The sequence below is a fragment of the Ignicoccus sp. genome (assembly GCF_056435145.1).
Map to the genome: position 1 here is coordinate 53,991 of NZ_JBWNMZ010000001.1, position 55,371 is coordinate 109,361.

The window sequence follows — 55,371 nt, forward strand, 5'->3', positions numbered from 1 at the left end:
GTCATCGCGTCAGCCCCGGCGTCGAAAGCTATAGAGGCCTCCAGGGCCCCGGTGTCGCATGTCTTGGTGTCCGCGAGCGTGGGCTTGCCCAGCGCGGCTATTGCGGATATCGCCTTAGAGCCCTCAGACTTTATCAAAGGCGTTCCTGCCTCCAATATGTCTGCCTTCAAAGCCTTGATTGCGACGGAAATTGCGCTCGATATGGTAGTGAAGTCCAGAGCCACTTGCAAGAGTGGCTTCTCTCTCCTTTCCCAGACCAAGGCCTTTTCCCGGCGCCGTAGCCTCCCCCACCCTTAACGTCTCTGTCGGGCGAACTGACGGAGAGGGTCGAAGTGTTCGAGCTAGGGCCCAAAGAGGCCGAAAGCTACTTGTCGTTCTCGTACTTCCTTAAGTACGCGGCTGGAGTCGAGGTGCCAATACCGGTCCTCTACGGCCCGCCCAGGATAGGGAAGTCTGAAGTAGTGAAGAGGTCCTTCCTAACTTTCGTTAAGGCAGTAGCTAAAGATATAGTAGAGAAGGACTTCTTGGGGTTCTTCGAGGAGGGCTCGAAGGAACTCAAAGAGAGGCACGTCTCTCTGAGCAACGTGATATCGACGGGCAACAAGCAACTAATAGCCGAGGCCCTCGAGGAGGTCGATGAAGAGACTATGTTCATTGCCACATCCTTTTCATTGGCTGACAAATGCGACAACGATTCCTCGTGTTCTAACCTATACAAGATAATATCCACGACTAACAGTGGGAAGGTTAATGATTTCTACGAAAAGATTATAATGACTAGAGCTTTCGTGCCTACCAAGGAAGGATTAAAGACGTGGGAGGAAGGCGTGATGACGTATAAGGACCAACTGAACGTAGATGAATACAATAACAAATTCGTGTACGTAGAACTCCGGGGCCCGGAGTTAAGTAAGGAGGACTTGGAGGGTATGAACGTAGTTAAGGAGAATTTCTTTAGTAAGGTTCCTCCTAAGTGGGCCTCGGCTCTCTCGGTATCATTGGCCGGAGTGCTCCACGTCGAGAACGCGACCGTGCTTCCTTGGAACACCTTGTCGAAGGTATTGGACGTCTTAATAACTAAGAGGATAGGAATGTATGAGTTCGGAAAGCTGAGCGTGCTCAGCGGCCCTGACCCCTCCTACGCGGAGGTGACTTCAATACCCTCATACATCTCGAGCGGTAACTTGGAATACATAAAGGTGAGGGCTCCTACAATAAGGGAATGGAAGGAACAGCTGGACGACGAGGGGGTTGAGTGGGCAGAAGAAGTTTACTACTTCCTCCAAGTGACCTCTCCCAACCACGGAGAGGGCGTGAAGCACGAGGGCTTAAGGGAAGTTGTAGAAGAGGTGAGCAAGCACATAAGGAGTTACGACGCCTTCCTCCCTCCTCCGGAGGCGGCAAAGGAGTTCGAGAGCCGCTTCACGCCCTACCCCACACCCAAGGCTTGGAAGGCGTTGGCTAAGGCGTTGGCCGTGAGCAAGGTCGAGGTCGCCTCTCTGGCCTTCAGTTACTTGGGCGACGAAAGCGTGGCGGAGCTCTTCGTAGAGTTCTTCAGAAACTACGTAGAGGTCCTCAAGTCTCCGGAGAGGTTGAAGGAGGTCGTGAGGTCCGGCGAGCTGGGCGCGAGGGTGGCGCTGGCCGCCTTAACCTTTAGGGCCCTCGAGGGAGACGAGAAGGCCAAGGAACTCCTAGAGAAGGCCGGGCTGGGATGAGCTCGAGTCAACCTTTTAGTGGAGAGTTACCAGCGAGTAAAACGGATGCGCGCTTTGTCTAACGAAGCTTCCCTGCAAGACCTTAGAATGGAGTTCCTCGAGAGCGTGGTCTTCGGTCTCGTTTACGAAGAGGCTAAGAACTTGTTCGGAGAGGCCGCCGCGAGGCAGCTCGTTTATAAGATCATGAAGGAAGCCTCGAAGAGAATGATCGAACGTTTCAGATCTCAAGGCTTTTTAGAATTGAGTGAGATAGTTAGCGTCCTCTCACTGCCGTGCAAGGCCTTCGGAATCAAAGCCGAATGCAAACAGAATGGGGACACGCTACTCATCCGAGCTAAGGAGTGTCCGCTTTTGAAGTTCGACGAGGAAAAGGACGGTAAGGCATGCATTACTATGATATCCATGCTCACTGGAATGATAGAGTCCGTAACGGGGAAGAGGGCATGTGTGATAACACCCAAGGTTCGTTTTGGTTCTTCGGATGCGAAGATCGTACTGAAAATGCTGAAGTCCCAGCTCTTGGGGGACGAGGAGTGTTTATTCGAGGCTCAACTCAGGTGAGCCGGAGGACGCCTTGTACGTCCTCGGCATAGAGAGCACCGCCCATACGATAGGAGTTGGAATAGTGAACGAGAGAGCCGAGGTACTGGCGAACGAAATGCACACCTACGTTCCGAAGGAGGGAGGAATTCACCCTCGGGAGGCAGCTAGGCACCACGCGGAGTGGGGACCGAAGCTCTTGAAGAAAGCCTTGGAGGTGGCCGGCATCTCGCCAGAGGAGTTGGACGCCGTAGCCTACAGCGCTGGGCCCGGGTTGGGCCCTTGCTTGAGGACCGGGGCCGTGATGGCCAGAGCCCTCGCGGCCTTCTACGAAAAGGCTCTCGTGCCAGTCAACCACTCGCTGGCCCACATAGAGATAGCTAGGGCAGTGACCGGCTTCTCCAAGCCAGTGGCAATCTACGTGTCCGGGGGGAGTACTATGATCTCCGCGCCAGCTATAAAGAGATATAGAGTGTACGGGGAGACCTTGGACATCGGCCTCGGCAACTTGTTGGACACATTCGCCCGGGAGGTAGGATTAGGGCCCCCCTTCGTTAGGGGCGGAGTACACGTGGTGGAGCTCTGTTCCGAGGGCGCCGACGAGCCGGCGGACCTCCCTTACACGGTCCAAGGAGTGGACCTCTCGTTCTCCGGCCTGTTGACCGCTGCTCTGAGGGCGTGGAAAAGGGAGGATAAAAAGAAAGTGTGTTACGGACTTTGGGAGACGGCCTACGACATGGTAGTTGAGGTGGGAGAGAGGGCTCTAGCCCACTCCAAATTGAAGGAGGTAGTCCTAGTAGGAGGCGTGGCGGGCTCGAAGAAACTCCGACAGAAGGTTGCCGTTATGAGCGAGGATAGGGGGGTTTCCTTCAAACCCATCCCCTACGAGTTAGCAAGGGACAACGGAGCTATGATAGCGTGGACCGGGTTACTCTACTTCAAGCACGGCTTCAACGTTAAACCTGAAGAGGCCTTCGTGAAGCAGAGGTGGAGGTTGGACGAGGTAGAGGTTCCGTGGCTCTAATTAATGTACAAAATGTAAGGAATTCCGGTAAGGTCCCTTGAAACCGATTGACGAAATTGTAAAGAAATGGTTTGGTTACAACCCTCACTACGCCTCAGCAATGGGGCTTAGGGAGTACGACTTCAAGGTTCCCTCTCTCAGCAAGAATGCTATTGAAGAATTCGTCGACTGGATCTTGGAGGGAGTCGCAACGCTCGAGGAGTGGAACGCTGAAAACGAAGAACTGGAGGTAGACAAGAGAGAGGTAGCCAGGCAGCTGAAAGTGGAAGCGTTAGTGGAGGGCGAGTGGAGGCCTTGGAGGTACTACCCGGTAGCTCCCTCACTGGCCTCCGAACTCTTACTGTCCATACTACTCTCGCCAGCACCAGAAGACCACAAGAGGGCTGCACTCACGAAGAGATTAAATACATTGCCCAAATTGTTCGAAGAGAGTAAGGAGCTTTTGGAAGAGCCCAAGTCTCTGTGGGTTAACCTAGCAAAGGCAGAAATCCTAGGTCTCAAGCTACTTTTGTTGGAGCTGAATGCGCCAGAGGACGTCAAGAGGTCTGTAGAAGAGTACAACAAGTGGCTGGAGGAGCTGGAGGCAGATGAAGGATACCAACCAATGGGCGAGAACTTGTTTTCAACGCTCTTGAAGATAAGGGGGATCAATGCTAGCATGGACGAACTAGAGACCCTAGCTAGGAAAAAAGTAAAGGAATTGTCCGAAGAATTGGGAAATCCTCCAAACGGCAAGGAAATTAGTGACCTCAAGGACGCTTACGTTGAAGCCGTGAAGAGGGCGAGAGCTTTTGTCGTTGAGAAGAAGCTCTTGCCTCTGGCGCCGGACGAAGACTTGGAAGTAGTTGACACGCCCGCGCCCCTTAGGCCAATAATCCCCTACGCCGCGTATGACCCTCCCCAAGCTTTCTCTCCTTACAATGTGGGACGCTTGTTAGTCACTCCGGGCTCTGCGAAGAGGGACTACTTCGACGTGCTGAACACCGCGGTCCACGAGACGTATCCCGGTCATCACGTTCAACTGAGCTTCCACTTACCCTCCAAGTATAGATACTTGGCCTCGGCTGCCGACTACGTGGAGGGTTGGGCCCACTACACAGAGGAGTTGATGTTAGAGCAAGGCTTCGAGGCGCACCCGCGCTACGTTTGGCAAGTGAAGAAAGACGAGCTGTGGAGGTGGGTCAGAGTTTACGTGGATGTGGGCTTAAGCACGGGCAAAATGCATTTTGGTGAGGCAATTAAAGAATTAAAAAATGTAGCGCTGCTCGATGAGGCCTCCGCTTACTCGGAGGCGCTGAGGTATACCTTAACGCCCGGGTACCAACTGTCCTACTCGTACGGGAAGATGAGGTTGAAGGAGTTAAGGGACTTGTACCGGGAATACGCGGGCAGTTCTTTCAGCTTGTACGATTTTCACGCGCGGGTACTGAGCTGCGGGGCACTGCCGCTCGACGTGATGTCAGAGCTCCTTCTCTCGAGGATCTAAAAATTGTTTGATTTCAAACCCCAAAAGTCGGATATTTCTTTTTTCTCCTCCTCTTTCAACCTCCTCTTCTTCAGTGTGCACATGATGACCTTCACCGCGTCCTCTAGTTCGTCCATCAAGGTGTCATCGAAGGAGAGCAGTAGCTCGTTGGTGAGTCCGACGTCTTCCAACAGCTCTTCACTTATATCTTTGCACTCCAGTAAGTAAACGTCACCCTCGTCGATCATTATAGTCTTTCCCTTCTCCTCATCCTCAACCATAGTTATTACGGGCCTTATCCCCAAGACCTCGCTTATGCATTTAGTATGGGTCTTAATTAAGTCCTCCAAGGTAGCGTCGCTAGGCCTCTCCGCACAACGCTGGTAGACCTCGGTCAGAACCTCGTCCAAGTAAACGGAATAGCCGTCCTCATGAAGCAGAAATAAACTTTTGTCGAGGACCTCTTCCGCTATGGCGACTACACCGCCTCTAGTTTCACCCGCGCCTTTTTAAGCAGATCTTGCTAAGGGGACACTTGGTGCACTTAGTCCTCAAGGTCTTTACTTCCTTCAGACGAACTCCCCTCATGTAAGCTCACCAGCACACATGCTTCGCAGAGTTCATCCGCCCCTTTTGTGTAGATGCCATTTATCTGGAGTGCGTCTCTTACACTTGAGCTTATCAAGGGCCGAAACTTCGTTCCTTAGGGCCGACTTGCAGCTGGACTGGGTCCCCGAGGACGTGCTCCGCGAGGTCTTAGAGGAAATAGGGAAAGAGAAGAAGACAAAAAGAATAAACAAGAAAAGGCCGACCAGGAAAGACTTAATGAAGGTTATCGTGGAAGCCCTCTCCAAAGGACCCTCGCCCCAAGAATTCGTAGACGTAGTTTACGAGATCCTCGAGGAGAAAGGCTACGAAACTAAGTTCACTAACGTGAAGAGAATATGGAGGACGTACGAAGAGATGGTGAGGAAAGGGTTCATACAAGATTACTTGGACGTGGTAAAGCGTTAAGGTTTGTCGGCGCTCAAGTAGTGGAGGGCTATCGCCGTGCCTCCCACGGCCGCCGTCAAGGTCGCCAGGCCCAAGGCCCCTTCGGTCCCCAAATAGTTAACGTCGGCGACCACGGCCAAGACTATCAACGATGTTACGAAAATTATTGAAAAGATGAACTCGAGCTTCTCTAACAGACCCACGAGAGACCCCAGCTCCTGTGGGCAAGGGGTCTTATCTCCTCTCCGCGAGGTCCAGCAACACCACAGCCTTGGCCTTCAAGTCCTCTGGGAGTCTGTCCCAGTACTTCTTGATTAGCTCTGGCGCGTGTTTGGCGACCAGAGACAACATCTCGACGTCGCTCAGCGCCGTAAGGCGGCCGTGCTCGAACTGCTTCATGACGTCCTTATAGATCGCTTGTACCCTTGGGTCCTTCTTGCTCACTTGCTCCCCTTCGCTCAATCCGAACGTCTTGTTTATCCAATAGACGACGCCCGCCAAGCCCGCGTAAGGGGTTATGGCCACTCCGGGCTTCACTCCTAAGATGCCTTCCGTGTCGAAAGGTAAGTAGGTCTCCGGGTTCTTCAGGAGGCCGTCCGCGTGTATCCCGGCCCTCGTCACGGCAAAGTTCCTCCCGACTATAGGATAGTAGGGCGGGACCTCGTAGCCCAGCTCCTCGCGGTAGTATTTTGCCACCTCGGTTATTATCTTAGTGTTCATTCCGTCAAACCCGTGCTTTAGCTGAGCGTAAACAAAGACTAAGGCTTCTATGGGCACGTTCCCCGCCCTCTCGCCTATTCCCAAGAGGGTTCCGTTGTTCAGCCCGGCACCGTAGAGCCACGCGCTCATCGCGTTGGCCACCCCGAGGTGGAAGTCGTTGTGGCCGTGGAACTCCAGCCACTCGCTGGGCACGCCACAGACGTGGCGGAGGACCCAAGTCAGCTTGGGAATGCTCCGGGGCAACGTCGCCTCAACTATGGGGAGGCCGACGCCCAGCGTATCGGGGTACCTGACCTTCACGGGGAGGCCGTACCTCTCGCTCAACTTCATTAACTTACGGACGAATGGTACTACTACCTCGAATATGTTGGCCCTAGTTATGTCTTCCAAGTGCACTCTTGGTACGATGTCCATTTTAAGTGCTTCCTCCACGACGTTCAAGTACTTCTCTATGACTTTGCCCCTGGAAGCCTTGAACTTGAAGTAGATGTGGTAGTCGCTTATAGATGCCAGTATACCGGTCTCCTCTAGGCCGGCCTCCTTTACCAAACTGAGCTCTTCTTTCTTTGCTCTAATCCACCCGGTGGGTATGGGATACCTATAACCCAGCTCCTTTACCCTCCTGACTGCTTCCTTGTCCTTCTCGGTGTATAAGAAGAACTCGGTAGTTTTTATCTTCCCTAGGGGGCCCCCGAGGTCGTGCAAGTATTTGTACAAGCGAACGATCTGCTCAACTGTATAGGGCTCTCGAGCTTGCTGACCGTCCCTAAACGTCGTGTCGGTTATCCAGATCTCCGAAGGGAGCTCGGTAGGAAGTATTATGCCGTCGAAGAAGACGCGAGGCACTTCCTTGAAAGGGAAAATGAACTTGTAAAGCTCGGGTGACGGCGAGTCTATTACTTCGTAGTCGGGGAAGTCTATCGCCTCCTCCTTAACTTTCCTTAGAAATTCCAGCCTAGCTTCTCGTGTACGGTAGTACATGTCGTGGGACCCCTAGCAACTACCCCTTCCATTTATATAAACTTGGGCGCAGAGGGCGTTGCTCTCAAATTCCGCGAACGCGGGGTGAAGACGGAGGCACACGTTGAAGGTTAGGTTGAAGTTATACGCTATGTACAAGGACGTGCTAGGAGAGGTAGTGGAGTTGGAACTTCCAGAAGGCTCTAAGGTATCAGACCTCAAGAAGAGGGTACTTGAGCTGTTGCCAGAAGGGTACCCAGAGCCCGTGGTCTTGAGGGACGGAGGGTTTGTTGAGGACGAGGAAACCTTGAGCGAAGGAGAGTACGAACTAGTTCCCCCCGCGGCCGGGGGAGGGGGGAGGGTCGTGCTGACGGAGGAGGATGACTGGAGCTTGGACGCCCTAATGGAGGACTTGTCCGCCCCCGAGTCGGGGGCTACAGTGATATTCGTCGGGACCGTAAAATCTAAGGAATCAAAGGTACTGGAACTGATTTACGAAGCCCATTCGAACGTCAAGGAGTTTATGGAAAAGATAGTGGACGAGGAGCTGAAGAGGTGGGGAGCGTTAGACGCCAGGGTCGTACAGTTCTTGGGTCCTCGCAAGGTCGGTCAAAAGACTTTGATAATAGCGGTTAGTGGGGAGGATAGGGAAAGCGCGTTCAGAGCCGCCAGAGAAATCCTAGAGAGGCTGAAGCATGAACCCCCGATATGGAAGAGAGAGGTGCGGACCGACGGTGAGTACTGGATAACCGGAAAGGGCGAGCTGAGGCGCTCCCCTAGGTATTAACCCCTAAGCCCCTAGGCTCTGGGGTCCCGAGTGGAAGTCGTAGAGCTAGAGCGAGGGCTCTACGCCACCCCCCATGGCGCACTGCTGTACAAGGGTTACGCCATAATAGCTGACCTCCACTTGGGCTTCGAGGAGGAGATGGGTAGAAAGGGGATCTTCCTCCCCCCGGCCCAACTGAAGAGGGCGCTGGAGGTCTTGGACAGCGTCTCCAGAGTGGCCGGTAAGGTCGTCGTGGCGGGCGACTTGAAACACCAATTCGGCAGACTAGGCAAGATGGAGAGGAGGGACGTGGAGACCTTCTTGGCCGCGGCCCAGAGAAGAGGGGTGGAACTGATACTAGTTAGGGGGAACCACGACAACTTCATTAAGATGATAGTTGAGGACGCCGGGTTTGAGGTAGTAGACGAGCTCGACCTGGACGGAGGAGTGAAAGTGGTACACGGCCACAAGGTAGTAGAACTTGGCGAAGTGACTGTCATCGGTCACGAGCACCCGAGCGTCGCTCTTAGGGACCCGGTGGGCGCTACGGCGAAGTTCCCGTGTTACCTAAAGGTGCCCTCACAGAGGGGCACGGTCATAGTGTTGCCCGCAGTGGGCCTCTACCAGTCTGGGACCAGCGTGACCCCGAACAGAGAGGCCTACTTGTCCCCCATATTGAGGGAGCTGGACCTCGGAAAGGCCGTCCCCTACGCCGCCGACCCGGAGCTGGGGGTAGTCGAGCTACCCCCTCTGGAAGACATGGCGAGTCTACTAGTAGAAGAAGCTCCCTTGGGCCGATGAGGACCGCGTACTTGGCCGAAGGGTGAGGAGCGGGTCACGGGACGGAGGCCTATTACACCCCCACGGCCTTTCGGGGCTGGGAGGGCGTCGTGATAAGCGCGAGATCGGCCCAGAAGGCTGCCCTTAAGGGCATCGAAAACACCTTGGGGAGTTTCATAAGCGAGCCACAAGTTGAAGTACAAGAGGGCGAGGGCTCCCTCTCAATGAAAGTAGCTTTCGAAGTGACCGAGGAGGGTCAGATAAGCGCGGGCGGCGAGACCAGGAGACTCAAGCCCGGAAAGTACGAGATTAACATAGAAGTTACTTTTGGAAAGAGAGGCAACATGGTAGAGGCCCGCTTCTTCGGCAAGTGTGGTGAGAACGTCCTGAGCGACATGTACGTTGTAGAAGAGAACAAGTTGGATTATGTTAGGAACTGGCTCAGCGACAAAGTTGGGGCCCTCGCAGTCCAATGTGTCAGCGAGGCAGAAGAGGCCGCGGACATAGGCGGGGTCTTGGGTTGGTAAACTCTCAGAGCGACCACCTATTTTTGAAATATCGGGAACATCATAGAACATCGTAAAGGGGTGGTTGTTATATCCCCAAGTCTCTCTTCAGTTCTTCAACGGCCCTCTTTACCTCGTCCACGGAAGCTTCATCCTCTAAGGTGCTCAGATCTCCCAACGGCTGACCACTTATTACGGCCCTCAGTACCCTCCTCATTATCTTTCCACTCCTCGTCTTGGGTAGCTTAGTGACGAAGTGTATCTCGTCCGGCGTCGCTACGGGTCCTATGGTCTCCCTTATCCATTTCCTCAACTCTTCCCTCAACTCGTCGCTTGGCTGACGACCCTCTTTCAAGACCACAAAGGCTACTATGCCTTCACCCTTGACCGGGTGAGGTTTGCCCACCACCGCGGCCTCCGCCACCGCTGGGTGAGCGACGAACGCGCTCTCTATCTCTAGCGTACCGAGCCTGTGGCCGGCTACCTTGATCACGTCGTCCGCCCTACCCAATATCCAGAAGTAGCCGTCGTCGTCCTTCATGGCGTAGTCTCCCGTGAAGTACCAGCCGGGGAACTTGCTCCAGTAGGTCTTCACGTACCTCTCTGGGTCGCCCCAGATCCCGTGTAACATGCCGGGCCACGGTTTCCTTATGACCAAGTAACCCTTCGTTCCGGGAGGAGCGGGATTGCCGTTGTCGTCCACCACTTCTGCGTCCACCCCAGGCAAGGGGAAGGTGGCGCTCCCGGGCTTCAGCGGCACCAGCTCTATCCCGGGAGCGGGACTTATCATTATGTGGCCGGTCTCGGTCTGCCACCAAGTGTCCACTATGGGGCACTTGCCCTTGCCTACGTGCTTGAAGTACCACCACCAAGCCTCCGGGTTTATCGGCTCACCGACGCTGCCCAGTATTCTCAACGTACTCAAGTCGTGTTTCTCCACCCACTTCTCCCCATACCTCATGAACATTCTTATAGCCGTAGGAGCCGTGTAGAATGTGGTCACGCCGTACTTCTCAATTATGCTCCACCAGCGGTCCGGCTTCGGGTAGTCCGGCGCCCCCTCGTACATGAGGGTGGTCGCCCCGTGTAGCAGGGGGCCATAAACTACGTAGGAGTGGCCGGTGATCCAGCCTATGTCCGCTGTACACCAGTGTAAGTCCTCGTCCCTTACGTCGAACACCCACTTCATAGTAGCGTAGACCCCTACCATATAGCCCCCGGTGTCGTGGATTATCCCCTTTGGCTTGCCCGTGGTGCCGGAAGTGTAAAGGATGAACGAGGGGTGTTCGCTCTCTACCCACTCCGGCTCCGCGTAGTCGTACACCCCCTCGACGAGGTCATCCCACCAGTAGTCCCTGCCCTCGACCATGTTGATTTCCTCACCCAACCTCTTGTATACCACTACGCTCTCGATAGAAGGCGTTTCCTCGAGCGCTTTATCAACTATATCCTTGAGTATGAGCTTCTTCCCCCTCCTCCACATACCGTCGGCGGTTATCACGACCTTAGCTTGTGCGTCGTTTATCCTCTCCGCCAGCCCCTTAGCGGAGAAGCCGGAGAAGACCACGCTGTGGATAGCGCCAAGCCTCACCGTCGCCAGCATAGCCACTACTGCTTCGGGGACCATAGGCATGTAAATAGTCACTCTGTCACCCTTCCTAACGCCTAAGTCTCTCAAAACGTTGGCGAAACGGTTTACCTCCTTCCAGAGCTGATAGTAGGTCATAACTCTGGTCTCGCCCGGCTCGCCCTCCCAAATTATAGCTGCCTTGTTCCTTCTCCAAGTCTTTACGTGCCTATCCAAGGCGTTATAGGATATGTTGGTCTTCCCGCCTACGAACCACTTGAAGTAGGGAGGCTCTCCCTCAATTACCTTGTCCCAACCCTTCTTCCAATAGAGCTCCGAAGCTATCTCCGACCAAAAGCCCTCCGGGTCCTCGAGGGCCCTTCTCCTCATCTCGTGCAGCTTTCCGGTAGGAACCACACCCTTGCTAATAGGTAATACGGTCTTCTGTTCTTCCGGCAAGGACGAAACCTCGTAACGTTCTACCTTCTGACACCTAATCTGCCTTTGGTCTTCATCGTTTATGACAAACGCGAGTGCGTCGTTTAGCTTCCTTCAAGGCCCTTATCCTCGAGAAAATCGCGCAGTTCTAAGACACTGACGTCTGTGAGGTTTTGTACCTAAGCGCCCTCCTTGCCTAACTCTTGACGCCCAATTTCGCCACGACGTCGCTTTAACGCGGCGTTTGAGATGATTACTAGATGATACTAAAGAGGTTCTGAGAGCTTGTCCTCCCATCAGTCTATCAGGAAGGAAATCTCATGAGATGCGTTAAAGCTTGAACGAGGCGAGCTGACGAGGCTTCCGGAGCTTTGGTGGAGCTGAGGCTTTGGGACGGGCGGACGGCAAAGCTGAATGCCAAAAACTTGAAGGAGTTGTTGCTCTGCGCGCGAAAGATCTTCAACTTGGAGAGGTACATAAACGAGTCTGGCGAACCTAAGGCGATATTACTAGTGTTCGTAAACGGAGTGGAGAGGTCGGCATTACTCGACGAAAGCTTGGAGGAGGGAGACGTGGTGGAGCTCTACCCGGTGCTCCACAGAGGGTAAGGGAAGTTGTGTCTCCCAAAACCCTCGAAGCAGATCTCGGCGGGGAGGGTTGCTCCAACTTTTTAAACCTTCTGAGCCCTCGAGATGATGGGGCGCCGCCCGGAAGCTGGCCGCCGTAGCTCAGCTGGTTAGAGCGCGGGACTGTGGAGGCCCGGCTGAGGCCGCGGAGATCCCGAGGTCCCGGGTTCAAATCCCGGCGGCGGCCCCACCAAAGACCTTAACCACTGACCCAAACGCAGCACCCCCCCTCCCCCAACGAATTAACTCTCCCCAGAAGCCCCTTCGGGGCCCAAGGTGCGAGTCCTAGAGGTCAACGAGTCCAAAGGAGAGGTCAAGGTAAGAGTGGAAGACGAGGAGGACATATGGATCTTGCACAGCGCCTTGCGGCCAGGAGACTTACTCAGGGCGAGGACTGCTAGGAGCGTCGCGGGGAGCTCCGGCAAAGAAAAGATACCTATGACGCTCACAATAAAGGTCACGGGCTCGGAGTTCCAAGCGTTCAGCAACGTCTTGAGGGTTAAAGGAGTGGTCGTAGAGGGTCCAGACAAGTTCGGCCTAATAGGCTCCCACCACGCCATAAAGGTCTACCCGGGAAAGGAGATCACAATAATCAGGGAGAGGGGGCTAGCCCAGCTGTTGGATAGGCTGAAAAAGGGGGAGGAAAGGAAGCCGCAAGTTCCGGTCCTCGCCGTAGACTACGACGAGTATTCCTTGGCCGTAGTTAGGGGACAAGGGATAGAGTGGGTATTCGAGGGGTCCCTCCGGCTCCCGGGGAAAGACGACGAGGGGCGCGAGGCCGCAACCGAGAGGAGGATAAACGAGCTGGCTAAGAGAGTTTCGGAGGAACTGAAGTCTAGAAACCTCGACCACGTGGTGGTGGTGGGTCCAGGTTTCTTGAAGGACAAGCTAGCTCCACGCTTGTCCGAGTATGGCTTCAAAGTCAAGGTGGACAGTGCTTCCTCTGGAGGGAGGGCGGGCGTCTTGGAGGCCATAAGGAAGGGTTCCTTGAGGGGCGTCGCGAAGGAGTTGGAGAGCATTAGGGCTCTGGAGGCCCTCGAGGAGTTCATAAAGCACGTGGCTAAGGGCGACGGTTACGCGCTCTACGGGATCGACGACTGTGCTACGGCCGCCCAAGCTAACGCGGTAAAGGTCCTCGTAATATCGGACGACCTCTTGCACTCCCCCGACCTAGGGGAGAGTGCCGTAGCGCTGGTGGAGTTAGCCGAGAAGAAGGGAGCAGACGTGATAATAGTGCCGAGGGGCACCGAAGCTTGGGAGAGGCTGAGGCCCTTCGGCGACGTGGTTTGTTTGCTTCGCTTCCCTATTTCTCTATAGGCTCCCCCTCGTCTCAGATCTCGGGAGACGGCAGTGGGTAAGGTGCTATGCCTAACCCCGCCTAAGGGGTTGTGCGACGGTTTGGTGTCATCCTTAAACGCGGAGACACACTTCATAGAGAGGAAGAAGTTCCCTGACGGAGAGAGCTACGTGCGCATACCGATACCGGTCTCGGGAGAGGACGTGTTGGTCGTACATACGGGCTTTCCGAACCAGAACGACAGGATCATAGAGGCCCTACTGACCATAGACACCCTCAAGGACTTGGGCGCGGAGAGCGTTACCTTACTCATGCCATATATGCCCTACGCGAGGCAAGACAGGAGGTTTAGGGAGGGGGAGCCCGTCTCTATAAAGACTTTACTCAGGACGCTCTCCAACATGGACTTGGACTACTTGATCGTTGTTGACATACACAAGGAGTATTCCTTGAGCGAGTTCGGCGGGGGCGCTTTCAACGTGAGCGTCCTACCCTACCTAGCCGAAAAGGTAAAGGACCAAGTAGAGGACCCGCTGGTGCTGGCCCCGGACAGGGGAGCGACGGCGAGGGCCAAAAGCGTCGCCTCCGTCCTAAAGGCCCCTTGGGATTACTTGGAGAAGCAGAGGGACAGGGTGACGGGCGAAGTGACCATAAGACCTAAGGAAATAAGCGCAGAGGGCAAGACTGTGATAATAGTGGACGACATGGTTTCCACGGGTTCCACACTCGCGCTGGCAGCCAAAAACCTCAAGAAGGCCGGGGCCAAGAGGGTCCTCGCGCTCGTCGCGCACGCGCTAATGATAGGTGACGCGGAGAGCAAGCTCCGAGAGGCCGGCGTGGAGAGGGTCATAACAGCTAATACGCTAGCGAGCGACTATCCTACAATAACTAAAGTGATAGACGTGAGTGAGTACTTGTCTAACTTCCTCGTCGAGAAGGGGCTCGTGTGAGCCAGAGGCCCGCGGCGGAGGCGAGCTCGTGAGCTAAGATCACCTCTTCCGGCATCCCCCTCCTTACGCTCCTCTCCTCAACCAACCTCAAGGCATCTCGGTGGTCCATCCCGTAAGGTGCGACGCAGAGCCTGTAAGGACCTCTCTTGAAGCACTTGACCCTCTTCAAGTACTCTTTCACGACTTCCTCGAAACGGTCGTCGCCATAAAGCCTCTTGGCCACAGGCACGGCCTTGATCACGCGCGGCACGAACTTGCTCACCACTATAGCTCTCTCGAACTTCGAGGGGTCGACGTAACCCAGGCCACAGATAGTTATGCTATCTATTATAACAACGTCGCCCTCGGCCAAGGGCGATAGCGCTCCAGTCACGTCGCCCGGGTCCTTCTTGAAGGCGTGCACTTGAAGCCTCACGACCTCGGGGGGCCAGAGGGCGGTCTGGAGCGCGACGACCGGACAGACCGCGGAGGGACGACCGTCGTCGAAGCTAACCGGCGACCTCCGCCACCGTGGGGTCTACGAGCAGCCCCTTTCTTATAGCCTCGGGATCGCTCTCCAAGCTTATTACCCGGGTGAGGCCCCTCCTTCCCCTACTCACGATCTCGGTTGAGATGAGGCCCAACATGTCTAACTCGGAGATGAGGTCTCCGACCCTCCTCAGCGTCAAGGTCTCTATCCCGAGCTCGGCAGTTAGCTCCTTGTACTTGCGGTAGACTTCGCCAGTATAGGTGGTCCTCCCGTCCTTGGTCAAGAGGAGTATAGAATAAAGTATTAACTTACTGTGCAACGGCAAGCTCTTCACTATCTCCACCACTCGGTCCTTCTCCATCTGCTCCCAAGCCCTCTTGACGTGTTCCACGGTAACCTTCGAGGACCCGCTCCTCTCCGCTATTTCGCCGGAGATCCTCAATAGGTCGAGAGCCTTCCTCGCGTCCCCGTTCTCCCTCGCAGCCAACGCAGCACAAAGCTCGATCACGCCTTCTCCGAGCACACCTTCCACGAACGCCATCTCCGCCCTATCCTTCAATATGTCCCTCAACTGCTCGGCTGTGTAAGGGGGGAACACGAGCTCCTCCTCACCTAGGGAAGACTTCACCCTTGGATCGAGCCAACTAGTGAAGTTCACGTCATTAGTTATACCCACTAACGACATCTTGGACCTCTGGAGCTCCTCGTTTATTCTGGTTAACTTATAGAGCAAGTCGTCACCGTACTTCTTCACGTGGTAGTCTATCTCGTCCAACACTAGTATCATTAAAGTTCCCTTTTTGTCCAAGAACTTCTTAAACCTCGAGTAGAGTTCGGCCGTCGCCACTCCCGTGGGGGGTACCCTTATTCCTATATCCTCCAACATCCTCGCCAACACTCTGTAAGGTGTGTCGTCCCTCTTGGTGTTGATGAAAGTTATTTTCAACTTAACCCCCTTCTCGACGGCCTTTTCACTAAGTTTCTTAACGACGAGCTTTACGACAGCCGTCTTACCGGTGCCCGTAAGGCCGTATATGAACAAGTTATTGGGCTTGTAACCCTTAAGCGCTTGTGCGAGGACGCTGGCTACCTTCCTTATCTGCTCTTCCCTGTGGGGAAGCTTGTTAGGTAAGTAATCGGGCAGCAGCACGTCCCTGTTCTTGAATATCCTTGAGCTCGTCACACGTTCAAAGACGTCGTCGAGGATGTCGTCGAAGTCCGCAGTCAGCACTGGTCACCCGTCACAGTGTAGTCGCCCGCGCGGAATAAATAGCTGGAGAAGGAAAGGAGGATCGAAGGTCAGCGCGAGGATAGAGCTATCCTCTCAATTTCTTCCTTCTTCTGTATGGCGTAGCTCTTAGGATCGTCGTTAGCCGCAGCGACTATCTCCTCTGCTAAGGTCTCCTCTAACGGCTTCTGGCTCTTGAACGCCTTCATCCTGGCGCCTTCCGTCAAGAACCTCAGGGCCAAGTCTACCCTCCTCTGAGGGCTCACGTCCACGGCCACGTGGTAGACTATACCGCCGTACATTATCCTCGTAGTTTCCTCCCTTGGAGCTGAGTTCTCTATGGCTCTCACGAGCACTTGTAAGGGGTTCTGACCCGTCATCAAGTATATCAGGTCGAAGGCCCTCTCTACCACGCTGTAAAGCTTGGCCTTCTTACCCATGTTCTTCCCAGGCCTCATGAGCTTGTTTATCAATCTCTCCACTATAGGGACCTCGGCCTTTCCAAACCTCCTCTTCTCGTGTCTGCCCGCGGTGTACGGGGTCCACACGGGCTTCAAGCATATGTACTTCTTAAGGCTGGGGTCCCTTATTTCTACGCCATCGTAGTCCCACTTGCCGAACAGCTTAGGCTCCAAGGGACTTATAGTTTCCCTCTCCATGCCTTCGTGACCCGTCATCGCTTCGCGCTCCCACGTTTTAAGGCTTTGAGTCCAACACCGAGGCAGACGGAGGGTGAAAGCCGCTTGGAGGGCAGGCTAGTTAGGGTCGTCGACGTCGACGCTAGGATAGAAGAGGTGTACCAAAGCGCCCACTTAACGCCAATCACAGTTATAGTTTGTAGGCTAGAGGACTCGAGAACCTTCCGCTTGTACTACGTTCCAATAGAGGTAGTGTACGCTATCAAGAACTTGAAAGAGGGCTTCAACCACGTCCCCCGGAGCACGAGGAACTCGCTCTTCGATATATTACCGTACTTCGAAAACGTGATAGAGAACTTCAAGAATGTGATAGAGAAGGTAGTGATAGACGAGATAGACGAGGACAGCGGCCTTTATACGGCGAAACTGTTCTTGAACCTAGGCTCGGTAAAGTTATCAATACCTATGATACCTAGTCACGCTATATACTTGGCTTTAGTGACGGACAAGCCCATATACGTCGACGAAAAACTGTTGGAGGGAGAGTACGGGGAGGCTGGGGACTACGAAGACTGATAGTACTGAACCCCTTCACCTAACGGGCTTCTGTTTTTTGCCCCTGAGTATTGCATCTAAGGACACTCCGTTCACAAGCACGACTTTGTACCTGACTCCCGGGATGTCACCCATCGACCTCCCTCTGGGACCGCCTATGCCGACTATGACCACTTCGTCGTGCTCGGATATAACGTTGAGGCCGCCGTCCCCGGGGACGAAGGCCGTCACAACTTTCCCGTTCTTGACTAACTGCACCCTAACGCACTTCCTCACTGCTGAGTTGGGCTTACGCGCTTCCACGCCGACCTTTTCGAGGACTATTCCTCGCGCCATCGGGGCTCCTTCCAATGGGTCGTACTTCTCCTTGAGCTTCAACATCCTCCTCTTAAATTCCCTTTGACTCCATCTGAACTTAAGCCTCTTCCTCTCCAGCTTCCTGGCGGCGAACAGCCCGTTGGGGGCCTTCTTACCTGGCACCGCGCATCACCCCTCAGACCACCACGAGCGAGTCCACATCGAAGTGTCTTTTAAGGATTAAACGGGCCTTGGCGACGTTACGACCCTCCCTACCAATGGCTACTCCCTTATCCTTAGGGTTTACCCTGGCATATACGACCTTCCCTTTTGATGTCTTACTCACCCTAACGCCCACCACTCTGGCGGGGGCCAAGCTGTTCTTCACCATCTCCTCTATGTTGTCGCTGTAGGGGACTATCTCTATCTGCTTCTTTAAGATCTCTTTCAGTTTCCTAACCATAAAGCCTCTCTTGCCTATCGCCCTCCCCACGTCCTCTGGTTTCACCAAGAAGATTATTCTATCGAAGGTGGGATCCACTATACAGTCGACGGGCGTTACGCCAGTCAAGGTGGCGAATGTTTGCATGTACCTAAACTCCTCCGGGGTAAGGACTATCTCCGGCATCTCACTCAACCCTGCTCTCAGCTTTTATTGCATCCACTATTTTAGAATCGCCTTCATCCAAGACCGCGAGCGCACTCACTACAAAGGGTTTTGCGCATAGAGTGCCTAAATCCTTACTGCTCCCCGGATATATGTACACTGGTATGTTACTAAGCTTGGCGTAGTATAGTATGTCTCTCCTAACTATCGGCGGGGCTCCGGCAGAGACTATTGCTGCTTTCGCCTTCCCGGTCTTCAATAGCCTTATAGTTTGTTTAGCCCCCAAGACTACCTTCCCGGTTCTCAAGGCAGTCTTCAACTCGGCCTCTATCGCAGTCACGGTCATTCACCCCCTTGACGCTCTTCACTACTCTTTTTAACTCTCCTTACGAACTCTTGCGGATTCATCGCCAATAACACCATTCCGGTGCCCAACGGTATCGGCTGACCGATTATTATGTTCTCGGTAACCCCCTTCAGTTCGTCCACCTCCCCCTCCACGGCCGCGTCCACTAGCTGCTTCACAGTAACCTCGAAAGCCGCCCTAGCTAGGACGCTGGGCTTGGTGCCGGCTATGCCGTGCCTCCCCACTTGCCTGACCTCGCCGCTCCACGTCATCGCGTCGGCCAGCAGCATTACGTGTCTCCTGTCCACGTCCAGACCTTGATCCTCCAGCACGTCGAGTATCTCGTTGATTATAGCTTGTCTGGCTGCCTCTATACCCAACACCTCCTCTATCTCCTTAATGCTGTCACTTATCGTCCTCGTAGGGTCGACGCCGTCCACCTCTAACACTTGCGCTAAGTTAGAACCGTCGGCGATTAGGACGTACTCGTCTTCTCTCTGCTGGACGATCACCCTGTTTATCCCTTTAATGCCCTTGATCTTTGCCGACAAGACTTTGTCTCTCACCTTCTGCAACTCGCCTATGGAGGTATATGCCTCGGGGTCGAGCTTCACGATAACGGCATACTCGTCGTCGGGGTCGGGTTCGGCCTTTCCTTTTATCCTTAACCTGTTTATCGCTTTAATGACGTCGTCTCTCGTTATTCCTTTGTCTTCCATCATCTCTGGATCCAGACGAAGTATTATGGCGGTCTCGAACCAATCAATCTCAACGCTGGAAGCCACATTCTCTACCTTAGTCATTTCTATCTTTCTAGCTACCTCGAGTGCCTTCTCTTTATCGTGTCTGTAATCTTCGTCTAAGTAGATAGTCATGGTGGGGGTGCTGGGGGTGCGACGCGCGTCAACTATCTCTATTAGCCTGGGGAGGCCCAGAGTAACGTTTAACTCCTTTACGCCTGCATAGTGGAACGTCCTCAGCGTCATTTGTGTGGAGGGCTCGCCTATGGACTGGGCGGCCACCGTGCCTACGGCCTCTCCGGGCTCCACTTGGGCCCTCAAGAAGTATCTAAACGTCAGGTCCACTACTTTCTTCAGCTCTTCCTCGCTGACCTCTGGCTTTACATCTATTAACTTCTCAACGTTCCTCCTCAAATCGTCAATGAACTTCGGCTTAGACTTTATGTTGTATTCTTCGTACAGCCTCCTCTCCCACTCGTCTATAAGCTTGAACGCATATTCGAGCTTGGCCGCCGCTCCGCTCATAGTCTCACCTTCGTAACTTTTTCAATGACGTGTTTAACGTCGACGGACTCCCCATGCGCGCTCTTCGTCGGGTCTACGCCGTCGTCTCCGTAGACGCTTTGATATAGCGCACCCCAAGCGTCCTTCACTGTGCCGTCATAATCGACCTTCAAGTCCTGTAAGGCATTTATCAACCTCCTCTGCATGTAGCCGGACTGGCTCGTCCTAACGGCCGTGTCAACCAAGCCTTCCCTCCCTCCTGCCGCGTGGAAGAACACCTCTGTTGGGGTCAAGCCCTCGTAGAACGAATGCTTCACGAACCCTCTGGCGTCGGGACTTATGTCGCCCCACTCGAAGTGGGGTAAGGTCCTCTTGCGGTAGCCTCTCTTGATCCTCTCTCCTCTGACCGATTGCTGGCCGAGCAGCGCCGCCATCTGCGTTAAGTTCAGTATGTTCCCCCTCGCACCGGCCTTAGCCATTATTACGGCATTGTTTAGCGGGCTCAAGTACTTGGCTGCGATCTCGCCGGCCTTGTCCCTAGCCTTGGCCAACACGTCCATTATCATTAGCTCTAACGTCTCCTCCGGGGTCCTTCCCGGCAAGGGTTCCAACAACCCGTTCTTAAAGTCCTCTATTAGTTTCTCGACCTCCTCGTAGGCCTCCTTCAATACCTCCTCTATCTCCTTTTTGGCTTCAGGAGGTAGCCTCACGTCGTCATACCTTGTAGTAAAGCCCCTCTTCTCTATGAACCTCAAGAACATCTTAAACGCCCTGTCATATATCTCTCTACCCTTCTCTGGACCGTACTCGTAGACTATCCAGTGCATCAAGCTCTTGGGCTGTTCGTGGCCTATGGACTTCTTGTCCAACACCCCTTCAACTAGCTCGCCGTCCCTAACTACTACGAACGAGTCGTAGAAGCAGTACTCATCGTCGCACTTGAGCTCGCCGGTAGATATGTTAGCCTTCCCGGAGTAGTTAAAGTCCTTAGGCAAGAACACTGAGAACAGTTGTTTGCCGGTCCACACGGTCTTGGGACTCAAGACCGCGGGCTCCGGGAGCTCCCCTTCGTAGCCGGTCACTCCCAAGAGTTCTTGCACGTCGCTTCTGTCCAACAGCGTGGCGACCGTAGTTAACAAGTATGCTCCAGAGATGTAGTCTTGGAGACCCCCAATTATCGGGCCGCCGTATCTGGGGCTCAGTATGTGTTTCTCGACCAACATCAGTTCTAGCGCTTCCGCCCTCGCTTCTTCGCTCTGTGGCACGTGTAAGTTCATCTCGTCGCCGTCGAAGTCTGCGTTGTAAGGAGGGCAGACAAGAGGACAGAGGCGGAAGGTCTTACCGGGCAGTACTCTAACTAGGTGAGCCATTATGCTCATCCTGTGGAGGGACGGCTGCCTGTTGAACAGCACCACGTCCCCGTCTTGCAAGTGTCTCTCGACGGTGCACCCCGGCTGTAAGCTCTCCGCTATTATTTTGCGGTCCTTGGCGTACCTCAAGTCTATTCTGCGTCCGTCCTTTAATATCACGTAGTTAGCACCGGGCCACTTGTTAGGACCATTGATGACCAGCTTCCTCATCTCTTCTATATTCCACGGCGTTACCTTGACTGGGACAGTCAGAGTCTTGGCTACCTCTATCGGGACCCCGACCTCGTTTATGGATATGTTGGGGTCGGGGCTAATGACGGTTCTCGCAGAGAAGTCGACCCTCTTGCCCGAGAGGTTGGAACGGAACCTGCCCTCCTTGCCCTTTAGCCTCTGAGCCAAGGTCCTCAAGGGCTTGCCGGATCTGTGCTTAGCGGGCGGGATGCCGGGGATCTCGTTGTCGAAGAACGTGGCTACGTGATACTGTAACAGTCCCCATAAGTTCTCTATCATTGCCTCGGACGCGCCGCTCTCTATGTTTTCTCTCAATTTGTTATTCGTCCTAACTATGTCTGCCAGCTTGTGAGTCAGGTCGTCTTCGGACCTCATTCCAGTTTCGAGCACGATCGAGGGCCTGACGGTGACGGGCGGCACGGGCAGCACTGTTAGGACTGTCCACTCCGGCCTGGCCTCCTTAGGGTCGAAGCCGAGAACCTTGGCGTCGTTATCTGGTATGTTCTCAAGCCTGTTCCTCACCTCCTCGGGATTCAAGTAGTGGAGCCTGGGTATCCTCTCCTCAATGAAGCTGTAAGGTTTCTCGAGCTTGATCTTGTACTGCTTAGCACCGCAGTGGGGACACTCCATGACCTTGGCCGCCTTCTTCCTGACGAATGCCGTTACCCTCTTAGCCAACAGAGGCCACTTGTTTTCCAGCTTTTCATACAATCGCAAGAACTTATCTATTTCCTCGTCGGGAAGCTTTACCCTGCCACAAACCCTACATGTGGCACGAAGGGCATCGTAAATGTGGGGTACGAACTCGTAATGTATGACAGGCTTTACCAACTCTATATATCCGAAGTGGCCGGGACAGTCGTGAAGCGTGTTGCCGCACGTGGGGCACCTCTGACCGGGGCTGGTAACTCCCATACGCGGATCCATTATACCTCCTTCGACTGGCATGCCGGCCTCATCATACGCTTGGTCGGTTACAACGGCGACTACAGCCATCTTCCTTATTTCGTCCGGCGAGAGTATTCCGAACTTTATCTCTTTAATTATCTTGTCCGCTCGAGGGGCAAGGCGAAACCTTTGCGGCATGCTACCCGGGATCGAAGCGAGAACTGAGGAGGATAATAAACTGCCTAGTGTAGCTTTATGAGTGAGCTGTAAGAGACACGAGCGTGACCAAAGAGGTATATCGGGAACACCAGAACCCCTCAGGGTCGCGCGATTGAAGAAGCTAGCACTCCTCGACTTAGAGGGGACATTAATAGACTTCGAGTTCTGGGAGGAAATGGCCGAGATCAAGGGTAACAAAAAACTCAAGCTGCTCTTAGAGAAAGGGCTGAGGGGGCCGGGGTGGTACGAGAGTTTTCTCGACAGAGTGAGGCTTATATTAGGGACTCCTAAAGAGGTGGTCGAAGAGGTTGCGAAGAAAGCCATAGGGAAGATAAGGCCGGAGGCGGTAACTCTGGTTTCTGAACTAAAGAGGAGACGGTACGTGACGATGATTGTTTCTGGGGGTTTCGAAGAGTTCGTGGCCCCCGTGGCCCACGCCTTAGGCGTGGACGACTACGTGTCTCAGAAGCTCATCTACCACAACGATACGATAGTTGGCGTGTTGCCAGTCTTCAAGGAAAAAGAAGAAGTAATAGAGAAGCTTCGCCCTTGGTTCGACTTCATACTAGCTGTTGGAGACGGTTACAACGATATTAATATGTTAAAGAAAGCGGACGAGGCTGTAGTAGTTGGAAAGAGGGCCAAGGAAATATCGAATAGTGTGAGTGCTAAGGCATACGGCGATTTGAGGGAGTTCGTCGAAGACCTCCTAAAGGGCGGGAACAGCGTTAGAATTTAAGTCCCTTCGGGATGCTGGTCCAGAGAACCTTGAAGAAGGTATTCGTTGTCGCGCACGCCCCCACGAGCGTCCAACGCTTGGAGGACTTGGCTAAACTCGCCTTCGGGTTCGGCGAACCCGTGGGCGGCCTCGTGGTCACAAAGCCTTCGGGCGCCGCGGCGCAAATAGGCGTGCCGGAAGTGAGCAAGCTAGCGTACAAACTCGACAAGGCGTTTTTCGTCTTCCCAGATATAGACGACGCATTGGAGCTGCTGAAGCCGCAGAGAGTTTACACTGTCTCGAGGGATTACGGGGAGGAAGTTGAGCGGGTGGAGGCAGAGGGCATAACGCTGGTCGTGGTGGGTGCCAGCGAGCCCGGACTCACCAAGCTGGAAGCATCTAAAGGGAAGGCGGTCTACCCCAAAGGCCTCGAGGGCGAGATAGGCCCTATAGGCGCCGCTGCTTTAATTTTGGTGGGCTTGAGATGATAGAGAGGATGGAAGCGACGGTTATAATACACGCGACGGAGGACCCAGAGAAAGTTATGGAGTCCGTTTTTAATTTGTTAGGACTAAGTGCCGATGAGATAAAAGACATAGAGATGTTAAAGTCCAAGGGCCATCATGGAAATCCTATCACATATGTAAAGATAGTGATTAAGGGGAAAAAGGCCCAAATGGCTTTTAAAAATATAATCCGCAAGATGGACGATGTCGAGTACCAGATATTAAAACGGGAAATGAACTTGAGGACTGAAGGAAGCAAACTGTACTTAAGGTTCGACAAGCAAAGGGCCTATTTGAACGAGGTGTCTTTGAGCACGGGGTCGGACGTGGTCAGGGTAGTGGTGGTGTTTAAGGGCAAAGTGGACGAGGATAGACTAGAGAGGTTTAGGGGGGCTGGCAGCGCCGAGAAATAGAGGTCCTCAGTGCCTCCCTCTCCTCCTTACTCAACAGCACCTCCACGTCCCACTTCGTCAAGGGGTTGAGTGACACAGAGGCATGAGAGACATAGAGGCTCCCTCTCTTGAACGCCTCCTTGAGTTCGCTACATGAGGCCGTCTCTAAGAACTCTCTAAACTTTTCGTTGAACTCTACTGCCTCCTTTAGTTCCTCGTCGTTTAGCACCTTTCCGCAGACCATGCAACTCCCGTCCGGGGCCACCGCCCTAAACCCGCAGTTAGGACAATATCCTACGGGCCCGGGGTCGCCCCGCAGCCTCCAACCCTCCTCCCAAGCCCCTTGGAGGGGGCTGACGTCCAACCCCAGCCTCTCAGCCTCTTTGTACAAGCGCTGAGCGACCGGTATCACCAAGGGGCCTATGTTCGCCGCCACGAACTCGTATTGCTCGGGCGTTAGCTTATTTTCCGGGATTATTTCCAGCAGCTTGAAAGCTATTATTGACATAATTTTGCTTTCGTTTCTCCTTATGTTTTTTATTACGTTCTCTGGCTTCGGCTTGGTCACCCTGTCCCCTACCAAGCCTATTATTATGTCGCGCAAGAGCTCTACATACTCATCCTCGGACAAGCCTAAAGAATCCAAACCCAAGGCGGAGGCTATCAGAGGCGCCACGTCTTCCGCGAACTTGGCTGGGTCCCACTGCCTCCTTTTGACCTTACTGCTCCTCTTACGCCTACCCTTACTGCTCAGTTTCGACCACCTCTCCGGCTTCTCGGAAGAACGTTCAAATGTAAGGGATCACACCTAAGTTCCTTTACCGTAAACCCCAGACAGGGAACCACTTGTTAGCGCTCGCGTTTTCAGACGTTCACTCCCCGAAGTACCTTCATCTATTGAAAGCGGACGGCAACTACCAGCTGACTTTGATGGCAGGAGACTTAGTGGAGAAATCGAGAGTAGAAAACTTGCGACCGGTCATAGAGTTCGCAAAGTCAAAATCTGAAATCCTCTTGTCAGTGTTCGGAAACGAGGAACACCGGGAGAAAGAGGAAGAATTTAGGAGAACTTATCCGGAAGTGCGCTGGCTAGATGATGAGTATATAGTGGTAGACCTAGACGGTTCTTGCGTAAGCGTCGTAGGCTCCCGGGGGTCTCTACTGAGACCCACTTCTTGGCAGAGGAAACACTTACCCAACATAGAGGAAGAGTATTCTAGGAAGCCGGAGGTCCTCAAGATGTTAATAATGGAGGCCAAGAAGGAATGTCCGACAATAATCTACTTAAGCCATTATGCCCCTACTTGGAAGACCTTAGTGGGGGAGAAGAGGAGCATCTGGCCCTACTTGGGGGACCCAAGGCTCGAGAAGGTCCTCCTAGAAGAGGGCGTCAAGCTCGCAATCCACGGACACGCGCACTACGGAAGGGTGAGCTATGTCAACCTAGGTCGTTTGATTATTTATAACGTAGCGCTCCCCGCGAGGGGCAAGCCAACGAGGATATCCGTCGGCGTGCAGCAGAAGCTCATTTAGTTCTCTCGGAATCCCCGGCAGGGCAAAGAGTTTTGGCGCATTGGAGCGAAATGCTGCTGCTAGACTACGCGTTCATGTACTCGCTTTCAACAGTGTTCTGGAGATTACTAAAGACCAAGGTGAAGAGAGAAAGACCGTTCGTACTCGCGTACGCCACCGGAGCACATCTGGTCTTCTCAACTGCTCTGTTGAAACTGAACCTAATGGAGTGGATACCTCTGGCTTTAATTAGCTACTTAGTAATGGCGGCGATATCAATAATACATCCCGATAAGGTCATGTTACCTTACGTGTACGTAGCTTGGTCAACCCTCATAGCTCTAGAGGTCGCGATGAGGTGATGCTCCTTGAAGATACTCGTCGTGGGTATAGGCGAGTTGGGACGGCGCGTTGCTACCGACTTGAGCTTGAAAGGGTATGACGTAGTTGCCGTAGACGTTAACAGCGAGAAGTGTCAAGCTTTGGCCAGGGAGGCCGATGTAATGGTAATCAACAGGGACGCAACTGACCCCAGCCTCTACGAAGAGCTGGAGCTGGGGAGCTTCGACGTGGTTATCGCCTCCACCGACAGAGACGAAGTCAACTTGTTCGTGGCCGCCGTAGCTAAGGAATACGGGGTGGGTAACGTGGTAGTCGTAACTAGAACGGCCAAAGCTTCTGAACTTATAGAGATGTTGGGACTCGCGGACGTGAGCTTCCCGTCGCCAATAGTGTCTGCCAAACTGGTAATAAGTTATATCGAGGGCAAGTATGGAATAGTGGAACTAACAAAAGTCCTGAGCGGTAAGTACGGGATATATTCGATAGAAATCACCTCGGGGGATAGCAGCGTAGGAATGAAGATAGGCGAGATAAAGGAAATTTTACCTAAAGACGTGTTAATATTAGCAGTTTTCAACGGGGAGCAGTTCGTAGAGCCGGAAGAGGAGTTAACGTTGGAACCGGGCTACATCCTTATCTTGCTGGCCCCGGTGGGACGAGAGGAAGACATCGAAAACGCCTTGAGGTGAAAGACGTGGAGCTATCACTGTACGTACTCTTACCATACTCTGCGCTACTCACAATAGCTTATATAATCTTAAAGGCTAAAATAGTCAAAGACCTAGTCAAGAGAAGAATAATGAGCCCCACGAGCGCTAAGGACGTAACACACATACTTGACTACATCTTCGTGGTGATGCTAACCGTAGGCGACCTCGTGGGCTACTTGTCTCCCCAAGCTCTGGCGTTCTTACTTTCAGCCTTACTCATTGTGACTCCATTCCTCTTCTGGGACGTAATAAGATCCGTCGTGCATTACTATATAATTACGTCGACCAAGATAGCAAACGTGGGCAATTTCGTTATCTTGACGAGAGGGGTGAGGGGCTGGATAAAGAGGATAACCCCATTCTTTGTTGAGCTCAGGGGGGAATACGAGGAAACCGTGAGAGTGCCTAACAGCTTAGTCGCAATGGAGTTGGTGAGGATCCCGAGTCGTTCCTTACCCTTCACATTGACCGTTAAGTTCTACGGTGTAAAGGACTTTAACACGATTGAAGAGATGTTGAGAGACGCTGTAATTTACACCAAGAAGTTCAGCGTCGCTGAGCCAAAGATAAAAATTAGAGGCGTCGGCAACGACTGGATAGAATACGAACTGACTTATGGGCTGAGGAACTACGAGGTCACTAACGATATAATGAAGTTTCTTGCCAACAAATTAGGAAAGCTCGTAGACGGCGTCAGGTTTGAGATAAAGAGAGAGCACTCGCTAATGCTGAAGTGAGGTTTGAACGATGATCGAACGACGGTCTCCTGAAGCGGTGATGACTCTTCTCTCAAGTGAGTTCGGGGAGAAGTCTCATAAGAGGTGTTGAAAGCGGAGGGTCTGGAGCGGAGTTGGGTCTTGAAGACCGTCTTGGGTCCCCTAGAGGCATACGTGAACGGAAACAAAGCCGTCATCATGAACTCCTCAGATAAGCCAGTCTTCATCGAAAGGCTCGACGTGCTCTATTATTATACCGTTAACACTCCCGACGGCAAAGTATCGAGGAAGAGGGGGGAGGAGACGGTCCTTGTAAAAAAGGAGCTGAAACCTAACGAATCGTTGAGCATAAAGTTCGATATAGATATAGCGGGCTTCAAGGTAATACTAGTAAACGACGGCGTAGAAGCCTACGAAAGGCTCCTCGAATAGTTTTAAGGGATCTCGAAGTTCCGAGGTAAGGGACCGCCCTACCAAAGAGAACTCCGGGGAGGCCGGTGCACCGGGCGATGACTCGGAGGGTCAGGGGTAGGGTACAAACCCCTCTTCCTTCCGAGGCTCCCGGAGGTTATCCAAACGTGTATGAGATCGTGAGCTGGAAGGACGTACAACAGATGAGCTTGCAGTTGGCAAATACGGTCAGAGGCTCTGTTGACATCGTAGTAGGCCTTCTGCGAGGCGGCTACGTTCCGGCACACATCATAGCGGACGCGCTGGGCCTAGAACTGTATGTCATGAGAATCAAAAGCTATAAGGGAATAGGAAAGAGGGGCAAGCCCGTGGTCTTACTCCCCCTAATCGGCGACGTGACGGACCGGAGGGTCCTCTTAGTGGACGACGTGTGCGACACTGGCGAGACCTTAAAGGTGGCTAAGAGGTTCCTCGAGGCCTACTCTCCTGGGTCGACAATCGTAGCCGTCCTATACAAGAAGCCCCAATGTAAAAGTGAAGTCGACTTCTGGGTTAGGGAGAGCGAGGGCTGGATAGTGTTTCCGTGGGACGCCTTAGAGACGCTCAGGGAAGACCCCAGCGTTAAGGGAGCCCTCGAGAGGACGTTGGGGGTCGAGCTTGATATTCTGGGGCATGGCCGAAGTGCCGGAGAGGCCTAGACACGCCTACGGTACAGACCCAGTAAGGCTTAGGGCCGCTGCGGCCTTGGCTTACGACGACTTCTCAAAGGGATGTACCATTTCTAGCTATTTCCCAGTGGAGGTCCTATTATATTACTTCGGTACGAAACAGATCTCAAAAGCCCTGGAACTCTCAGCTAAAGAGCTGGAAAGCGTTGAGGTCGCCTACTTTGCTGACATCGAGATACCGCCCAAGCCCCTCTGGGTGACCGCGCTCGAGGGGTGTCCTTTCGAACGGGTGCCCCGGGAGTGGATAGTAAAAGCTATGGAGATTCGGTCCGAGAAGCGGCGGAAGAGGTGTAGGAAGGTTGAAGTTCCGGCCTGAAGAGATAGCTGAAGTAACTGAGATGCTCCACTATTTGAACCTCGACGTGAGGGCAGTTACCCTCTCGTTAGACGTTTCGAGAAAAGAGAAGGAAGAGGTAGTAGAAATAGTCGAAAACATGGGGTCCGAGCTGGTGCACGCAGTTAGGGAAGTCAGCGAAGAGCACGGAATACCAATAGTGACCGTAAGGATGGCACTAACCCCACTCGTTGAGATAGTTGATGATGAGGACGAGCTGGTTGAGCTAGCTAAGGAGCTGGACAAGGCTGCGGCCAGAACTGGAGTGGACGCCCTGGGCGGCCTCGGCGCCTTCGCCGAAGTGGGGCTGAATTCGAGAACTAAGGCGTTTATCAAAGTTTTGCCAGAAGTCTTGTCAGAGACCGAAAGACTCTTCGGATTCCTGAACGTCGGTGATACTTGGAGCGGTCTAAACGTAGAGGCAGTATACGAGGTCAGCGAGGCTCTAACAGAACTATCAATGAGGACCAAAGGTATTGGTAACGCCAAGTTTTTGGTCTCCGTGAACTTGCCGGGGGACGTACCCTTTATGCCGGGAGCCCACCACGGCAAGGGGAGGCCTGAGGCGGAGGTCAACGTGGCCATCTCCGGCCCGGGCGTCATGGAGGCTGTAGTGAGGAGGTCTAGGGTCAACAGCTTTAGAGAGCTCTACGAGGTGTTGAAAAAAGCGGCCTTCAAAATAGCTAGGCTAGGAGAGTTCGCTGGCAGGAAAGTGGCCGAGAAGTTAGGGGTTGAGATGGGTTCTGTGGACTTGAGTTTGGCACCGACCCCCAAGATGGGGGACAGCGTAGCGAAGGTCGTGGAAGCGATGGGCGTTCCCTCTTTCGGTGCCCCGGGGACTCTGGCGGCGCTGGCGCTGTTGGTCGAAGCGCTGAAGAAGGGAGGTGCAATGGCAGTCTCGCGCTTCGGCGGGTTCTCTGGACTATTCATCCCCTTAAGCGAAGACTCCGGGATGGTTGAGGCCGCTCAAAGAGGGACTTTGGACTTGTACAAGTTGATTGCGTACACGTCCGTCTGCTCGGCCGGACTGGACATGGTACCGATCCCGCTAGTAACGCCTGAGACCCTAGCGTCCATTACCCTCGACCAACTAACGATAGGCGTCATAAATAGCAAACCGCTAGGCGTACGCTTGCTACCCGTCCCAGGAGCGAAGCCGGGGGACGTAATAGAACTGGGCGGCCTCTTGGGGAGGGGCGTCGTGCTCCCGGTGGAGGACTTGCGTCCTAACGATTTCATAAGGTTGAAAGGCCACGTCCCCCCGCCTACGCTCAGACTCCACAGAGGCTGATGAGGTGGCTCCGGGTGCCGACGAGAGGGCGTGAGGACGACCCTACGGGGCCCGAAGCCTCAGAGCCCGACCTCAGATCACCGTTCAGCGCTCAGCTTACTCTTCATCGGCACACATCGCTGTCCTTCACTCTTTTTTAACCTCCCTCCCTTGCGCCCTCACGACGAGGGGTAGATGAGGATGAGCAAGCCGTTCTACGTCAGATTTGAGGTACCCCCCGAGCTGGCCGAGAAGGCTTACGAAGCCTTGAGGAAGGCGAGAGAGAGCGGTGGGAAAATAAAGAAGGGCACCAACGAGACCACCAAGGCTGTCGACAAGGGTCTTGCAAAACTAGTACTTATCGCAGAAGACGTGGATCCTCCAGAAATAGTGGCGCACCTACCGTTACTCTGTGAAGAGAAAAAGATACCTTACGTATACGTGCCCAGCAAGAAGAAGCTCGGAGAGGCCGCTGGCATAGAAGTACAAGCCGCGGCGGCCGCCATAATAGACCCTGGCGCCGCCAAGGACTTGGTAGAGGAAATAATTAAAGAAGTAGAACAGATAAAGGCAAAAGCCGGGCTTTGAGATTGGAATTTGAAGTAATTGAGGAATTTTTGTCCATCCAAGGCGAGGGCAGCTTAGTAGGAACGCCAGCCTACTTCGTGAGACTGGCCAGGTGTAACTTGCGCTGCCCTTGGTGCGACACGAAGCGTTCTTGGTTGCCCGGACGAAAGGTCCCTGTAGATGAGGTGGCCGAGAGGGTCCTCGAAAGCGGCGTCAACCTCACCGTAGTGACCGGCGGCGAACCCTTACTGTGGCAACTGGAGATAAGGAACTTCCTGAAGGAGCTCGAGAAGGGAGGATTCAAGGGGGTCGTACAAATAGAGACTAACGGTACTATCTATCCGGTCGCATTGGAAGGGTTCGACGTCTGGATAACCGTCAGTCCTAAGGTAACGTGCGACTACTACGTCAACTTTCCACAGACAGTTAAGAAGATACTGAACGAGTTTGCGGGGGAGCTGAAGGTTGTAGCGAGAAAGACCGACTTATCGTGCGTAAAGAAGTTCCTCGAAGAACTCGGAGAGGTCCGAAGGCCGGTGGTGCTCCAGCCTCTGGAAGAGGGCGGAGACTATTCCAAAACCGCGCACGAATTCACAATAGAGGTACTAAAGGATGACTACCTAAAGAAGAAAGTAAGAGTAATACCACAAGTCCACAAGCTCGTTAAGTTGCCCTAACCTACGGCGAAGGTACAACTCTCACAGAGCGCCTCTATTACCCCCACGGCAGACACTGACCCGCCGCCCTCCTTAATCCACGAAACTATGTCATCGAACGTCAACTCGCCCTCTTGTTTCAAGGAGTAAGGGAGCGCCGGGTTGGGCTCGTAGCTTTCCGAGAACTTTACCTTAAAACTGAAGGTTCCCCCTTGCTGGACCACTTCTCCGGGTATAATTGGCCCGACCACCACACCCACGTCGCCGCTGGGCAAGTATTGGAACGGGTTTAGGTACTCCACCCTCCAACTCGTCTGATCGTCTGCGTCGTTCTTGCACCACCTCGCCGTGTCGTTTACGGCATTTTTGAGTACGTCTTCGTCACAGCTGACGTCTACTTTGTATACGGCATGTAAGGTGTTGTTTAAATAGCAAAGGGCCACGAGAGTGTTAATCCTTCCAAAGGCGGCGTCGGTAAAGTTTTGCTTACTTCCATCGTCTAAGTTTGATATCGCAGAAACTGAAGCGACGACGTCGTACAAGGAGATAGACTTAAAAACGTTGCCTCCGTAACCCTTTATCAAATATACGCTGGAGAGCCACCAGTTCTTGCCGCTCCCGCTCTCCTCTAAGCAAGCGAAGGGTACGGCGTCGTCTAACTCGTTTTTCTCACTCTCGCTGCTCGTGTAGTCTTTCACAACTATCGTGCCCACCACTTTCGCGGGCGGGTTTACGAGGAAGACGTTCTTTTGGCTCTCTTCCCTTATTCTCTCCGACTGGTGAGTTACCGACGAGATGTAAAACGACGCCAAGAACGCTGCCGCCGCTATAAAGATCATTATTAGAACCAAGACCTCGACTACATTAATGACGCCTTTTTGCAAACTCGACTACCCGTCGAATGTCCGGAACTTCCCGATATAATCCTAAGAAGGCTGTGCGTCGGGGGCCACGGAGTGCTCGACCTAAGCGTCGACGTTGGCGGCTTGAAATTGAAGCTCCCTTTAATGCCGGCCTCCGGGATATTGGGCGGAAGCCCCGAAGCTTTGGAGGCCGTGGCCAAGAAGGCAAAAGTGGGGGCCTTGGTTACGAAAACACTTACTTTAGAGTACCGGAAGGGCAACGAACCCCCTATAGTGGTCTCGACCCCGTGCGGCCTCGTGAACGCGGTGGGCTTGGCCAATCCCGGAGTAGCCGCGGTGAAGGGATTAGTTGAAGTTGGAAAGAAGTACAACTTACCCGTCGTCGTATCAATAGCTGGCAAGGATGAACGTGAGTTCGCCGAAGCCGCGTGGGCTTCTGTGGACGCTGGGGCCAGCGCCCTCGAACTTAACTTGTCTTGCCCCCACGCGAAGGGGTTGGGCCTCGAATTAGGGATGGACGTAAGCGCGGTTAGGAAGGTTGTTGAGGCCGTGGCAACTACGGTCAACGTTCCGGTATTCGCGAAGCTCGGGCTTGTAGACAAACTCGTCGAAACGGCGAGCGCAGCCCTAGATGCGGGAGCTTCGGGCTTAGTACTCATAAATACAATAAGAGCTATGGTAATAGATGTCGACATGATGGAACCTGTCTTGTCGAACAAAGTAGGCGGGCTCTCGGGTAAGGCGATTCATCCCATAGCAGTAAGGGCTGTCTACGAAGTTTACAAAGAACTCAAGGCCCCTATCGTAGGCGTCGGCGGAGTGTACGAATGGAAGGACGCAGTAGAGCTTGTATTGGCAGGGGCGAGTGCGGTTCAGATAGGCACGGCGGTGGCCGACAAGGGGCTCGGGGTGTTTTCCGAGGTCTTAGCCGGAATGGCCTGGTGGATGAGTTCCAAAGGGTTCCGCTCCTTAAAGGAAGCCGTGGGAGTCGCCGTGAAGTAGGAGGTAAGGCAAAAAATGTTCTGCGCGTACTGATCTCGTGGCGGTGAGCTCCTTGGCACGCGTCTACCTGTTGATTAAAACTGAGTCGGGTATGGAAGAGAAGGTTTACAACGCTTTGAAGGGGTTGGAATACGTAAGCAGAGTAGACATAGTAACAGGTCCCTACGACGTGATAGCGATCTTCGAGGCTGACAGTTTAAGTAAAATAGAAGACTACATACTCAATAAAGTGAGGAAGACGGAAGGGATCAGGGAGACCACAACGCTGATCGCTCTCACCGCTTAGAGGCGTTCTACAGTGAGTTTTTCCACGCCATCCTTTTCCAAGAATATCCTCACCAAGTACACGTTACCACGATACTCAAAGAACATGAGTTCTTCCTCATCATAATCCTCATCGCCAATAAATTTAGCCTCATAAGGAAATACTAAAACGAATCTGTCGTAGATTCCGCGAGAGGTTATGTGCTTTCCGGTGACACATATAACTGGTGACTTCTCTCGCTTCGAAACCATAATGCTCTCTAGGATGCCCTTAGCTTCGTGTTTCCTCTCCAAACAACTCATCAGCCTTTCTCTTATCTTTCCGTTGCTTATGCTCTCTATCACGAAGGCGAATGCTTCTTCGTGCTCTTCCAACTCTTGAAAGCCCTCGAGGTCCTCCTACTTAGATGTTTATTAGTGAACTCCTGTCCTGACGGCGTTATTACTGAGGACTCTTCTAGGGCCACAAAGGGGAGCGCGTGATCCTGTCTGATGGCGGCATAAGGAGCTACCTAAAAAGAGGGCTGCTAAAGATAGAGCCGTTGGATGAAGACCAGATAAGGGAGAACGGCGTGGACTTGACTATAGGCCGCCAGTACGCTCGCTTCAAGAAGGTCAATGAGGTATTGGACGTAACTGAGGAGAACGACTTGAGCAAGTACTACCAAGTCGACCTCATGGACGACGAAGGAATAGTGATAGAGCCGTACGAACACGTCTTGCTGCACACGGCCGAGTACGTTGAAATGCCTGCAGACCTGGTGGGCTTGGTAAACCTCAAGAGTAGCTTCGCAAGGCTGGGCCTTTACATACCGCCAACGGTAGTGGACGCGGGTTTCAAGGGCGAGATAGTAATAGAGGTAATTGGCAGCTCGTTCCCGGTGAGGGTGAAGCCCGGAGTACCGTTCATCCACTTGGTGTTCTTGAGGACGGATTCGCCTGTGTTAATAGATTATTCGGCTAGAGGTCATTATCAAGGACAGAGGGGCATAAGGCTGCCGAAGCTACCGATAAGACTTTAGCCCTATTACTTTGAACTACACTACCTTTGGACTGCACAGCTCTTCTACTTTGATGCATTGCGGCTGGCTAACAGCACAAAACCTCTACCGGCGATCAATAGCGCCTAACCGTATGAAGTTATTATATCATAACGAGTCACGCGGTTATGCGAATACGTGTGCGTAGGCGTTTGCCGGTACTCGATTAGGAATGTCCGTCAGTAATCTTTTGGAGAGTATAGAAACTAAGCAGCTGGCACTCGCCCCTTTTCGTAGACGAGTTCCCACGAACGGACGTCTTTCATCTCCTTTCCGACGACCTTGGGCGTAGCTTCCTCTCCCTTACCTACGTAATAGATCTCGTAAGTTACGTATTCCGCCCCTAAGGTCACGTAAGCCTTTGCTGCTGCCCTCTTAGTAAGGGGGTAGCCCAGCGGCTTGTGCTCCCTCCTAGGGGCCTCCACCCCGTGAACGTGAGCGCACAAGGTCCGACCGCCTATAGTGTTTTTCCATAACTCTATAACGTCGTCAACATCTACGTCGTTTAACTTCAACTTGTGCCTCTGCATAAACGTAGTTACTGCATGAGCGATATCAAAGCAGAACAACGTCTTCGTTTCATCCCTCAATATACCAAAAAACTCTGGGGTTCCTAAGTTTCCGACGTTTTCTACGGCCGTATCTACGGACATCTCACGCGCGAACTCAGTGAGTTCCGCAACTGCCTCCTTCCCGGCCCGGTAGACCTCGTCCACTGTGTCCCGGAAGAGTTTCTCCGGAGTGGTGACGTGATAAACAACGTACTCCACGCCAAGATCTGAAGCCATCTTTATAGCCTTCTTTATTATGTTTATTGACGCCTCACGCACCTCCGGCCAAAGCGTGGCTACGTCCAGTCCTCTCCAAGGGGCATGAAAGCTCACCTCTAGTCCGAAGTCCCTAATTTTTTTAACTATCTCCGCAACCAAGCCGTCATTATACGGAAGCGGGTAGTCTAAGCTGAACTCGACGTAGTCAAAGCCGGCCTCCCTAACCTCTTTTAGCAAATCGTCCAGCTTGTCTAGGTGTCCTTTCCATGCCGCCCAGCCGTACTTCCTCGCCATTATACCCCTACGCCTAGCTCTTTGGGAGGGTCTATGTTTATTTTAATAGCGGGCGTCCCGGGTTCCGGAAAGACTACCGTGGCCAACGAATTATCTAAAGTGACTGGCTGTAGGTCACTAAGCGTTACTGATATCGTAATAAAAAATAAGTTATACGTAAGTGTCGAAAATGACGAGTGTGGTAAACCCTTGTACGTAGTTGACATGGACAGTCTAGAAGAGTTTGTAAAGAATTTGAAAGGGTGCTACATAATAGAAGGCGTGGTAGTAGACTTTGTCCCTCCAGAAACTACTAAGAAAGTCTTATACCTCCAAGCAAAGCCCAAAGTTCTAATCTCTAGAATGCTACAGAAGGGGTACTGTAAAGAGAAGATATGCTCCAACTTGGAAGCCGAACTGGTTGGGTCTTACTTACAGATGTTGAGAGGGCTTTACGGAGACAAGGTTGTCTGCGTGAGAAGCGACAAGCCCTTGGAGGAAGCCCTCGAGAGCGCGTTAAGGGCGCTAAAATGCGAGAGACTTCCGTGCGCGCGTTGGTCGGACGAAGACTTCAAGGAGTTCTCAAAGTATTGCTTATAGTTTACTTATAATTACTCGCGCCAGCTTCCTCTGAGCAACGATAGCTTCCCCTACGTCGAGTGATATTATTTCCTTCCACAGACCGGGGTCCCCCACGCTTTCGGCAACATATTTGGCGTCATCTACTTCGCGTATTCCATGTATTATTTTTATGTAAGTATTCTTCATGACGTTCTCACTCAAGGCACGGGGGGATTGAGTCACGGCTATTACGTGAAGGCCGTACTTACGGCCCTCCATGAATATCTTGTCGGCTACGCTCACCTCAGAGCTCTTAGGAATTACGTTGTGAGCTTCCTCGACTACGACATAAGTTCTCTTCAGCTGTCCTCCCCTAGACTTAGCGAACAAGTAGGCTAAAACGACGTGGGCTACGAACTTCTTTGCGTACTCGGTAACGTACCCACTTAGATCAATTATCAAACCGTTCTCAGTTAAAGTATCTAGGTCGGTCACCTCGAATTTGCACGTCCCCCTAACAGTTAGCATCTCCAGCTTTCTTAGCAGAGAATATTTGCTTTCCCTTATCCACCTGCTTAATTCCTCTAAGCTTTTCAAGTAGAATATTATGTCCCTTATACCGAACTCCCCTCCTTTGGTGTATAACATCTGGACCACTTTCATAAGTAAGTAATATTGTGCGTCACTCAACTTGAGCGAGTTGGCGAGGGCGTCCAACAGCTCTAGCTGTCCTAAGCCCCTCAGTTTGTTCAGACTAACACATTCTATTCTCTTTGCAAGTCCTCTGTATTCACCGTGCCAGTCGAGGACTAGCTTGTTATAATTCAGCTCTTTGAATATCTTCTTAGCAGTGGTGCTCTTGCCGCTACCGGTGGAGCCCACAATAACCACGTGTCTCCTCAAGTTCTTTTCGTCCAAGCAAAATGGAGAGCCAGTAAAGGCCTCGAGGCCCACACACACGCTCTGCGAAAGGGGCCACGACCCAAACGGCGCGACGAGTCCCTTGGGGCCCAAGCAATTGCTCAAATTCAACCCCTTTACTACAGCAAACCTAGCCTTGATCATATCAATCAACTTTTTACTCTTTAGGCAGCAAACCTCGCAGACCAAAGTCTTCCTAGAAACGTTTAGGATCAGCTTCGCGTCGCACCCGTTCTTCTCAGCAACTTGGGATAAGTAAGAAATTAGAGGCGTTAGGTCCAAATCGTCTACTACTTTGAAACAAGCCTTTCTGCATATCAAGGTCCTCTCCGTTAGGCTCTAAGCTCTTTTAACGGGGGGTCGGCCAGCGAAGAGAGGTCCTCACCCCTCGGTTCCGCCGGAAGACGTCATCCCCTGACTATGTTGTGTAACGCCACAAAGTCCTCCTCGAAGTCCTCCAGCTCCGGGAGCTCCACGCCGGCGGACTTGAGCTCCTCCACCGTCACGGGCTCGCTCAGCTTCTTACCTAACACCTCCTTCTTCGCCTTCCATACCTTGGAGTTGAGCTCCATTACGGTCCTACCCTTCCGCAACGAGGCCTCGTCGCGCCACTCCTCCGTGACCTCCGGCAAGCGCTGCGCGTGTACGCTTTCCGAAGAGTAAAGCTTGCGCCACAAGTAATCGCTTATGGCCGGCGATATCGGTGCCAGTATCAAGAGTAGGTTTTTCAGAACGGTATGCGAAGTCCACCAAGCGGCCCTCGCGTCCCCTTCGTCGAACCTCTCGTCGATCATTCTGGCCCTCTTCTTACTCAACTCTATGTAATGGGATGAGAACTTGTCCCATACGAAGTGATAGAACTCCTCGGCCACGGTGTGGAAGTCCATCTCTGCATAAGCTTTCCTAACCTTTTCTATGAGCTCGGCTAGCTCCGCCAAGATCCACTTGTCGGCCCCCTTCAGCTCTGTCCGGTCATCCGGGTAAGGGAAGGAAGAGACGTACCTAGCGACGTTTAAGAACTTTGTTAAGAACTTCTGGGCGCCTTGTATTTTGTTTTCGATTACCCTGTAGTTCTCGCCGGGCTTGACCTCCAAAGCTATCCAGAAACGCGTCGCGTCCGCGCCGTACTTGTTGAGCACTTCATCAGGTAATATTACGTTCCCGTACCTCTTACTCATCTTCTTTCCTTTAGGATCTAGACCCATTCCATTGATGAAAACTAAATCGAACGCCCTTTTACCTGTTAACTGGTGAACCCTCAGCAAGCTGTAGTATAGCCACGTCCTTATGATGTCGTATCCTTGAGGCCTTAACTTTATTCCCTCGAGGAAGGTCTTTCTCCAAAACTCCTCGTCTCTCATGTATTTCGATATATAGAGTATCGTCACCGAAGAGTCCATCCAGGTGTCGAAAACTCTCTTCTCGCCCTCCCACTCTCTGGCGCCACACTTAGGGCACTTGTCTATAGGGGGGTCTTCCTTCCAGGGCCTATAATACCTCCCCGGAGGGGGGACGTACTTGTAACCACACCTCTTACAAGTCCAGACCGGTATCTCGGTTGCATAGAACCTCCTCCGGGATATGGGCCAGTCCGTGCTCACGGAGTTTATCCATTGGAGTAGGTTCTTTTTGTACCTTTCTGGTTGCCACTTCATCTCTTCAGCGTACTTTTTCAACACTTCTTTAAATTCAAGCTGTTTTAAGTAGTACTCCTTCATTGGTATTATCTCAATTGGTGTTTCGCAGCGCTCGTGAACCGGAACCTTGTGTACTATATCCTCTACCTTAACTAAGTACCCTTGTTCTTTCAATATCTCAACTATTTTTGCTTTGGCCTCTTTGACCTTCAAGCCGGCCACGGGTCCCGCACATTCAGTCATTCTGCCCTCTTCGTCTATGGCCTTCACGGGAGTCAGGCCCAGCTCTCTGAAGATCTGCACGTCTCGCCAGTCTCCAAAAGAACAGACCATCATCGCGCCTGTGCCGAAGTTGGGGTCGGCCATCTTATGGGGTAGGACCGGTATCTCGTGACCGTATATCGGGACTATTACTTTCTTGCCGTGGTACTCCTTGTACCTCTCGTCGTCGGGGTGGACGACCACCGCTCTACAAGCACACAACAGCTCAGGTCTCGTGGTAGCTATGACGAGTTCTTCGTCTGAATCCTTGACCTTAAACTTTATATACGCCATTATACCTTTCATTTCCTTGTACTCGACCTCCGCGTCGGCGATTGTAGTCCTACACTTAGGGCACCAGTTATTAGGCCTCTCCGCCTCGTACACGAGGCCCTTGTTCCACGCCTCTATGAATGTCGCTTGGGTAAACGCCCTATATTCCGGAGAGTCGGTCTGGTATGGATTGTCTATGTCGGCAGCTATCAAAAGCCTCTTTAACGTTACCTTCATCTTCTCTACCCAAGAGTCTAAGACTTGACGACACGTCTCGAGGAACTTCTCTCTGTCGGTCTTCCAAGGAGTTAAACCTAAGTACTTCTCAACGTAGAGCTCTATTGGCAAGCCGTTCCTATCGAACCCTATAGGGTACAGCACTTCGTAACCCATCATTCTCATCGCTCTCGCTATCATATCGTGCATTGCGTAACTCACTGCTGCACCTATGTGCCACAACGGGGCTGGGTAAGGAGGGGGAGTATCTATAACGAACTTGGGCTTCGGGGAGTCCGGATTGAACTTCCACCAGTTCTCCTTCTCCCACCACGACCTCACTTGCTCCTCTATTTTGAAGTCCCACCTCTTGAGTTCTAGCTTCGGTTTGAGTTCCACCGCTCGCCCCGGCACAGATGGTGGGGAACCATTTAGAACCACTCCCAGCCGCGGACGTTGAGGCGCCTTCCCTTGTAAAGGACTTCACTGGGCCCTGAGAGCACCTTACCTATCGCCTTACCGCCAACTGCTCTCTCGACCGCCTCGCTGACCGCGGGGTCTACCACGAGTACGGGTAAGTATTCCTCGCCGCCGTAGAGGCCCTCCTCTCCTAAGGGGCCCTGAGGGGGTTCTTGAAGGGCTATTGTTACGCCTGATGCCCTGGCCAGCTTGTACAAACTGACCACGAGGCCGTCACTGGAGTCAGTAGAAGCGTGGACGTAGCTTCTGTAGTCCTCCAAGCGCTTCGGGAAGTCTAAGGGCACCTTGGGCCTCTTGCAGTGGTCCCAGTACTCCCCTCTTAAGCACCTGTTGATGCACCCCCAACACCCTTCGGGAACCACTACTTTGTCCCCAGGCCTCGCTCCCCCCAGCCTCGGGGGGTCGGAAGGACTGAGGCCAAAGCAGAAGACGTCCACGGCCGCTTCCCCCTTGTTCGTGTCAGCACCCAAGAAGGCGAGGTCATACTCTTCTGCCGCTTCCACTAAGCCTTCGACTACTTCTCTTACCTCCTCAACGGACCTCCCGTAAACTGAGTAGAGGAAGTACATGGGCTTGACGAGTTTTGCAACCAAGTCGCTCACGCACGCCGTAACCCCTCTCCAGCCTACATCACTCAGATCCATAAATTCCATCATCACGCCTTTCGCACTAAACCCATCGACGTTGAAGACCAAACGTTCGCCGCCAATCTCGATGGCGTCCACGTCGTCTCCCGGCCCTATTAGGCCGGCCCTAAGCCTCTTCCTTACCAAAGCAGTTAGCGCTTCCTCAACCTTCATAGGACTAATCCCTTACGACGGGACTGGCTGGGAACGCTATGAAGCTCATCGCGTGGAGCGCCGGGATCAACGTAGAACGGAAGAGGGTTCACGTCGCCCTAATAGTTTATTGTAAAAACAACTGTGACTCCAGCTTGCCCCAAGCGCTTAAAATATTTAGGCCTATAGATGAAAAGCCCATATTCACTTGGAGCGACCACTTCGGCGGCTTCGTGCTCTCAACTAGGTTTCCCAAACCTTTAGAAGAAGTAAAAGCGTTTTGCGAGAGCGCGCTGGGAGATCTAATTGAGGCGTGTGACATATTTGTTAACGATAGTGGTGGTAGCTAGCGTCGTACAAGCCGCGACCCCCATGACCCCCGTTAGGATATATGGCTCCTACGGCTTCCAGTTCGATGGAAGAAGAATATTAATGATCGAGGGAGTCAAGCTACATAGCAATCTCTTCACCAAGCTGTACGTAGAGACGCCCCTTGAGGTCTGTGACGGCGTCAACTCGTGCTCCTTGTACTATGAAGGTATAATGAACTTCTACCCAGCACTCGGCACCTTGGAAAAGTTTATGGATGTTGAGTTCAAGGTTCTCACGAACGTCCCCCCTAGGTACGCGGCACTCAAACAGATGTTAGGAGAGGTGGCGGAAAAGCTCTTCGTTATGTGTGTGGTAACCCCGAGGCCGGAGATGGCGAGCGCCGCAGTCGCCGGTTCCGTCGCGAGGTTCCTAGCACTCAACATGAGGACGTTCTACTTCTTCGCCCTAGCGCCTTATAACATAAAGCTGAAGAAGGGAGACACAATAACGTTGACTTACTTCATCTCAACGTCACCTTCGGACGTGTCGTTGTACGGCCGCCGGATGATCGCCAAAGGGAACTCTTGTCCGTTGGGATCCCCCTATTACGCTCCGGTATCAGATGTGTATAACTTCGGCGGGATAACTAACATAAGCATGCAGTGGGGGTGGAGCGTGCCCAACGCGCTAAAGCCGGCAGGCTACTGGGACTTTTCCCGGCCGGCTTACTACGTATTCACAGTCAAGGGAGCCATTGGCTACGCTACCCAAGGGGGCTACACCCCCAACCGCGGCCCCTCGGGGCTGATAACGGTTCAGCCCATGATAGTCAGCGTAAGCCTTTCAGCCTACCCCACGGCGCCGTTCTCTTTAAACCTTCCACCCAGTTACGTCGGCGCAGTAATGCAAAGCTTCGAGGTGACTTTCGCCCGGAAGTGCCCGGGGGACGTAGACTTGGACGGGAAGTATACTATGAAGGACTTCGAGGTAGTAGCTTGTATGACTCAGCTTATATCGAACAAAAAGTATTGCAACACCGTAATAGATAGCTTACCTCCGCAGCTCAAAGACATATTCAGCATAACAGGAGACGTGGACCAGAACGGCGCGATAAACCAGAACGACGCCTTGATATTGCTCAGCTACGTGGGAACCTCTTGTCCGGCAGCCGACTACGTCTCGGGGTAGGCTCCAGTGGGCCTATTCAGGGACTTACATGGTCATATAACTTGATATAATTTAAAAACAATTATTCTTGCTCATCCTTCCGCGCGTAATACCACCAGTACCACCATCTCCAGCCCGGACCCCACCAAACGGGGGGCTCTTGGAGCTTACGGCTCTCGCCTTGGATAGCTTGGGGTGGCCTGGCCTCTGGGGTCAGGGGCTGGGCTACCGGGGGTGCGTTGTAGTAGTACCACCACCAACCACCGCCCCACTTGCCGAAACGCCTCCAGCCCCGTCCTCTGCCTCTGCCCCACCACCTACCGAACACAGCTTACACCGTTTTAGATAATCCTAACTCAGCGCAAATAAGTGTTACTGAGAAGGGTCATAGGAATGAGAACAATGCTCTTCGGGGTGATAGGTCATCCAATCGAACATTCGTTGTCCCCGTTGCTGCACAAAATATCCTTCCGTCTTCTTGGCATAGAAGCCGATTACATAAAGGTTGACGTCCCTCCACACCGCTTAGGAGAATTTATGACGTCTGCCGACATGATCTTTTACGGCATAAACGTGACCATTCCTCATAAAGTAGAGATATTAAAGTATGTAGACGTCATGGACGACCTAGTGAAGGAGGTAGGGGCTGCAAACACACTAAAAATCGAAAACGGGAAGGTGTATGCATTCAATACCGACGTGGAGGGCGTCAGGAGCAGCATAAAAGACGTTGTGGACCCAAGGGGATTGAAGGTAGCCGTTCTGGGCGCTGGAGGGGCGGCCAGGGCGGCCGTAGTAGCGTTAAAGGACGAAGCGTATGTAACTGTATTCAACAGAACGGCGGAGAAGGCAAAGAGGCTCGCAGAGGAGTTCGGAGTGGAGTACGCGAGCCTTAGTGAGGCAGAAAAGATAAAGGAACATGACATAATAATAAACGCGACGCCCGTAGGCATGGACGGTGTTTCCGTGCCGATACCTCCGAGCGTGATAGAGGATAGGCACGTGCTAATGGATATGGTCTACAAGCCCTTGCTTACACCATTCCTAAAAGTTGGGCTTACAAAGGGCGCCAAAGTGATAAACGGCTTAAAGATGCTCGTGGTACAAGGAGTGGAGAGCGAAAGGATATGGCTTGGTAGCTCTCCCCACTGGAGGGACGTGTACAACCACCTCCTGGCCTCGCTGACGTAATTTTCCGGGGTCGCAAACAAACCCTTAAGCCGACCTTCGACAGCTTAATGTGGAGGAGAAAATGAAGAGGCTGCGCTTCAGGTTTACAAAAGCAAAGTGGAACATAAACGCGTTGAGGGACGTACTAGGCAGTATAGCGGAATCCTTCCCCGATTCCGAAGTACTCATATTTAGGAGCGGAAGAAATATGCCGATATTAGACATCAACGTTTACGTCGAAGATGAGGCAGTGAATGATGAGAAAATAAAAGACGCCGAAAAGAGAATATTCTCCGTACTTACTGACTACAACGTAAGTCACGTGGTCTTCAGGGGAATAAAAATATTCGAAGTAACGAAGGAGAGCGAGGAGGGCAGCCAGGAAGAATGATTTAAATAGTGTTGTTGCCACAGAAAGCTACTGGGACAAAAAAGTATGAGCTCAGAAAAGTTGAGCTTGAGTGAGCTCGAAAAGAAAGCGCTCAAACTGATCATTGAGGCTGGGAAAGAAGGACTCCTTCAACAAGATCTCTGGAAGAAACTAAACATAGATAGCCGCGACGGATCCCGGATAGCCCTCCGCTTAGCGAAGAAAAAACTGATACATAGAGAGTTGGTCACGGTTAAAGGAAGAAAAACTTACAGACTGACCGCTCTCGTAGATAAAGTCCCAGAAGAAGAGGAAGAAGAAGAGAAGAGAGAAGTCAAGTACGAGAGGAGAGTTCCCAGAAGCATTAAATTGGACGTCAAAGTCAGAATGGGTCTGGTGGCTAAGGTCCCTTGCACCTCTTGTCCTCACGCCAACCGTTGCGGACCAGGGAACTTCTTCGACCCGGCGACGTGCACGAAGCTTAGCCAGTGGCTTCAAAAGGCAGTCAAAGCACTGGAACGGAGAAGCGCCAAGAGAGCCACTCGCGTATAACCCTAGGCACCTCCGGCGTTTCTTCCGAGTGGTAGTGTAAGCGGAAGCCGCACCTCCGGCACCTAGGCCCGTCCCATCCCAGCAACGTGTCGTTCTCCCTCACAGCGTTAGGAGTGCCGCACTTAGGGCACTTGGTGTCTTCCCGATAAGGTTGTACGTGATTGTAAACGTACTGGAAGCCCATCCTTTCCACCTTTAAATAATCAAGCCATGAGAAGAGGTGTATCGGCACGTCCTTAGGCGCTAGCTCGAGTACGTCGAGACTGGTCGGGTAGAGTTCCAAATGGACGTCGTCGTACGACTTCAACTGAGCTCTTAAGTCCTCAGGATTAGAAACTTGCATTAACATAGACGTTCCTTTAGGAAGTTCGAGTGAAGAGTCGTACCTTACGGCTACTTTGAACCCCCTCCTCAAGAACTCCTTCGCAGCCCCGTAGGGGAGGGGGCCATCAACAACCAAGGTCCTTGTAGAATATTTGAGAGCCCTCCTTATTATCTCGTTAATCGATATGGATTTTCCTTCGCCTTGTAAGAACTCTAAGGGACCCTCAGGAGGTTCCCAATCGTCGAGGGAAATCCAAAGCACATGAGCTCCGGGTATGTAATGATATACATAAAGACGCTCAATGTAGGTGATCTGACCGGCTATCACTCTTAGGTTCACACGACCACCATATTTAGCTCCGCCCCGTCCCCCCTATGGGGCTAAAGGGTGAACAAGCAGAACGAAGAAGTTCAAAGGAAGTTAGTGATGCCCGGAGATCTGGTAGTTAAAGGAAGCTATACCATCAGCCCTAAGTCTATAATGTATTTATACAAGCTCGGAGACGCTATTTACGCCGCAGTGGCCGGGATGGCGGAAATAACGGACAACACAGTCACTCTCATCCCCTTTGAGGGAACATACGTCCCCAAGCCCGGAGACCTAGTGATAGGGGTGGTTGAGAACTTCGTACTAACCCACTGGCAAGTCGACATAAACTCACCATACATGGCCGTCCTTCACGTCAGCAACCTCTTGGGGAGGCCGTACAATCCTGCCAAGGACAACTTGAAAGAATACCTAGACATAGGAGATTATATAATAGCTAAGGTAGAATCATTTGATAGAACAAAAGATCCAGTATTGAACGTACAAGGCAAAGGGTTGGGGAGGGTCGTGGACGGTAAGATAGTGGAAATAAAACCCTCAAGGGTCCCAAGAGTCATAGGAAAGAAGAAAAGTATGTTGAAAGTCATAAAGGGGGACACCGGATGCGAGATCATAGTTGGGGCAAACGGTAGGATATGGATTAAGTGTCCCAATAAGGAGCTCGAGGACATAGTAACTCTAGCAATAAAACTTATAGAGAGAGAGGCGTTCGCCGCCGGATTGACCGAGAAGGTCAGAGTTCTTATCGCCACCGAAAAACACGAGAGGGGTCTGCTATGATGAAGGAACCCCCGGTGCCGCTAATAGTTAATGGAAAACGCCACGACGGGAGAGGACCAGCAGACCTAAGGCCCCTAGATATGAAGGTAGGCGTGCTCTACAACGCAGACGGCTCAGCTTGGTTCAAGATAGGTGGCACTGAGGTGATTGCAGCGGTGTACGGGCCTAGAGAGCCGCCCGCGAGAGGCATGGTGTTGCCCGACAGAGCGGTAATTAGGTGTAGGTACCACATGGCCCCCTTCAGTACCGACGAGAGAAAGAATCCTGCACCGAGCAGGAGGGAGATAGAGCTCTCTAAAGTGATAAGGGAAGCGCTAGAGGTGACTATACTGACCCACTTGTTCCCCAGGACAGTCATCGACGTGTTTATAGAAGTTATACGTGCGGATGGGGGAACTAGGACTGCTGCCTTGACCGCAGCCTCGCTGGCGTTGGCAGATGCCGGCATACCCATGAAGGGGCTGGTCGCTGGAGTCGCCGTAGGAAAGGTTCAAGGAACATTGGTATTAGATATAGACGAACTCGAAGACATGTACGGCGAAGCCGATATGCCGGTAGCAGCGATACCCTCCTTGAACAAGATAGTTTTGTTACAGCTCAACGGAGTTTTGGAGCCGCGCGAAATTCCCCAAGCCCTCAGGCTAGCTTGGGAAGGAATCAAGAGGATTCACATACTACAGAAGAAGGTATTGGCTGAGAAGTACGGTGGGGGTGAGGTTTGAAATGTCGATAACACCATTCAATATCCCTATAGTCCCCAAGCTGAAGAGAGACACTATACTGTCCCTCGCCAAGAGAGGGACCCGGATAGACAAGAGGGGGCTCGACCAATACCGCCCAATTAAGATAACTTTGGGCGTAGGAGGGAAGGCTCACGGAAGTGCCCTAGTAGAGATAGGCAACACGAAGGTGCTAGCGGGAGTGAAAGTCGAGGTAGGCAGACCGTTCAAGGACGTTCCCGACGCCGGCGTGTTGAACGTAAACGTCGAGCTACTTCCCTTAGCTTCGTTCGAATTCGAGCCAGGACCGCCTGACGAGAACGCAATAGAGCTGGCGAGGTTCATAGATCGCTCGTTGAGGGAGCCTGAGGTAATAGACTTAAAGGACCTAGTCTTGATACCGGGCGAAAAGGTTCTAGTAGTTTGGTTGGACGTCTACGTCCTCGACCACGATGGTAACTTGTTCGACGCCTCCATGCTGGCATCTATGGCAGCTCTCTTAGACACCAAGTATCCAGAATACGTAGTCCGAGAGGACGGGAGCGTCGAAGTGAACGAAGCGACTAGGAAGCCGTTGCCGATAACGAAGAAAGCGGTCAGCGTAACCTTAAATGTATTGGAAAGCATATTCATGGTAGATCCGACGCTCGAAGAGGAAATAGTAGCCGACGGGAGAATCGTCTTCTCTTTTGATGAGGGAGGAAGGTTAGTAGGGTTACAAAAGAGTGGTCCCGCGTGGCTGGACCTAGACAAGGTCACCACAGCCTTTAACTTGGCTTATTCTAAACACAGAGAATTGTTGGAAGTCCTTGAAAAGAGCCTCGCCAAACGTTAACCTTACGTTAGCGTACTTTAAGTGGCCTAAAGGTACAGAACGTCTGATTACGCTACATACAGCACGTCCCTCTGGGACCGCATTTGGAGTGTGTGGAAGAATTGAGTAAATTGATGGGAGGGAGAGAATGTGTGCCTTTGAAAGAGTTGGTCGGCGCCTTGAGGTCCCTCGGAGTAGAGGGGGAACTTAATGACCTCTGTGTCAAATACCTTATGGAGTTTTCGTGCGCTCGGGAGGAGGGTCGCGACTACTTGATAAACCTAAAGCGAGCTGTACGCGTAGCTGAACTCGTAGACACTCTCACCATACTGTACCAAGCAGAAAGTAAGAACTCACGTGTGTTCGAGATCCACATAAGGGAAGACATGAGCCTCAACTGAACCTTTCTACCCCCGGCTCGACTTTAAGGACCGGGGATCATCGTTATGAATATCCTTTCCAACGCACTTTTAGCTACTCTGAAGTCAGTCCTCTCAGACTACTCATCATCACGTGTAGAGGATTATGGACTGTGTAGAAAGATGAGTTACGTGTTGGTCGACGGACGCATAGGCTTTGCGTTCTTACCGGACTCCGAGGGCTTGAACGAAGTTATCGAGCCTAATGCGTACGTGAGAAAGGTGTTCTCGCTAGCATGGAAGGGCGGAGCAGAGACCTCGTTGGCGCTCGCCGCCATGTCGGCGCTCACGCACAAATGGATAGACGAAGGAGGAAAGGTTGATTTTTCTACACATTCTGTGACGGACTTGATAGACATTAAAAAAGGAGACAAGGTGATAATAATAGGATATATGAGGAAGGTGGTAGACGAAATGCTGGAGAGGGGGGCCCGGGTCGTCTTATATGAAGACGATCACGAGCTACGCTGTGAAGCAAAGCAAATAGGGGTAGAAGCTTACCCGGGCTCATACGTTCTCCTAGAAGACAGCGCAGAGGTGATAGTAGCCTCGGGAGCCTCACTGTTGGACCCCCGGGGCCCCTACGTGCTCGAGAAAGTGTCGGCCAAGGAGAAGGTGTTGCTGGGGCCCACAGCAACCGTTCACCCCTACTTCGCAAAGCTCCTAGGCGCGAGCTATGTGGGCGGTAGCTACGTCCCGAAGGAGAATCAGGAAAAGGTGTTGGGCGCGATCAAGGCCGGTTACGGTTATCACAAACTCTCCAAGCTAGGCTTAATCAAGAAGTGGTTTGCAAGAGCTTCTTGATTCTTTTATAGAACTTGTAAGCGCGACTTGCCTCGTAAGCTGCAGCGGTGAAGGCTCCGTACGATAGGTACTCTCTCGCGTGCCTCAAGGACAGCGACAGCAGAAGTCTCGCTGGACCCTTAGGCACCTCTTGTACCAAGTCCACGCATGCTTCCGCTAACTTCTTCGACTCTCCCCTGACGAATATCTTCTCTCTGAAGTATTCTACCTCTGGAAAGCCTTCTGCGCTCACTTGATAGGCGCTTAACAATATTATTACAGAGGACATGAGTAGGAGGGCGCTCACCGCCGCTTGTAGCGGATGCGTCTCGCCCACCAGGCTATACACCAATACACTGCCTTCAAAATGCCCCTCCTCGGCCATTTACCCCTCAGCAAGTACTCCTTCTGTACGCGCTCGAGGTCTTCAATGCCTGTGATCTTGGCCACTTCCTTGAGAGTTAGGCCTTTTACTCCGTAAAGCCGTTCGACACAGCCTCTGAAGGCAAGAGGCCACGCGACGAACCATTCCCTAAGGGAGGCGACGTATACCGAGGCTAACATTGCTATGGGTACCACTACTATAAACTCCAATGGAACGCCGGCGAAGTGTGACGTCGAGGAGGTGTTCTCGCTGGACCTATTCATCTTCATCCCCTCGGTCATCCCCTCGGGCCCCCGGGGAGCTTGGAGGGCCGGACGTCGTAAGGTGGCGACAGAAGTGCCGGCCGAGGTCAGCGGCGGGGAAGGGTCCCAGGGGACCCAGCCTCCCGGCGTCCAAACTTCGACCCAAAGGTGGGTGGGCGTGGTAAATACTCTTAGACCGTTATTAACGTAGCTGATAGCGAAGCCGTAGACCACGCGTGCTCTAATGCCCATATCGTTAAGAAGGACTGCTGCAGCCGTAGCGAAGTGGGCGCACATCCCAGTCCTAGAAACGAAGAGGAACCAGTCCGCCGCATCCTTCGCCGGAGTTCCCGAATACCGCGTCGCGTAGTCGTAGTTTCTCCGAAGCCAAGAGGTCAAGTACCCTAAGAGGTCCTTGAGGGTTCTGTTCCTAAACTTTTCGAGTAACTCCTTGGCGAGCTTCTGGACTCTTGGAGTGGACCAGTGCTTTGCTTCTCCTAAGACGGCCGAGACCCTGTAATTGAGCTCAGGGTAGTCCCCGTAAGGAAACGGAGGGCCGTACTTTACCCTAACCGTAGTTACGAATGAGTTGCTCCTAAATTCGTCTTGGACTTTGAGGAGTCCGCGCCCTTGAGGCGCATAGCCGGGTGCGGGCTGGGGGACCGGTAAGGCCGGGTACAACATTATCGCGTAAGGCGTTACGCCGACCTTGTACTCGGCGCCGCCTGGCCGGCCGGAGAGGTCCTCGTTTCCCTTGAGCCAAGCGTTGCCCACATATATACTGAACGAAGCTACTCTGAGCCACTTGGGCTCGGGAGGCGTGACCGAAGCTAGGACCACTCTCGGTCCGTTTATGTCCCAAGAGTAAGGTACCTCTACCCTCCCGCCCACCGCGAGCGCTCCAACGTCCAACGGCTTCAATGACTTTAACATAATGTATCCTAAAGTTAGAACAGCTAAGGCCACTAGGAACCTCATGCGGGAGGCTCCACCTCCTCGAGGACCTCATGAACTATCTTAAGTGCAGCGTCTCTAGAAGCGAAGAGGCGGGTCGTTGGCACCTCCACTAGTATCTTGTGCGCCAAAACATACGGGGCCACGTACTTAACATCGTCGGGAAGGACGAAGTCTCTGCCTTCTATAGCCGCCTTTGCTTTTGCTGCCCTAGCCAAGTGTATCGCGGCCCTCGTCGTGGCTCCCAGTACCACGCCCGGAGCGCGTCGGGTAGCTCTCACTACGTCCACTATGTACTCCGCAACCTTCTTATTGAGATTTATTCCTTGTGTACGTTCTATTGCGTCTATTACGTCCTCTGGGGTCGCTACGGGGCTCACCGCCGGCTCCCTAGCGCGACGTTCCGAGTCTAATATGACTGCCATCACTTCTACCTCCCTAGGAGGGAACCTCATATCTATGCTGGCGACGAACCTGTCCTTAGCCGCCTCTGGGAGTTGGTAGGTCCCGACCATCTCGACAGGGTTCATGGTAGCTATTACGAAAAACGGCCTTGGTAGTTCGAAAGTTTCGCCCTCTATAGTTACTTGTCCTTCTTGCATAGCCTCCAGTAGCGCGGACTGTGTCCGGGGAGAGGCTCTATTTATTTCATCAACGAGTAAGACGTTAGTAAATATGGGTCCTTTGACCGTCCTGAACTCGCCGGTCTTAGGATCGAATATCTTACCGCCCAACAAGTCAGCAGGCAACAAGTCTGGAGTCATCTGGACTCTCTTAAACCTAAGTCCCAAACTCTGGGCGAAGAGCTTAGCGAGGGTAGTCTTAGCGACTCCTATTACCCCTTCCAGAAGCGCGTGACCGCGCGACAACAAGGAGATCGTCAAAATCTCTACCGGCCTTTCCACGCCCGCTAAGTGCTGCGTTACGTTATTCAGTATCTCTTTGTAAAGCTCCCTCGGTTTCATAGGATCTGGTCCCTGATGTGAGGGCCTGACAGTCCCCCCTTTCATTCTGAGGCCAACGGCCTCCGTCCAGGGGGTCGGCGCGCGAGGGAAGTGTGATCTCACAACGTTATTTGCTTTGAGGCGGGAGAGTGAGAGGTTCGCGCTACTTTACGGGTACCTCCCTTGGGACTCAACAAAGAAGTTTATACATTTCTATTCTTTTATCTAATAGTGTCTAAATCTCAAAACGCGGTCGTACAAGACGCGCTCACACCCACTCAGAACGTCTTGAGGGTTTGCAACGACACGGTTACAGTATATTTCAATGGCTTTCCACAATACACTATAATTGGCGAAGGCTGTTTGACTATACCCATAATTGCAAATAACTTCACCCTGACCGACAATAAGGTGTTCTTCTGGAACTTAACCTCATTAACATTGATGAGCGAAGGGGGCGGTAACGGGAGAGCAGTGACCTTCCCCATGTGGGCCGTGCCCACGGCTGCGCTCTTACTTCGAGCTCTGTTCTCTAAAAGAGCAGCTCTCTAAGGTCTACGATGCTTTCCTCACACACCCTTTCGGGGTCACAGAACTCCACCCCTTCGATTTCTAAAAGCATTTTCTTGAAACGCTTACCGAGTACATAACCGCCCAGCTTGCCATTTGACATAACGACTCGGTGACAAGGGTAAACGAATAATTCGTCGTTTCGCGCTAGCATCGACCCTACAGCTCTGGGATGGGTGCCTAGGACGGATGCCAACGAAGAATAAGTTGTCACCTTCCCCAATGGTATTAAGAGCAAAAGCTCCTTCAGTAGCTCCATTCTTCTTAACAATTTTACCCCCAAGGACTGTAGTGCGGGGGCGCGGAAGTTGGTTATATATTGGAAGAGACCTCTAGACGGCCAAGGTCAAATAGGAGAAAGGTGCGCATTAATGGAGAAGATGATCCTAGGTAAGGTGGAGGACAAGCCCGTAGCGTTCGTGAGCGCTCACTTTTGCATACTCTGTCCCTACAGGGGGAAGGAATGTAAGAAGCCTATATGGTTCCCGGAGAGGGACCTCGCCGCGCAGAGGACAAACTTGAAGGAAGAAATATATGCCCGTCTAAAGGGTGTCAAGAAGTGATGTTGATAACATTTACCGGCCCCGCCTCGGGCTTGGCCAAGCTCTACGCGAACGCATTAATGGAGCTAAGGGGGACGTTTGCTCTTGTGCTGAGGCCGGAAGAAGTAGTCCAAAGGTACTTGCCTTTCTCCGAAGGAGAGGGAAGCGCTACGGTGTTCGGTCTCGGAGATCCCTCAAATACCTTGAGGGTTCTAGAAGCTTTAAAGATCGCCGGCTACGGGGTGGAGTTCTACAGGCCCCCCTTGGAAGGGCTCCCCTACGAACTCAAGAGCAAGTTAAGCGCCTACCCCGCTCGCGAGCTCCCTCCGGACCTACTGAGCGCACTCCTCGAGGCCGGTTCTTCGGTCCTCGAAAAGGTTCTAGAGGGCTCTAACAACCCCAGGGCCGCTAGGATCAAAGAGGATTTAAATGACTTGGAGGTGCCGCTATCAATAAACCTAAATATTGAAGTCATTATATATACAAACAGCATGGAGATGGCTGCCCAAGCTTTGAGTTACGCGACGGGAGTGCCCGCGATGTACTACCAGGAAGTGGACGGCGCAAGTCTCAAGGGCAAGAAGCTATTAGTCTTGACCACGTCCTCCGAAGAACATTGGGTGAGGAGCTTAGCTATGAAGTCGAAAGCCGAGATAACGAGCTTGCCGTACGATCCCCTTGTAGCCCCCTTAAGCTTTGTGGCCTCCTTGCGAAAGGTCATCGTTCATACGAGAGCCGGTAGTCTCTGAGCAGCCGACGGTATTTCAGCTCGCCCTCCAGAGGGGTTAACATAACTTTGGGTACTTCCTCCGCAGGATAGTTCGCCAAAGCCCACATGAGCTTGACCGTAGCTACTTCGGTTAACATATCTCCCAAGGGGAACGCCCCAGCCTCCAGCATCTTCCTCCCGGTAGCGTACACGTTCAAGTTAGTAGTACCGTGGACGCACTGAGTCGTTATACCTACAAATATCCCGGACTCGGTCAATTCCTTTATGGCGCTCACCAAGTACTCTGGAACGTGGCCCATTCCCGTGCCCTCGATTATTATTCCTTTAAACCCCTTCTCCTTAGCCAAGTAGAGAAGCTCCGGCGGCATGCCGGGGTAGGCCTTGAGCTGTAACACGCGCCGCTCGAAGGAGTTCATCAGCTTTGGACTTCGGTCGTTCCTCCTCCGCAAGGGGGGAGACTTAAGTTCGACGTCGCCGGTCCACGGCCACACGTAAGCTATGGGTTGAGCGCACACGCTTTGAAACGCGTCTCGGCGCGTGGAGTGGAACTTCTTCGTCCTCGTCGCCCTATGCAAAACCACGAAGGTGTCGCTGCTCTCCCCGTGCATCGCTATCACGGACTCAGCTATGTCAGACCTAGCTGCCGCCGCGACCGCTCCGACGAGGTTCATTGCGGCATCGCTGGAAGGCCGGTCGGAGCTCCTCTGGGCCCCCACGAATACCACAGGCTTGTTAATTTCCCTTATAGCAAAAGCCATTGCAGATGCAGTATAGGTCATGGTATCGGTCCCGTGGGTCACCACCACCCCGGCGACCTCGTCCTTCAGCAGCTCGGCGTGCACGGCTTCCGCTATAAGGCTCCACATCTCCGGAGTCATGTTCTCTGAAAGGACGTCCATTATCTGCTCGGCCTCTACGTCAGCAAATTCTAGGAGTTCCGGAACCTCCTCGACGAGCTCCTCGGTGCTCATCGCTGGCTTCACCGCGCCCGTCTCGTAGTCTATTCTAGAGGCTATGGTCCCGCCCGTGCCCAGAACCTTAACAAGAGGGTAGTCGGGCCTCCTCTGAGGCCTTCCTCCCTTCTCCCTCCTCTGGGGCTTCCTCTTTGTCAAGAGTTCTATTTCTTTTACTCTTCTTATATCTATTCCAACGTTATAACCGTTCCTTAACTTAATGACTATGTACTTTCCGCCCTTCGGCCGGGGCATCAATATACCCTCAACCACTAAGCCGTCGTCCCTTGCGACTCTAATCAGATCCCCTATTTCTATACCTTTCTGACCGAGTATGGCCGATATCTCCGGCGGGTAGCTCAACCGCTGTACGCCCCCGAGCGCCTCTTGGGACAAGGCCTTAATCTTGATGTGAGGGGGAGGTGCCCAGGGGCGCCGGGGTCCTTCACAGCCCGCCCTCGGCGGCCCTCAGGACCCCGGGGGGCCGACGCGAAGCGTGGGATTAAGCTTTATTTTTCATATAGTCCTAACCGGTTGGCGGGAGATAGGGCTTGAGGAGGAGCACCGCCCTCAAGGGCCTTACACTCTTTGAGATATCCATAATATTGCTATCCCTCATAGCTACGTTAGCTTGGGTGTACATGGTGTACAAAGTGACTTCTCTTATTGATGCGCTACAAGCTAACCTAAAAGCCATATTCGGAGGCGCTTGAGGGAGAAATCTATTTTTAAAGTATCTAGTCCTCCGCCCACGGGCTCCAGATGAAGTTAGTCGCCAAGTTCGGCGGTTCCGTGCTGAGAGACGCGGAGGGTTACTCGACGTCGGCAAAGGTGGTTAAAGAGTGCGTCGAAGAAGGATCGAAGGTAGTTGTCGTAGTCTCTGCTATGAAGGGGGTCACAGACTCGTTGCTCAAAGTCTCGGGGAGTCTGCCCAAGGACTGGAAGAAATATGTCGAGGCTCTCAAGAGGCGTCACGAAAAGGTCCTCCGCCAGCTGGGGTCTTCAGAGAGATGGTTCAAGGAGCTAGAGAAGAACGTAGAAGAACTGAGAAACGTGTTGTGGGCATTAGAAATCCTTAAGGAACACACTCCGAGGACCAGAGACTTCGTTCTGTCGTTCGGAGAGAGGCTCTCCACGATACTTATGTCTGCTGCCTTGGAGAGGGAGGGTTTGAGCCCCGTCCCGCTGACGCCCCAAGGGGCCGGAATCTTCACGGACGAGAACTACAACGAAGCTGTACCCTTGTACGACGTCATAGAGAGGGAGGTGCCGAAGAGGCTGGAGCCTTTCTTGGAGGAGGGCAGAGTGCCGGTGGTGACGGGCTTCCTAGGGTCGACCTTGGAGGGCAGTATAACCACGTTGGGGCGCGGAGGGAGCGACTTGACGGCTACCATCTTGGGCTCATCGTTGAGGGCAGACGAGGTGAGGCTCTACACCGATATAGACGGCATAAAGACAGGAAATCCCAAAGAATTCCCAGATGCCGTAACTATAAAAGAGTTGTCCGTGGAGGAAGCGATAGAGCTGGCCCATCTGGGAGCCAAGAGGTTGCACCCAAGGACTTTCGAACCTGTCCTCCGGAGGCACGTGGACGTGAGGGTGCTAAGTTTGTACGACCCCAAGGGAGAGAACACTCTGATATCCCACGGGCGTAGAGGACCTATGCTAAAGG

General features: G+C 52.8%; 70 protein-coding genes and 1 tRNA gene (2 of these 71 running past the window's edge). 44 read left to right on the forward strand and 27 right to left on the reverse strand.

What is annotated here, in order from left to right; all coding sequences use genetic code 11:
- Positions 1-260, reverse strand: partial view of an orotidine 5'-phosphate decarboxylase / HUMPS family protein gene (locus AC1HCZ_RS00365; protein ID WP_479461559.1) — the beginning only. 388 nt of this gene lie to the left of the window's left edge; only the first 260 of its 648 coding nucleotides appear in the window; its start codon is at positions 258-260; its stop codon lies off the left edge, out of view.
- A gap of 72 nt (positions 261-332) precedes the next feature.
- Between AC1HCZ_RS00365 and AC1HCZ_RS00370 the strand changes: the two genes are divergently transcribed.
- The 4 genes from AC1HCZ_RS00370 to AC1HCZ_RS00385 all read left to right on the forward strand — a co-directional run bounded on the left by AC1HCZ_RS00370 (position 333) and on the right by AC1HCZ_RS00385 (position 4,765).
- Positions 333-1,715, forward strand: coding sequence for a hypothetical protein (locus tag AC1HCZ_RS00370; RefSeq protein ID WP_479461560.1), 1,383 nt, complete (start codon positions 333-335; stop codon positions 1,713-1,715).
- Between the two features lie 87 nt (positions 1,716-1,802).
- Positions 1,803-2,276: a hypothetical protein gene (locus AC1HCZ_RS00375; RefSeq protein WP_479461561.1), complete on the forward strand. Its 474-nt coding sequence runs from the start codon at positions 1,803-1,805 to the stop codon at positions 2,274-2,276.
- 13 nt (positions 2,277-2,289) lie between these two features.
- Positions 2,290-3,279: a KEOPS complex N(6)-L-threonylcarbamoyladenine synthase Kae1 gene (gene kae1 / locus AC1HCZ_RS00380; RefSeq protein ID WP_479461562.1), complete on the forward strand. Its 990-nt coding sequence runs from the start codon at positions 2,290-2,292 to the stop codon at positions 3,277-3,279.
- A gap of 37 nt (positions 3,280-3,316) precedes the next feature.
- Positions 3,317-4,765, forward strand: coding sequence for a DUF885 domain-containing protein (locus tag AC1HCZ_RS00385; RefSeq protein ID WP_479461563.1), 1,449 nt, complete (start codon positions 3,317-3,319; stop codon positions 4,763-4,765).
- Here the strand turns inward: AC1HCZ_RS00385 and AC1HCZ_RS00390 are convergent.
- Complete coding sequence (locus AC1HCZ_RS00390; protein ID WP_479461564.1) at positions 4,762-5,154, reverse strand: hypothetical protein; 393 nt, start codon at positions 5,152-5,154, stop codon at positions 4,762-4,764. The two genes, AC1HCZ_RS00385 and AC1HCZ_RS00390, sit on opposite strands and share 4 nt — an antisense overlap.
- Positions 5,155-5,458: 304 nt before the next feature.
- On the opposite strand from AC1HCZ_RS00390, the gene AC1HCZ_RS00395 reads away from it, so the two are divergent.
- Positions 5,459-5,758: a hypothetical protein gene (locus tag AC1HCZ_RS00395; protein WP_479461565.1), complete on the forward strand. Its 300-nt coding sequence runs from the start codon at positions 5,459-5,461 to the stop codon at positions 5,756-5,758.
- Here AC1HCZ_RS00395 and AC1HCZ_RS00400 read toward each other — a convergent pair.
- Entirely contained in the window at positions 5,755-5,940 is a 186-nt protein-coding gene (locus tag AC1HCZ_RS00400) for a hypothetical protein (protein ID WP_479461566.1), read from the reverse strand. The genes AC1HCZ_RS00395 and AC1HCZ_RS00400 overlap by 4 nt on opposite strands.
- Positions 5,941-5,971: 31 nt before the next feature.
- A complete protein-coding gene (locus AC1HCZ_RS00405; RefSeq protein WP_479461567.1) occupies positions 5,972-7,438 on the reverse strand; it encodes a 2-isopropylmalate synthase in 1,467 nt (488 codons plus the stop codon).
- Between the two features lie 103 nt (positions 7,439-7,541).
- Between AC1HCZ_RS00405 and AC1HCZ_RS00410 the strand changes: the two genes are divergently transcribed.
- The 3 genes from AC1HCZ_RS00410 (at position 7,542) to AC1HCZ_RS00420 (ending at position 9,490) form a co-directional block, all read left to right on the forward strand.
- Entirely contained in the window at positions 7,542-8,204 is a 663-nt protein-coding gene (locus AC1HCZ_RS00410) for a molybdenum cofactor biosynthesis protein MoaE (RefSeq protein WP_479461568.1), read from the forward strand.
- 30 nt (positions 8,205-8,234) lie between these two features.
- Entirely contained in the window at positions 8,235-8,984 is a 750-nt protein-coding gene (locus AC1HCZ_RS00415; protein WP_479461569.1) for a metallophosphoesterase, read from the forward strand.
- An 89-nt stretch (positions 8,985-9,073) separates the two neighbouring features.
- A complete protein-coding gene (locus AC1HCZ_RS00420; RefSeq protein ID WP_479461570.1) occupies positions 9,074-9,490 on the forward strand; it encodes a hypothetical protein in 417 nt (138 codons plus the stop codon).
- Between the two features lie 67 nt (positions 9,491-9,557).
- Here AC1HCZ_RS00420 and acs read toward each other — a convergent pair whose 3' ends face one another.
- Entirely contained in the window at positions 9,558-11,495 is a 1,938-nt protein-coding gene (gene acs / locus AC1HCZ_RS00425; protein ID WP_479461571.1) for an acetate--CoA ligase, read from the reverse strand.
- Between the two features lie 353 nt (positions 11,496-11,848).
- Between acs and AC1HCZ_RS00430 the strand changes: the two genes are divergently transcribed.
- From AC1HCZ_RS00430 to prs, 4 genes are all read left to right on the forward strand, one after another.
- Positions 11,849-12,082: a ubiquitin family protein gene (locus tag AC1HCZ_RS00430; protein ID WP_479461572.1), complete on the forward strand. Its 234-nt coding sequence runs from the start codon at positions 11,849-11,851 to the stop codon at positions 12,080-12,082.
- Between the two features lie 109 nt (positions 12,083-12,191).
- A tRNA-His gene (locus AC1HCZ_RS00435) sits at positions 12,192-12,290 on the forward strand.
- An 86-nt stretch (positions 12,291-12,376) separates the two neighbouring features.
- Positions 12,377-13,417, forward strand: a complete 1,041-nt coding sequence (locus tag AC1HCZ_RS00440) for a pelota family protein (protein WP_479461573.1) — start codon at positions 12,377-12,379, stop codon at positions 13,415-13,417.
- 33 nt (positions 13,418-13,450) lie between these two features.
- Positions 13,451-14,347, forward strand: coding sequence for a ribose-phosphate diphosphokinase (prs, locus tag AC1HCZ_RS00445; RefSeq protein ID WP_479461574.1), 897 nt, complete (start codon positions 13,451-13,453; stop codon positions 14,345-14,347).
- Here prs and AC1HCZ_RS00450 read toward each other — a convergent pair.
- From AC1HCZ_RS00450 to AC1HCZ_RS00460, 3 genes are all read right to left on the reverse strand, one after another.
- A complete protein-coding gene (locus AC1HCZ_RS00450) occupies positions 14,316-14,762 on the reverse strand; it encodes an endonuclease V (RefSeq protein WP_479461575.1) in 447 nt (148 codons plus the stop codon). The genes prs and AC1HCZ_RS00450 overlap by 32 nt on opposite strands.
- Before the next feature lie 73 nt (positions 14,763-14,835).
- Positions 14,836-16,047 carry an ORC1-type DNA replication protein gene (locus AC1HCZ_RS00455; protein WP_479461576.1) on the reverse strand — a complete coding sequence of 404 codons (1,212 nt, stop codon included), beginning with the start codon at positions 16,045-16,047 and terminating at the stop codon, positions 14,836-14,838.
- 68 nt (positions 16,048-16,115) lie between these two features.
- Positions 16,116-16,721 (reverse strand): 30S ribosomal protein S7, encoded by a 606-nt coding sequence (locus AC1HCZ_RS00460; protein ID WP_479461577.1) that lies wholly within the window; start codon positions 16,719-16,721, stop codon positions 16,116-16,118.
- Between the two features lie 66 nt (positions 16,722-16,787).
- On the opposite strand from AC1HCZ_RS00460, the gene AC1HCZ_RS00465 reads away from it, so the two are divergent.
- Positions 16,788-17,258: a bifunctional nuclease family protein gene (locus AC1HCZ_RS00465; RefSeq protein ID WP_479461578.1), complete on the forward strand. Its 471-nt coding sequence runs from the start codon at positions 16,788-16,790 to the stop codon at positions 17,256-17,258.
- A 15-nt stretch (positions 17,259-17,273) separates the two neighbouring features.
- Here the strand turns inward: AC1HCZ_RS00465 and AC1HCZ_RS00470 are convergent, their stop codons facing one another.
- Genes AC1HCZ_RS00470 through AC1HCZ_RS00490 form a run of 5 tightly spaced genes read right to left on the reverse strand, consistent with a single transcriptional unit; the run spans position 17,274 to position 22,418 of the window.
- Positions 17,274-17,717: a 30S ribosomal protein S12 gene (locus AC1HCZ_RS00470; protein ID WP_479461579.1), complete on the reverse strand. Its 444-nt coding sequence runs from the start codon at positions 17,715-17,717 to the stop codon at positions 17,274-17,276.
- 13 nt (positions 17,718-17,730) lie between these two features.
- A complete protein-coding gene (locus AC1HCZ_RS00475; RefSeq protein WP_479461580.1) occupies positions 17,731-18,162 on the reverse strand; it encodes a NusA-like transcription termination signal-binding factor in 432 nt (143 codons plus the stop codon).
- A 1-nt stretch (position 18,163) separates the two neighbouring features.
- Positions 18,164-18,487 (reverse strand): 50S ribosomal protein L30e, encoded by a 324-nt coding sequence (locus AC1HCZ_RS00480; RefSeq protein ID WP_479461581.1) that lies wholly within the window; start codon positions 18,485-18,487, stop codon positions 18,164-18,166.
- Complete coding sequence (gene rpoA2 / locus AC1HCZ_RS00485) at positions 18,484-19,752, reverse strand: DNA-directed RNA polymerase subunit A'' (protein ID WP_479461582.1); 1,269 nt, start codon at positions 19,750-19,752, stop codon at positions 18,484-18,486. The genes AC1HCZ_RS00480 and rpoA2 overlap by 4 nt, the downstream gene beginning before the upstream one ends.
- Entirely contained in the window at positions 19,749-22,418 is a 2,670-nt protein-coding gene (locus AC1HCZ_RS00490; RefSeq protein ID WP_479461583.1) for a DNA-directed RNA polymerase subunit A', read from the reverse strand. Before AC1HCZ_RS00490 ends, rpoA2 begins: the two co-directional genes overlap by 4 nt.
- 133 nt (positions 22,419-22,551) lie before the next feature.
- Here AC1HCZ_RS00490 and AC1HCZ_RS00495 point away from each other — a divergent pair, with 133 nt between their 5' ends.
- From AC1HCZ_RS00495 to AC1HCZ_RS00505, 3 genes are read left to right on the forward strand one after another with little or no spacing between them, the layout of a single operon-like run.
- Positions 22,552-23,178, forward strand: a complete 627-nt coding sequence (locus AC1HCZ_RS00495) for an HAD family hydrolase (RefSeq protein WP_479461584.1) — start codon at positions 22,552-22,554, stop codon at positions 23,176-23,178.
- A gap of 11 nt (positions 23,179-23,189) precedes the next feature.
- A complete protein-coding gene (locus AC1HCZ_RS00500; protein WP_479461585.1) occupies positions 23,190-23,645 on the forward strand; it encodes a RecB-family nuclease in 456 nt (151 codons plus the stop codon).
- Positions 23,642-24,076, forward strand: coding sequence for an RNA-binding domain-containing protein (locus AC1HCZ_RS00505; protein WP_479461586.1), 435 nt, complete (start codon positions 23,642-23,644; stop codon positions 24,074-24,076). The genes AC1HCZ_RS00500 and AC1HCZ_RS00505 overlap by 4 nt, the downstream gene beginning before the upstream one ends.
- Here the strand turns inward: AC1HCZ_RS00505 and AC1HCZ_RS00510 are convergent.
- Complete coding sequence (locus AC1HCZ_RS00510) at positions 24,048-24,731, reverse strand: hypothetical protein (protein WP_479461587.1); 684 nt, start codon at positions 24,729-24,731, stop codon at positions 24,048-24,050. The two genes, AC1HCZ_RS00505 and AC1HCZ_RS00510, sit on opposite strands and share 29 nt — an antisense overlap.
- Positions 24,732-24,901: 170 nt before the next feature.
- Between AC1HCZ_RS00510 and AC1HCZ_RS00515 the strand changes: the two genes are divergently transcribed.
- The 10 genes from AC1HCZ_RS00515 (at position 24,902) to AC1HCZ_RS00560 (ending at position 31,322) form a co-directional block, all read left to right on the forward strand.
- A complete protein-coding gene (locus tag AC1HCZ_RS00515) occupies positions 24,902-25,588 on the forward strand; it encodes a metallophosphoesterase family protein (RefSeq protein WP_479461588.1) in 687 nt (228 codons plus the stop codon).
- 32 nt (positions 25,589-25,620) lie between these two features.
- Complete coding sequence (locus tag AC1HCZ_RS00520) at positions 25,621-25,929, forward strand: hypothetical protein (protein ID WP_479461589.1); 309 nt, start codon at positions 25,621-25,623, stop codon at positions 25,927-25,929.
- Positions 25,930-25,935: 6 nt separating this feature from the next.
- Positions 25,936-26,598, forward strand: coding sequence for a potassium channel family protein (locus AC1HCZ_RS00525; RefSeq protein ID WP_479461590.1), 663 nt, complete (start codon positions 25,936-25,938; stop codon positions 26,596-26,598).
- A gap of 5 nt (positions 26,599-26,603) precedes the next feature.
- Positions 26,604-27,356, forward strand: a complete 753-nt coding sequence (locus tag AC1HCZ_RS00530; protein WP_479461591.1) for a hypothetical protein — start codon at positions 26,604-26,606, stop codon at positions 27,354-27,356.
- Positions 27,357-27,476: 120 nt separating this feature from the next.
- Positions 27,477-27,767, forward strand: coding sequence for a hypothetical protein (locus AC1HCZ_RS00535; protein WP_479461592.1), 291 nt, complete (start codon positions 27,477-27,479; stop codon positions 27,765-27,767).
- Between the two features lie 146 nt (positions 27,768-27,913).
- Positions 27,914-28,444: a phosphoribosyltransferase gene (locus AC1HCZ_RS00540; protein ID WP_479461593.1), complete on the forward strand. Its 531-nt coding sequence runs from the start codon at positions 27,914-27,916 to the stop codon at positions 28,442-28,444.
- Positions 28,404-28,790: a hypothetical protein gene (locus tag AC1HCZ_RS00545; protein ID WP_479461594.1), complete on the forward strand. Its 387-nt coding sequence runs from the start codon at positions 28,404-28,406 to the stop codon at positions 28,788-28,790. Before AC1HCZ_RS00540 ends, AC1HCZ_RS00545 begins: the two co-directional genes overlap by 41 nt.
- Positions 28,774-30,099, forward strand: a complete 1,326-nt coding sequence (locus tag AC1HCZ_RS00550; RefSeq protein WP_479461595.1) for a DUF711 family protein — start codon at positions 28,774-28,776, stop codon at positions 30,097-30,099. The genes AC1HCZ_RS00545 and AC1HCZ_RS00550 overlap by 17 nt, the downstream gene beginning before the upstream one ends.
- Before the next feature lie 180 nt (positions 30,100-30,279).
- The gene (gene rpl7ae / locus AC1HCZ_RS00555; protein ID WP_011998266.1) at positions 30,280-30,666 is read left to right on the forward strand and encodes a 50S ribosomal protein L7Ae; all 387 of its coding nucleotides are present in this window, start codon (positions 30,280-30,282) and stop codon (positions 30,664-30,666) included.
- A complete protein-coding gene (locus AC1HCZ_RS00560) occupies positions 30,663-31,322 on the forward strand; it encodes a 7-carboxy-7-deazaguanine synthase QueE (RefSeq protein WP_479461596.1) in 660 nt (219 codons plus the stop codon). Before rpl7ae ends, AC1HCZ_RS00560 begins: the two co-directional genes overlap by 4 nt.
- Here AC1HCZ_RS00560 and AC1HCZ_RS00565 read toward each other — a convergent pair.
- Complete coding sequence (locus AC1HCZ_RS00565) at positions 31,319-32,185, reverse strand: hypothetical protein (protein ID WP_479461597.1); 867 nt, start codon at positions 32,183-32,185, stop codon at positions 31,319-31,321. The genes AC1HCZ_RS00560 and AC1HCZ_RS00565 overlap by 4 nt on opposite strands.
- Between AC1HCZ_RS00565 and pyrD the strand changes: the two genes are divergently transcribed.
- Together pyrD and AC1HCZ_RS00575 are read left to right on the forward strand one after the other, a co-directional pair.
- On the forward strand, positions 32,180-33,166 hold the full coding sequence (gene pyrD, locus AC1HCZ_RS00570; protein WP_479461598.1) for a dihydroorotate dehydrogenase PyrD: 987 nt from the start codon (positions 32,180-32,182) through the stop codon (positions 33,164-33,166). The genes AC1HCZ_RS00565 and pyrD overlap by 6 nt on opposite strands.
- 52 nt (positions 33,167-33,218) lie before the next feature.
- A complete protein-coding gene (locus tag AC1HCZ_RS00575) occupies positions 33,219-33,452 on the forward strand; it encodes an Lrp/AsnC ligand binding domain-containing protein (protein ID WP_479461599.1) in 234 nt (77 codons plus the stop codon).
- Here the strand turns inward: AC1HCZ_RS00575 and AC1HCZ_RS00580 are convergent.
- Entirely contained in the window at positions 33,449-33,805 is a 357-nt protein-coding gene (locus AC1HCZ_RS00580) for a hypothetical protein (protein ID WP_479461600.1), read from the reverse strand. The genes AC1HCZ_RS00575 and AC1HCZ_RS00580 overlap by 4 nt on opposite strands.
- Before the next feature lie 104 nt (positions 33,806-33,909).
- Here AC1HCZ_RS00580 and dcd point away from each other — a divergent pair, with 104 nt between their 5' ends.
- Positions 33,910-34,452, forward strand: coding sequence for a dCTP deaminase (gene dcd / locus AC1HCZ_RS00585; protein WP_479461601.1), 543 nt, complete (start codon positions 33,910-33,912; stop codon positions 34,450-34,452).
- Positions 34,453-34,676: 224 nt separating this feature from the next.
- Here the strand turns inward: dcd and AC1HCZ_RS00590 are convergent, their stop codons facing one another.
- A complete protein-coding gene (locus tag AC1HCZ_RS00590; protein WP_479461602.1) occupies positions 34,677-35,534 on the reverse strand; it encodes a sugar phosphate isomerase/epimerase family protein in 858 nt (285 codons plus the stop codon).
- 33 nt (positions 35,535-35,567) lie between these two features.
- Between AC1HCZ_RS00590 and AC1HCZ_RS00595 the strand changes: the two genes are divergently transcribed.
- Positions 35,568-36,113: an adenylate kinase family protein gene (locus AC1HCZ_RS00595; protein ID WP_479461603.1), complete on the forward strand. Its 546-nt coding sequence runs from the start codon at positions 35,568-35,570 to the stop codon at positions 36,111-36,113.
- Here the strand turns inward: AC1HCZ_RS00595 and AC1HCZ_RS00600 are convergent.
- The 3 genes from AC1HCZ_RS00600 to AC1HCZ_RS00610 form a co-directional block, all read right to left on the reverse strand.
- A complete protein-coding gene (locus AC1HCZ_RS00600; RefSeq protein WP_479461604.1) occupies positions 36,108-37,316 on the reverse strand; it encodes an ATP-binding protein in 1,209 nt (402 codons plus the stop codon). The genes AC1HCZ_RS00595 and AC1HCZ_RS00600 overlap by 6 nt on opposite strands.
- A gap of 86 nt (positions 37,317-37,402) precedes the next feature.
- Positions 37,403-39,781, reverse strand: coding sequence for a valine--tRNA ligase (locus AC1HCZ_RS00605; protein WP_479461605.1), 2,379 nt, complete (start codon positions 39,779-39,781; stop codon positions 37,403-37,405).
- Between the two features lie 32 nt (positions 39,782-39,813).
- Positions 39,814-40,662, reverse strand: a complete 849-nt coding sequence (locus AC1HCZ_RS00610) for an AIR synthase related protein (protein WP_479461606.1) — start codon at positions 40,660-40,662, stop codon at positions 39,814-39,816.
- Between the two features lie 38 nt (positions 40,663-40,700).
- On the opposite strand from AC1HCZ_RS00610, the gene AC1HCZ_RS00615 reads away from it, so the two are divergent.
- The 5 genes from AC1HCZ_RS00615 (at position 40,701) to AC1HCZ_RS00635 (ending at position 44,212) form a co-directional block, all read left to right on the forward strand.
- Positions 40,701-40,991, forward strand: a complete 291-nt coding sequence (locus tag AC1HCZ_RS00615; RefSeq protein WP_479461607.1) for a hypothetical protein — start codon at positions 40,701-40,703, stop codon at positions 40,989-40,991.
- Entirely contained in the window at positions 40,948-42,141 is a 1,194-nt protein-coding gene (locus AC1HCZ_RS00620; RefSeq protein WP_479461608.1) for a dockerin type I repeat-containing protein, read from the forward strand. Before AC1HCZ_RS00615 ends, AC1HCZ_RS00620 begins: the two co-directional genes overlap by 44 nt.
- Positions 42,142-42,489: 348 nt before the next feature.
- Positions 42,490-43,311: a shikimate dehydrogenase gene (aroE, locus tag AC1HCZ_RS00625; protein WP_479461609.1), complete on the forward strand. Its 822-nt coding sequence runs from the start codon at positions 42,490-42,492 to the stop codon at positions 43,309-43,311.
- A gap of 61 nt (positions 43,312-43,372) precedes the next feature.
- Positions 43,373-43,681 carry a hypothetical protein gene (locus AC1HCZ_RS00630; RefSeq protein WP_479461610.1) on the forward strand — a complete coding sequence of 103 codons (309 nt, stop codon included), beginning with the start codon at positions 43,373-43,375 and terminating at the stop codon, positions 43,679-43,681.
- 45 nt (positions 43,682-43,726) lie between these two features.
- Positions 43,727-44,212, forward strand: a complete 486-nt coding sequence (locus tag AC1HCZ_RS00635) for a helix-turn-helix transcriptional regulator (RefSeq protein ID WP_479461611.1) — start codon at positions 43,727-43,729, stop codon at positions 44,210-44,212.
- Here AC1HCZ_RS00635 and AC1HCZ_RS00640 read toward each other — a convergent pair.
- On the reverse strand, positions 44,166-44,876 hold the full coding sequence (locus AC1HCZ_RS00640; protein WP_479461612.1) for a hypothetical protein: 711 nt from the start codon (positions 44,874-44,876) through the stop codon (positions 44,166-44,168). The genes AC1HCZ_RS00635 and AC1HCZ_RS00640 overlap by 47 nt on opposite strands.
- A gap of 48 nt (positions 44,877-44,924) precedes the next feature.
- Here AC1HCZ_RS00640 and rrp4 point away from each other — a divergent pair, with 48 nt between their 5' ends.
- From rrp4 to AC1HCZ_RS00665, 5 genes are all read left to right on the forward strand, one after another.
- The gene (rrp4, locus tag AC1HCZ_RS00645) at positions 44,925-45,644 is read left to right on the forward strand and encodes an exosome complex RNA-binding protein Rrp4 (RefSeq protein ID WP_479461613.1); all 720 of its coding nucleotides are present in this window, start codon (positions 44,925-44,927) and stop codon (positions 45,642-45,644) included.
- Positions 45,641-46,366 carry an exosome complex exonuclease Rrp41 gene (gene rrp41 / locus AC1HCZ_RS00650; RefSeq protein ID WP_479461614.1) on the forward strand — a complete coding sequence of 242 codons (726 nt, stop codon included), beginning with the start codon at positions 45,641-45,643 and terminating at the stop codon, positions 46,364-46,366. Before rrp4 ends, rrp41 begins: the two co-directional genes overlap by 4 nt.
- The gene (gene rrp42, locus AC1HCZ_RS00655) at positions 46,350-47,198 is read left to right on the forward strand and encodes an exosome complex protein Rrp42 (protein ID WP_479461615.1); all 849 of its coding nucleotides are present in this window, start codon (positions 46,350-46,352) and stop codon (positions 47,196-47,198) included. Before rrp41 ends, rrp42 begins: the two co-directional genes overlap by 17 nt.
- 83 nt (positions 47,199-47,281) lie before the next feature.
- Positions 47,282-47,578: a hypothetical protein gene (locus AC1HCZ_RS00660; RefSeq protein ID WP_479461616.1), complete on the forward strand. Its 297-nt coding sequence runs from the start codon at positions 47,282-47,284 to the stop codon at positions 47,576-47,578.
- A 45-nt stretch (positions 47,579-47,623) separates the two neighbouring features.
- Positions 47,624-48,400 (forward strand): Rossmann-like domain-containing protein, encoded by a 777-nt coding sequence (locus tag AC1HCZ_RS00665; RefSeq protein WP_479461617.1) that lies wholly within the window; start codon positions 47,624-47,626, stop codon positions 48,398-48,400.
- Here AC1HCZ_RS00665 and AC1HCZ_RS00670 read toward each other — a convergent pair.
- From AC1HCZ_RS00670 to AC1HCZ_RS00690, 5 genes are all read right to left on the reverse strand, one after another.
- Positions 48,372-48,731: a hypothetical protein gene (locus AC1HCZ_RS00670; protein ID WP_479461618.1), complete on the reverse strand. Its 360-nt coding sequence runs from the start codon at positions 48,729-48,731 to the stop codon at positions 48,372-48,374. The two genes, AC1HCZ_RS00665 and AC1HCZ_RS00670, sit on opposite strands and share 29 nt — an antisense overlap.
- Positions 48,683-49,984: a transglutaminase-like domain-containing protein gene (locus AC1HCZ_RS00675; RefSeq protein ID WP_479461619.1), complete on the reverse strand. Its 1,302-nt coding sequence runs from the start codon at positions 49,982-49,984 to the stop codon at positions 48,683-48,685. Before AC1HCZ_RS00675 ends, AC1HCZ_RS00670 begins: the two co-directional genes overlap by 49 nt.
- A complete protein-coding gene (locus AC1HCZ_RS00680) occupies positions 49,981-50,925 on the reverse strand; it encodes an AAA family ATPase (protein WP_479461620.1) in 945 nt (314 codons plus the stop codon). The genes AC1HCZ_RS00675 and AC1HCZ_RS00680 overlap by 4 nt, the downstream gene beginning before the upstream one ends.
- 257 nt (positions 50,926-51,182) lie before the next feature.
- Positions 51,183-51,407 (reverse strand): hypothetical protein, encoded by a 225-nt coding sequence (locus tag AC1HCZ_RS00685; protein WP_479461621.1) that lies wholly within the window; start codon positions 51,405-51,407, stop codon positions 51,183-51,185.
- 29 nt (positions 51,408-51,436) lie between these two features.
- Positions 51,437-51,745: an MGMT family protein gene (locus AC1HCZ_RS00690; protein WP_479461622.1), complete on the reverse strand. Its 309-nt coding sequence runs from the start codon at positions 51,743-51,745 to the stop codon at positions 51,437-51,439.
- 37 nt (positions 51,746-51,782) lie between these two features.
- On the opposite strand from AC1HCZ_RS00690, the gene AC1HCZ_RS00695 reads away from it, so the two are divergent.
- Together AC1HCZ_RS00695 and AC1HCZ_RS00700 are read left to right on the forward strand one after the other, a co-directional pair.
- Complete coding sequence (locus tag AC1HCZ_RS00695; protein ID WP_479461623.1) at positions 51,783-52,037, forward strand: hypothetical protein; 255 nt, start codon at positions 51,783-51,785, stop codon at positions 52,035-52,037.
- Positions 52,034-52,765 (forward strand): hypothetical protein, encoded by a 732-nt coding sequence (locus tag AC1HCZ_RS00700; RefSeq protein WP_479461624.1) that lies wholly within the window; start codon positions 52,034-52,036, stop codon positions 52,763-52,765. Before AC1HCZ_RS00695 ends, AC1HCZ_RS00700 begins: the two co-directional genes overlap by 4 nt.
- Here the strand turns inward: AC1HCZ_RS00700 and gatD are convergent.
- On the reverse strand, positions 52,734-54,062 hold the full coding sequence (gatD, locus tag AC1HCZ_RS00705; protein ID WP_479461625.1) for a Glu-tRNA(Gln) amidotransferase subunit GatD: 1,329 nt from the start codon (positions 54,060-54,062) through the stop codon (positions 52,734-52,736). The two genes, AC1HCZ_RS00700 and gatD, sit on opposite strands and share 32 nt — an antisense overlap.
- Before the next feature lie 188 nt (positions 54,063-54,250).
- On the opposite strand from gatD, the gene AC1HCZ_RS00710 reads away from it, so the two are divergent.
- Both AC1HCZ_RS00710 and AC1HCZ_RS00715 read left to right on the forward strand, forming a co-directional pair.
- A complete protein-coding gene (locus tag AC1HCZ_RS00710; RefSeq protein WP_479461626.1) occupies positions 54,251-54,412 on the forward strand; it encodes a hypothetical protein in 162 nt (53 codons plus the stop codon).
- A 49-nt stretch (positions 54,413-54,461) separates the two neighbouring features.
- Positions 54,462-55,371 carry the 5' portion of an aspartate kinase gene (locus AC1HCZ_RS00715; protein WP_479461627.1) on the forward strand. It continues 476 nt past the right edge of the window, so 910 of the gene's 1,386 nt are visible here — the first part of the coding sequence; it begins with the start codon at positions 54,462-54,464; its stop codon lies off the right edge, out of view.

What these genes read in the sequence shown, in the direction of transcription:
- AC1HCZ_RS00405 (WP_479461567.1), bottom strand. Translation starts at nt 7,438, where the DNA reads ATGTACTACCGTACACGAGAAGCTAGGCTGGAATTTCTAAGGAAAGTT.
- AC1HCZ_RS00475 (WP_479461580.1), bottom strand. Translation starts at nt 18,162, where the DNA reads ATGCCGGAGATAGTCCTTACCCCGGAGGAGTTTAGGTACATGCAAACA.
- AC1HCZ_RS00595 (WP_479461603.1), top strand. Translation starts at nt 35,568, where the DNA reads ATGTTTATTTTAATAGCGGGCGTCCCGGGTTCCGGAAAGACTACCGTG.
- rrp41 (WP_479461614.1), top strand. Translation starts at nt 45,641, where the DNA reads ATGATGAAGGAACCCCCGGTGCCGCTAATAGTTAATGGAAAACGCCAC.
- AC1HCZ_RS00610 (WP_479461606.1), bottom strand. Translation starts at nt 40,662, where the DNA reads ATGAAGGTTGAGGAAGCGCTAACTGCTTTGGTAAGGAAGAGGCTTAGG.
- AC1HCZ_RS00505 (WP_479461586.1), top strand. Translation starts at nt 23,642, where the DNA reads ATGATAGAGAGGATGGAAGCGACGGTTATAATACACGCGACGGAGGAC.
- AC1HCZ_RS00630 (WP_479461610.1), top strand. Translation starts at nt 43,373, where the DNA reads ATGAAGAGGCTGCGCTTCAGGTTTACAAAAGCAAAGTGGAACATAAAC.
- AC1HCZ_RS00500 (WP_479461585.1), top strand. Translation starts at nt 23,190, where the DNA reads ATGCTGGTCCAGAGAACCTTGAAGAAGGTATTCGTTGTCGCGCACGCC.
- AC1HCZ_RS00615 (WP_479461607.1), top strand. Translation starts at nt 40,701, where the DNA reads ATGAAGCTCATCGCGTGGAGCGCCGGGATCAACGTAGAACGGAAGAGG.
- AC1HCZ_RS00490 (WP_479461583.1), bottom strand. Translation starts at nt 22,418, where the DNA reads ATGCCGCAAAGGTTTCGCCTTGCCCCTCGAGCGGACAAGATAATTAAA.
- AC1HCZ_RS00460 (WP_479461577.1), bottom strand. Translation starts at nt 16,721, where the DNA reads ATGACGGGTCACGAAGGCATGGAGAGGGAAACTATAAGTCCCTTGGAG.
- AC1HCZ_RS00590 (WP_479461602.1), bottom strand. Translation starts at nt 35,534, where the DNA reads ATGGCGAGGAAGTACGGCTGGGCGGCATGGAAAGGACACCTAGACAAG.
- AC1HCZ_RS00675 (WP_479461619.1), bottom strand. Translation starts at nt 49,984, where the DNA reads ATGAGGTTCCTAGTGGCCTTAGCTGTTCTAACTTTAGGATACATTATG.
- AC1HCZ_RS00680 (WP_479461620.1), bottom strand. Translation starts at nt 50,925, where the DNA reads ATGAAACCGAGGGAGCTTTACAAAGAGATACTGAATAACGTAACGCAG.
- AC1HCZ_RS00635 (WP_479461611.1), top strand. Translation starts at nt 43,727, where the DNA reads ATGAGCTCAGAAAAGTTGAGCTTGAGTGAGCTCGAAAAGAAAGCGCTC.
- AC1HCZ_RS00375 (WP_479461561.1), top strand. Translation starts at nt 1,803, where the DNA reads ATGGAGTTCCTCGAGAGCGTGGTCTTCGGTCTCGTTTACGAAGAGGCT.
- rpl7ae (WP_011998266.1), top strand. Translation starts at nt 30,280, where the DNA reads ATGAGCAAGCCGTTCTACGTCAGATTTGAGGTACCCCCCGAGCTGGCC.
- rpoA2 (WP_479461582.1), bottom strand. Translation starts at nt 19,752, where the DNA reads ATGAGCGGAGCGGCGGCCAAGCTCGAATATGCGTTCAAGCTTATAGAC.
- AC1HCZ_RS00480 (WP_479461581.1), bottom strand. Translation starts at nt 18,487, where the DNA reads ATGACCGTGACTGCGATAGAGGCCGAGTTGAAGACTGCCTTGAGAACC.
- AC1HCZ_RS00665 (WP_479461617.1), top strand. Translation starts at nt 47,624, where the DNA reads ATGAATATCCTTTCCAACGCACTTTTAGCTACTCTGAAGTCAGTCCTC.